This window comes from Sorangium sp. So ce131 (genome assembly GCF_051519095.1).
GTDB lineage: Bacteria > Myxococcota_A > Polyangia > Polyangiales > Polyangiaceae > Sorangium.
The window spans coordinates 3,337,717-3,380,000 of the sequence record NZ_CP150455.1; the positions used below are offsets into that span (position 1 = coordinate 3,337,717).

At 71.9% G+C, this 42,284-nt stretch carries 27 protein-coding genes (2 of these 27 only partly in view); 12 read left to right on the top strand and 15 right to left on the bottom strand.

Annotated features, from left to right (window positions below; genetic code table 11):
• Window positions 1-375: the beginning of an IS21 family transposase gene (gene istA / locus WMF43_RS12440; RefSeq protein WP_437668776.1), read on the bottom strand. 1,113 nt of this gene lie to the left of the window's left edge; only the first 375 of its 1,488 coding nucleotides appear in the window; it begins with the start codon at window positions 373-375; the stop codon falls past the left edge of the window.
• Between the two features lie 132 nt (window positions 376-507).
• Here istA and WMF43_RS12445 point away from each other — a divergent pair, with 132 nt between their 5' ends.
• A complete protein-coding gene (locus tag WMF43_RS12445) occupies window positions 508-864 on the top strand; it encodes an NAD(P)H-dependent oxidoreductase (protein ID WP_437680041.1) in 357 nt (118 codons plus the stop codon).
• Window positions 865-1,067: 203 nt separating this feature from the next.
• Complete coding sequence (locus WMF43_RS12450) at window positions 1,068-1,658, top strand: hypothetical protein (protein WP_437680043.1); 591 nt, start codon at window positions 1,068-1,070, stop codon at window positions 1,656-1,658.
• A 336-nt stretch (window positions 1,659-1,994) separates the two neighbouring features.
• On the opposite strand, the gene WMF43_RS12455 is transcribed toward WMF43_RS12450, so the two are convergent.
• A complete protein-coding gene (locus WMF43_RS12455; RefSeq protein WP_437680045.1) occupies window positions 1,995-3,593 on the bottom strand; it encodes a DUF1552 domain-containing protein in 1,599 nt (532 codons plus the stop codon).
• Between the two features lie 15 nt (window positions 3,594-3,608).
• On the bottom strand, window positions 3,609-5,228 hold the full coding sequence (locus WMF43_RS12460) for a DUF1592 domain-containing protein (protein WP_437680047.1): 1,620 nt from the start codon (window positions 5,226-5,228) through the stop codon (window positions 3,609-3,611).
• A 712-nt stretch (window positions 5,229-5,940) separates the two neighbouring features.
• Between WMF43_RS12460 and WMF43_RS12465 the strand changes: the two genes are divergently transcribed.
• The 8 genes from WMF43_RS12465 (at window position 5,941) to WMF43_RS12500 (ending at window position 19,975) form a co-directional block, all read left to right on the top strand.
• On the top strand, window positions 5,941-6,876 hold the full coding sequence (locus WMF43_RS12465) for an FxLYD domain-containing protein (RefSeq protein WP_437680049.1): 936 nt from the start codon (window positions 5,941-5,943) through the stop codon (window positions 6,874-6,876).
• 56 nt (window positions 6,877-6,932) lie between these two features.
• Window positions 6,933-7,373, top strand: coding sequence for a DUF3574 domain-containing protein (locus WMF43_RS12470; RefSeq protein ID WP_437680051.1), 441 nt, complete (start codon window positions 6,933-6,935; stop codon window positions 7,371-7,373).
• 706 nt (window positions 7,374-8,079) lie between these two features.
• Window positions 8,080-12,825, top strand: a complete 4,746-nt coding sequence (locus WMF43_RS12475; RefSeq protein ID WP_437680053.1) for a copper oxidase — start codon at window positions 8,080-8,082, stop codon at window positions 12,823-12,825.
• Window positions 12,826-12,845: 20 nt separating this feature from the next.
• Window positions 12,846-15,017: a YncE family protein gene (locus tag WMF43_RS12480; RefSeq protein ID WP_437680055.1), complete on the top strand. Its 2,172-nt coding sequence runs from the start codon at window positions 12,846-12,848 to the stop codon at window positions 15,015-15,017.
• The gene (locus WMF43_RS12485) at window positions 15,014-15,634 is read left to right on the top strand and encodes an SCO family protein (RefSeq protein ID WP_437680056.1); all 621 of its coding nucleotides are present in this window, start codon (window positions 15,014-15,016) and stop codon (window positions 15,632-15,634) included. The genes WMF43_RS12480 and WMF43_RS12485 overlap by 4 nt, the downstream gene beginning before the upstream one ends.
• 7 nt (window positions 15,635-15,641) lie before the next feature.
• On the top strand, window positions 15,642-16,358 hold the full coding sequence (locus WMF43_RS12490) for an SCO family protein (RefSeq protein WP_437680058.1): 717 nt from the start codon (window positions 15,642-15,644) through the stop codon (window positions 16,356-16,358).
• Window positions 16,351-18,060, top strand: a complete 1,710-nt coding sequence (locus WMF43_RS12495) for a cytochrome c/ABC transporter substrate-binding protein (RefSeq protein WP_437680060.1) — start codon at window positions 16,351-16,353, stop codon at window positions 18,058-18,060. The genes WMF43_RS12490 and WMF43_RS12495 overlap by 8 nt, the downstream gene beginning before the upstream one ends.
• Before the next feature lie 628 nt (window positions 18,061-18,688).
• The gene (locus WMF43_RS12500) at window positions 18,689-19,975 is read left to right on the top strand and encodes an alpha/beta hydrolase family protein (protein ID WP_437680062.1); all 1,287 of its coding nucleotides are present in this window, start codon (window positions 18,689-18,691) and stop codon (window positions 19,973-19,975) included.
• 93 nt (window positions 19,976-20,068) lie between these two features.
• Here the strand turns inward: WMF43_RS12500 and WMF43_RS12505 are convergent, their stop codons facing one another.
• From WMF43_RS12505 to WMF43_RS12550, 10 genes are all read right to left on the bottom strand, one after another.
• The gene (locus tag WMF43_RS12505) at window positions 20,069-21,295 is read right to left on the bottom strand and encodes a TCR/Tet family MFS transporter (RefSeq protein WP_437680064.1); all 1,227 of its coding nucleotides are present in this window, start codon (window positions 21,293-21,295) and stop codon (window positions 20,069-20,071) included.
• A 183-nt stretch (window positions 21,296-21,478) separates the two neighbouring features.
• Window positions 21,479-22,111 carry a hypothetical protein gene (locus tag WMF43_RS12510; protein ID WP_437680066.1) on the bottom strand — a complete coding sequence of 211 codons (633 nt, stop codon included), beginning with the start codon at window positions 22,109-22,111 and terminating at the stop codon, window positions 21,479-21,481.
• Between the two features lie 517 nt (window positions 22,112-22,628).
• A complete protein-coding gene (locus WMF43_RS12515) occupies window positions 22,629-24,014 on the bottom strand; it encodes an aspartate kinase (protein ID WP_437680068.1) in 1,386 nt (461 codons plus the stop codon).
• Window positions 24,015-24,019: 5 nt separating this feature from the next.
• Window positions 24,020-24,880 (bottom strand): class I fructose-bisphosphate aldolase, encoded by an 861-nt coding sequence (locus WMF43_RS12520; RefSeq protein ID WP_437680070.1) that lies wholly within the window; start codon window positions 24,878-24,880, stop codon window positions 24,020-24,022.
• 26 nt (window positions 24,881-24,906) lie between these two features.
• Complete coding sequence (locus WMF43_RS12525) at window positions 24,907-26,223, bottom strand: 3-dehydroquinate synthase II (protein WP_437680072.1); 1,317 nt, start codon at window positions 26,221-26,223, stop codon at window positions 24,907-24,909.
• A gap of 25 nt (window positions 26,224-26,248) precedes the next feature.
• Entirely contained in the window at window positions 26,249-27,487 is a 1,239-nt protein-coding gene (locus WMF43_RS12530) for a phenylacetate--CoA ligase family protein (RefSeq protein ID WP_437680074.1), read from the bottom strand.
• A 62-nt stretch (window positions 27,488-27,549) separates the two neighbouring features.
• Window positions 27,550-28,308 carry an amidohydrolase family protein gene (locus WMF43_RS12535; protein WP_437680076.1) on the bottom strand — a complete coding sequence of 253 codons (759 nt, stop codon included), beginning with the start codon at window positions 28,306-28,308 and terminating at the stop codon, window positions 27,550-27,552.
• Window positions 28,309-28,345: 37 nt separating this feature from the next.
• Entirely contained in the window at window positions 28,346-29,572 is a 1,227-nt protein-coding gene (locus tag WMF43_RS12540) for a phenylacetate--CoA ligase family protein (RefSeq protein WP_437680078.1), read from the bottom strand.
• A gap of 456 nt (window positions 29,573-30,028) precedes the next feature.
• Window positions 30,029-33,400 (bottom strand): DNA methyltransferase, encoded by a 3,372-nt coding sequence (locus WMF43_RS12545; RefSeq protein ID WP_437680080.1) that lies wholly within the window; start codon window positions 33,398-33,400, stop codon window positions 30,029-30,031.
• A gap of 82 nt (window positions 33,401-33,482) precedes the next feature.
• Window positions 33,483-36,269, bottom strand: coding sequence for an MXAN_6577-like cysteine-rich protein (locus WMF43_RS12550; RefSeq protein WP_437680082.1), 2,787 nt, complete (start codon window positions 36,267-36,269; stop codon window positions 33,483-33,485).
• Window positions 36,270-36,914: 645 nt separating this feature from the next.
• Between WMF43_RS12550 and WMF43_RS12555 the strand changes: the two genes are divergently transcribed.
• The gene (locus WMF43_RS12555) at window positions 36,915-39,485 is read left to right on the top strand and encodes a DUF3656 domain-containing U32 family peptidase (protein ID WP_437680084.1); all 2,571 of its coding nucleotides are present in this window, start codon (window positions 36,915-36,917) and stop codon (window positions 39,483-39,485) included.
• 365 nt (window positions 39,486-39,850) lie between these two features.
• Here the strand turns inward: WMF43_RS12555 and WMF43_RS12560 are convergent, their stop codons facing one another.
• Together WMF43_RS12560 and WMF43_RS12565 are read right to left on the bottom strand one after the other, a co-directional pair.
• Window positions 39,851-40,750 (bottom strand): bestrophin family protein, encoded by a 900-nt coding sequence (locus WMF43_RS12560; protein ID WP_437680086.1) that lies wholly within the window; start codon window positions 40,748-40,750, stop codon window positions 39,851-39,853.
• A gap of 87 nt (window positions 40,751-40,837) precedes the next feature.
• Complete coding sequence (locus WMF43_RS12565) at window positions 40,838-41,104, bottom strand: hypothetical protein (RefSeq protein WP_437680088.1); 267 nt, start codon at window positions 41,102-41,104, stop codon at window positions 40,838-40,840.
• A gap of 916 nt (window positions 41,105-42,020) precedes the next feature.
• Here WMF43_RS12565 and WMF43_RS12570 point away from each other — a divergent pair.
• Window positions 42,021-42,284: the 5' portion of a hypothetical protein gene (locus WMF43_RS12570; protein ID WP_437680090.1), read on the top strand. It continues 240 nt past the right edge of the window; the window shows 264 of its 504 coding nt (coding positions 1-264); it begins with the start codon at window positions 42,021-42,023; its stop codon lies beyond the right edge, outside the window.

Genomic DNA, 42,284 nt, shown 5'->3' on the forward strand with positions numbered 1-42,284 from the left:
CTGCGGGAAGTAGACTTCCTTCTCCGGCCCGTGCTGCGCACGCCACTCCCGTACGCGCCGCTGGAGCGTGCGTAGCTGCCCTGGCTCGAACACGCCCGGCTTTCTGCGCGCAAGCTCCTCGAAAATCGTCTTCGCCTCCAGCTCCCCCTCCTTGTCCGCGACCAACAGCGGCTCGATCTCCGTCGCCCACACCTCGACGAACGGGTCCGGTCGCGTGCGCCATGTCCGCGGTTGCTTCGTCTCCGAGGGCAGCGGCCCGCGCTGCCACGTCCGCGCCGTCCTCTCGCTCATCCCGGCCGCCGCAGCGGCCGCCTCCAACGTCTTGCCTTCCATCCGCTTCTTTCTCAGCACGCGGACCTGCCTGTCGCTGACCATCCGGGCTCCTCGAGCCCCGGCACCCGGCCGGAGCCCTCAGCTCCGCACCGTCGCACAGGCCGTCCGCACGGCCGCCACACCGGCAAATCTAGTTGTCGCCAGGCGGCAGAAGTAATTGTCGCTGATCAGGGGGTGTTCGCCGGCAAACGCGCCATGCTCGTGCTCACGGTCGGCGGGTGGGCCGAGCACTATGCGGAGCGCGGCATCAACGGGCCGATGGACGACCTGCTGTTCCCGATCCAGCACGGCATCCTCTTCTATCCCGGCTTCTCGGTGCTGGATCCGTTCGTCGTCTACCGGGCCGAGCGGATGAACGAGGAGCGCTTCCGGGCCGTCACGCGCGACCTCGATCGGCGCCTCGAGGGGCTGTTCTCCGAGCGGCCGATCGCCTACCGGCCGCAGAACCGCGGCGATTACGAGATCCCGTCGATGAAGCTGAGAGACGGGCTCGGCGCTGGACAGCAGGGCTTCAGGTTGCACCGGGCCTGAGAGACGCGGTGCGGTAAGATGCCCTGCGCTCGGACAGGCTTGTGGTCATGGCGAGCGCTTGCGGCGTCGTCATAAAAGTTCCACTCCGCCAAACGCGCTCATCGATCACATCTCGCCCTCAAAGTCCGAAGATCGAAGCCTTTCTCTTTGATCTGACAGAGGACGAAAGCTATACTTTCTCTCTCACCACCATCGTGAGATCTATGAAAATTCGACTCTCCTACTTCGCAACAACAGCAGCAATCGTCGCCATCCTGTCGCCTCTTTCAGGCTGCTCCGGATCCTCGGGCGACGACGACGACAACAACAGCGGCTCGACGGCCGAAGGCACGGGCACGAGCGGGCCCGGGTCCGGCGGGGGGGACCCTGGAGGCACAGGCACTGGAGGGGCCACGAGCGCGAGCTCCAGCGCTTCGGGGACCGGCGGCGGCGGCTCACAGATCGAAGCAAGCTTTGCCACGGTCCGGCAGGTCTTCGTGGGAGCTCACTGCGCCGATTCGAGCTGCCACAACGGCGAGGCGAAGCCGACGCTGCAGGACTCGACGATGCAGGACGACGACACACTCTACACGATCCTGACCACGTACGTGTCCGAGGCCTGCGGCAACATTCCGATTGTCACCCCCGGCGATCCGGAGCGGAGCGCCCTCGTCAAGATCCTCAATGGACCCTGCGGGGAGATCGGCCGCATGCCGAATGGCTGCGTCTCCGAGCCCGTCACAGAATACTCTTGCCTGGACCCAGCATACATCGACGCGATCGAGCGGTGGGTCGCCGCCGGCGCCCCGCGGTGAGCGGTCGAGGCGTGGGGCCAGGCTCTGCCGGACGAACCTCGCGATCGGCCCGGGCCTAGAACGCCAACTACGTCGATCGAACGAGAGCTGCACCGCCAAGGTGCCGAGGACGCCAAGAACAAGACAATGTCTTGGCGTCCTTGGCGCCTTGGCGTCCTTGGCGTCCTTGGCGTCCTTGGCGTCCTTGGCGTCCTTGACGCCTTCGCCCCGAAATCCCGCTCGTGTAGAGTCCTCCCGTGCAAGGCGCGCCGCGCTGGGCACACCAAGCGAAAGGCCCCTCCCGAAGGAGGGGCCTTTTTATTGCGCTCGCCCCGGTCGACCCGGCGCAAGCAACGGCTAGCCGCCCGCGCGAAGCTCCGCGAACTCTCCCGGGTTCTTGATGGATGCCGGGTTGCTCTCGTTGGCGAAGAGCTTGGTGTCGTCGTACTTGCCGAAGTGGGTCACGTCCGCCGTGCCGCCCTTCGCGGGGAAGCCGTCCGCGCCGGCCTTCACGCCGATGGCGTTCATCAAGTTGCAGAAATACTTGTTGATCGGCGCGTTGGCGATGTCCGCCGGAGTCCCGGTGCCGTCCAGGTCGGCGTTGCTGACGTCGTTGTCGCCAGGTCCGCAGGCGCCCTCGCTGTTGCCGCGGGTCAGGTCGGGCTTGCCGTCGAACACGTTCACGGCCTGGCCCACCTTGAAGTAACCGCCGCAGCTCCCCGCCTGGATGATCGGGAGGTTGTTGAGGTTGTGGCTGTTGCCGTCCGAGTCTTCCTGGAACCAGACGGTCGCGGTGTTGTCGAGGAGCTTCCCGTCGCCCTCGTTGAAGCTGTCGAGCCGGCCGACGAGGTAAGCGAACTTCTTCGCGTACCAGTCGTCGATCTGCTGGATCATCTCGTTCACACCGGTGAGGCAATCCCCGCCCATGAAGGCGGTGCCGATGCGGTGGGAGATGCCGTGGGTGTCCTTCTCATGGTTCACGCCGTCCCACTTGAAGATCGTGGTCCCGGGGAACTTCATGAAGATGACGCGGTTCTGGTCGCAGATGGCCGTGAGCACCGCGAGGTCGAGCATGATGTTCGTCGACTTCGACAGGTCGACGCTGAGGCCGCCGCCTTGCGCGGCCGCCTGCACGGACTGGGCCGTCAGGCCGAGCTCCGCCGCGATCTCATCGCTGCACTGGGCCCTGACGGTGCCCGTCGTCTGGTGGAGGAGGTCCATCCAGTCCGAGAGCTTCTGCTTGTCCGACTGGCTCATGTCGTACCGCTGGAGCGTCTGCAGGTCCTCCCGCACGATGTCGATGACGCTCTTGCCGCGGACGACCTTGTACGTGTCCGGCGACATGGATCCCTGACCGAAGAGGTTCGTGAGGTTGTTGAAGATCGTCGTCGGAGACCCGATGCCCGAGAAGATCTCTCCGGGCTTGCGGTATGAGAAGTTCGACATGGCGTCGGTCCTCACCCCGCCGATCTGCATCAGGAGGGGATCCGCGCCGCTCGGGTTGACCTGCTCCGCGCAGACGTGATCGAGCGAGCGGCCGGTCGACTTGGCGCCGAACTTGTCGCTCTCGGGCGTCACCGGGTAGCAGGTGAAGTACGAACCCATGACCTGCGTGTGGGGGTCGTTGTTCTGGCCGTGGGACCTCGTGAAGCTCCACTCGTTCATCGCCCGGATGCCGCGGGGCATCAGGAGCTTGGACGCATAGGGGGCGAGGTGCTTGAGCGTGGTCGCCTCGTAGTCGGCGGCGGTCAAGGGGCCGTGCGACTTCGCCGGGAACCACCGGTTCGTCAGGCAGCCGTAGTGCGTGAAGAGCACGATCAGCCGCTTCGGCGCCCCGCCGCCGGCCGGCTGCGCCTCCGCCTCACGCTCCGCGACGGAGCTCAGGAAGGGCGCGGCGACAGCGGCTCCACCGAGGCCTCGGAGGAAGATTCTTCGGGTCAGATTCTTCTTCGTCATGTTCGTACTTCCTTCTCACTTTCCAGCGACGCGCAGACGGAAAGAATCTGCTTGGGTGATATCGGTGAGTAGATCGAGAATGGTGTAGCCGCTATTGGACAGCTTCGTGTTGAGCCCATCGACGGTGCAGGCGTCCTTCGAGTTCGGCGCCCGTCCCGTGGCGAAGGCGACCCACTGCTCGGCATAGTGGCGCTTGGCGACCGGACCAGCGCCGAGCTCCGTCATCAGCTCCTGGGGCGTCGTGATCCGCTTCGTGTTGTTGTCGCCGAAGAAGACGTCGCCGGTCGTGTCGAGGGCGCCGCCGAGCGGGTCTTCGGTCTGGAGCTTGCCGACGGAGTCGTACCGCTCGAGCACGAAGCCCGGCGGGTTGACGAAGGCGCTGTGACACTCGACGCACCCTCCCGGGGAGGTCAGCGCCTCGATGACCTGACGCTGCGTCGTGAAGTCGCCCTCGGGGAGCGGCGTCTCCGTCGCGCCGGGCGTCGGCTGCAGGGGGACGCCGAGCAGCTTCGTCGTGATGAACGCGCCGCGGAGGATCGGGCTCGTGGCGGCGTAGCTCGAGTAGGAGCTCAAGAAGCCGACGCGGGTCAAGAACCCCGGCCGCTCGTTCGGGTCGAGCTCCACCCGCTCGAGCTCCGTCCCGTAGTCCGCGGGGTTGAGGCCGTACAGCGGAGCGGTGTCCTTGTTGACGAAGCCGACGTTGCTCAGGAAGAGGTCCTTGAACGAACCCCCCTCGAACGCCACCTCCTCGAAGAAGGCGTCGATCTCCGCCATCATGGGGGCGACCACGCCCTGGGAGTATTCGGGGTACTGGGTCTTGTCGTGATCGAGGGTCGCCCAGTGCGCCCCCTGGCGAATGTCCGCGTAGACGCGATGGAACGTGGCGACGAGCGGCGCCGTCTTGGCGCGGTCCTTCACCATCCGCTGCGCCTGCGCCAGGATCTGCTCCTTGGTGGTGAGCTCGCCGGCGTCGGCCGCCGCGCTCAGGATGTCATCCGGAACGGAGTCCCAGAGCAGGAAGGCTAGCCGCGTCGCCACCTCGTGGCTGGAGAGCTTGTACGCGCTTCCTTCCTTCTCCTGCGCCAGCTCGGGGAGCATGATGAACGAGGGCGAAGCAAGGAAGGCGTAAAGGATGGCCTCGGCGACCTCGGCGGGCGTGCCCTGGGGCTCCAGCGTGGTGAGCCGCATGAAGCGCTGCACCTCTTCATCCGTCAGAGGGCGACGGAAGGCCTTGCGGCCGAAGGAGCGAATCGTCGTCTCGTAGCACCCTGCCGCCGCCGGATCGCAGGCGATGAACTTGGACTTGTTCGGCCCGGCCATCACCTCGGCGGCGACGCGCTCGGCGGCCACGAGGTAGGAGTTCCATGCGATATCCGTCAGGCTGCCCTCGAGGTCCGGAACGAGCAGCGAGGACGGCGTGCCGTTGCCGGCGCTCGCCAGTGTCGTCACGCCGAGCAGATCCCTCACCACGGCGTCGTACTCCCGGTTCAGCAGCCGCGGGAGCTGCGTGGTCGCCGGAATTCCTGGGATGCAGACATCGGGATCCCCCGGGTCCTCTGTTTCTCCCGGATCGACGGGGGTGTCGTCCTCCCCGCTGCCCGCGATGTCGCCGGTGCACCCAGGGAGGAAGGCCAATGAAGTGATAAAAATCGTCGTACCGATGTACGATAGGTGCCGTACCGTTCGCATACCGCAACTATTCCCGCGAGGTGTCGAAGTGATCACCGGTGCGGATCAAGAGCTGCAGACGAGCTCGCAGGTGGCCAGCGAGAGATCACCGGCGGCTCCCCGACCGTTCCTCTGGAGGCGTGATAGTGAAGCGCCGGCGTACGCGCGGCGCGCTGAGGCCCGCTTCGATCTCGAGGGCCGTACCTCCGCCGAGCGAGGCGGCGGCGCGCACGAGGCCCCCAGCGCTCTCGACGCTATGCTGGATAGCGTCAACTTGCTGGATAGCGTCACCCTGCGCGGAGCGTCAGTATCGCGCGGCCTGTTGCCAACGTAAGAAAGGAGAGCCCGACGAGAGCTCGTTCGATCGCCAGAGGCCGGCCGCCAGAGGCCGGTGTTTCTCGCGTGAACGCGCTCCCCTGACGGATCCAGTGCGTCGAAAAATGTACAGCTAGACCGCTCTGGGTTTCGACGCGATCGTGGACGGACGCGCCGCACGACCCGAGGGGGCCACTACGCCCATGGAGTCATGATGGCGCAGAAAGCAACTTGGCTCGCGATGCCGTCAATCGGGAACGCTCATGGTCCAAGCTCCAGAAGTGGCGCTTGCCTGGGGGAGGCCAAGACGGTAGCGTGAGCCGCTAGAAAAGCAGTCATCCTGGCCCTCGCCCTCCACACAACGATGCAGTCGAAGTCCCTCCTCGTCCTCGGGGCCGTCGCTCTTGTCCTCCCTCTCGCGTGCTCGGGGAGCACCCGCGATGAGGGGGAGGGTACCGGCGGGAACGGGCCCGGCAGCGGCGGGGGCACGGCCAGCGGCGGCTCATCGGGGAGCGGTGGAGTCGTCCTGCCGTCCGGCGGGACCACGAACAGCGGAGGCGCGGGCGGCGGCGAGGCGGGAGCTGCCTCGAGCGGCTCGGAGACGAGCGGGAGCGGAGTGGGCGGGGGCTCCGGCGAGGACCTGCTCTTCGTGCCGGAGGGCTTGTCCAGCGCCGAGCTGGACGGGGAGGGCGGGGGGCTCACGCTGGTCGCCTTCACGCTGGTGCAGGGCGCGAACGGCCCCGAGCTCTACGCCGCTGTCAGAAATGACGGGGATACCCCGGCCTGCGACGCCGGCATGATGGTTTACTTCATCGACGAGGCCGAGCAGCTCGTGACAAGCTGGGGAGGTAGCTTGCGCAGCGGGCGGCTCTATCAGCTGAACGACGGCTCCGGCGTGATCATCCCTTGCGTCGCCCCGGGCGAGGTCGCGATGGCTGCCTCGACCGATCTTCCCGACGACCTCGTGATCGAGGAGCTCGGGGCCCTGAAGCACAGGTTTCCGGCCTTCACCGTGGACGTCGTCCCTGTCGACGCCATCACCGTCGGCGCGGTGGAGACCGTCAGCAGGGGCGACCGGAGCGCCTACACGGGCACGCTCGAGAACGGCCTGGATGTCGCGGTGAGCGACCCCGAGGTGGCGGTCTTTCCGGTGAATCGCGTCGGACGGCCGCTGGGCATGGCGACGAGCCGCGCGGCCGCCGACGTTCCGCCCGGCGGGACCTGGACCTTCGAGACGACGACCGTCGACGATCCCGGCGTGGATTACGTCGTGTACCCGACGGCTTCGATCGCTCCTTGAACAAAGCGTCCATCGACTGAAACGATCGATCGAACAAGCCCACCGGAGAAGCCTCGATGACCAGCCGACCGCTCCTGCCTGCCCTCCTCGCCGCGCTCTTCGTCGCCGCGGGGTGCTACAGCGCCGAGGAAGACCCGCTGCCCGCGCCCACCGCCGAGCCCACCTGCGAGAGCGGGGATCCGATGGTGCGGACCGAGCTCTTCTTCGGGATGGACCGGCTCGAAGGACCACCTGTGACCCAGGAGGAATGGCAGGAGTTCGTCGATACGGTCGTGACCCCACGCTTCGAGGACGGGCTGACGCAGTTCGACGTCGACGGGCAATACCGCGCGTCGACGGGAGAGCTGATCCACGAGGACAGCCGGCTCATCATGCTCCTCCACGACGGCGGACAGGCTGCCTCGGACGCGATCGACGCGATCCGCGAGCAGTACAAGCAGCGCTTCGACCAGGAGTCCGTGCTCCGGATCGACGAGGCCGTCTGCGTCGCCTTCTGACGGCGGACTGACGGCAGATCGACGGCGGACTGCCGACGGACCGAGGGCGGCGGCGCGCCCGCGGCGCCGCGGAGGACACGCGCGCTCGCCCGCCGCGCCGCCCGGCGGGGCCGATCGAGCCGCTCCGGCCGAACCGCCGCCGTGGGCGGCCGGATTGAGCCATGAAGGCGGGAAGGCGGGAGGAAAGATCAACGATCTCCCCGCATGCCCGCCTACCCCCCCGCTCGCCTTGTTGTAAGCTACCTCTCGTTCCAGCGCGGCCTGTGAGGGTTCCGTGCACGTCGCCCTGGCGGTCTCGAGGCGTTGTGGAGAGTTCCCTCGAGCGCATCCGGGACGAACGTCTCGAGAGGACCGTGGACAGTCCCATCCAACGAGCGGAGCAGCGCTGGGACAAGCATGCTCCTCCGCGCGGCGAGGCCGTCTGGGCCGCCCGCGCGACGGGCTTGATCCGCGGCGGCGGGAGCGCAGGCGCGCGCTCGTGACGAGGACAGAACCGCCGCCGAGCTGGCCGTGTGTCTGTCCAGAGCAGCGCCGCGCCGCGATTCCGTGGCCGCCCATAATTCCATAACAATTCTTGACCTGGAGGAAATGTGGAGACAAACCACCATGCCAGCTGAACAGCCTCGGGGGACGGCTGCGCTGCGCGGATGAACGACATGAGCGCCCACTTCTAGGCTCCACCCGGGGTAGGGAGACACATGTGCTGATGAGGCATTCCTGGCGGCTCGCGTGGGTCGCGGTGATGATGACTGCCATCGGATGTGCGGACGCCGGCGCGCCTCCCGAGGAGGAGGAGAGCGTGGCGCAAAGCGAGGAGGCGTTGAGCGACGCCCTGCATGCGCAGGCGTCGGGGAGGACGGTGCTCGCCGACGTCGTGGCCATAGATCAGATGTTCGTTTATGACCGCTATGGCGCGTTCAACCCGGCAGGCATGGTGTACGCGCTCCGTCGGGACGTGGTGGCGGCGGATCCATCGAGGCCCGTCGGGCCGGGCAACGCCACGCTCCGGCCGGGCAAACGACCGAGGCCCCTCGTCCTGCGGGTGAACGCCGGAGACAGGCTCTCCATCTCCTTCACCAACTGGCTCGCGCCGGCCGACGGGCCGCTGCCGAACGCCTCGCCGTCGACCCGGCACGCCTCGATCCACGTGGTCGGGCTCCAGATCCGGAACCTCGACGCGCTCGGCGGCGACGTCGGGCAGAACGAGAGCTCGCTGGCCGCGCCGGGGGAGACGCGCAGGTACGAGCTCTTCGCCGGCCGCGAGGGCACGTTCCTCATGCACAGCGCCGGCGCCATGATGGGCGCGGACGGCATCGGCAGGCCGCTGCGGCAGATCGCCCAGGGGCTGTTCGGCGCCGTCCACGTGGAGCCGGTCGGCGCGGTCGCCTACCGCTCGCAGGTCACGGCCGAGGAGCTCAAGGCCGCCTCCCTCGACCCCCCGAACCCCGACGGGACGCCCCGCATCAACTACCGCGCGGTCGACGCGTCCGGCGTGCCGATCCTGCGGATGATCGACGACGAGGGGCACATCGTGCACGGCGACCTCAACGCCATCATCGCGGACTACGACGAGACGGAGGTCGGGACGCCCGCCTCGAAGGACGTGGGGTATTTCCGCGAGTTCACGGTGCTCTTCCACGACGAGCTCGGCGCCGTCCAGGCGTTCCCGGAGCTCCAGCGGGACCCGCACTACCACGGCGTGCGCAGCGGCTTCGGCATCAATTACGGCGCGGCCAGCCTGGGCGCGGCCGTGCTCGCCAACCGGAGGAAGATCGGGCCGAGCAAGGACTGCGTGGAGTGCAAATTCGAGGAGTTCTTCCTGAGCTCGTGGACCAGCGGCGATCCGGCGCTGAACATCGAGCGGGACGAGGACGATAACGCCGTCAGGGCCCTGTACCCGGACGACCCGTCCAACGTCTCCCACGGCTACCTCGGGGATCCGGTCCGCATCCGGAACCTCCACGCCGGCCCGAGCGAGACGCACGTCTTCCACGTCCACGGTCACCAGTGGCTGAGATCGCCGAGCAACGAGAACAGCACGTACGTCGACTCGCAGACCATCGGCCCGAGGGCGGCCTACACCTACGACATCGCCTACGGCGGCGGCGGCAACCGCAACCTGACGGCGGGAGACTCCATCTACCACTGCCATCTCTATCCCCACTTCGTGCAAGGAATGTGGGGGCTCTGGCGCAACCACGACGTCTTCGAGGCCGGCACGCCGGACCGCGCGCTCCCGGACGGCGAGCTCGCCGGCGGGACGCCGACGCCCGCCGTCGTGCCCATCCCCCGCGCCGCCCTGCCGCCGATGCCGACCGACGCGCCGACGACGGTCGCGCTGCCCGACGGGCGGACCGCGGTGCGGCCGGCCATGCGGGGATATCCCTTCTACATCGCCGCGCTCGCCGGACACCGGGCGTCGCAGCCGCCGCGCGACATGGAGCACGACGGCGGGCTGCCGCGCCACGTCATCACGAGCGTCCCGCCGGGCGGGGCGGAGCTCGGGGCGCGCGGCGACTTCGACGTGCAGATCCACGAGGCCAACGTGAAGCTCTTGCCGAAGAAGGGCACCGCGGCGGAGGTCGCGGCCATGGACTTCCACGCGGGCGCGTTCCCGGGCGCCGTGCCCGTCACGACGCGGTACGGGTTCCCCGCGAAGGGGTACCCGTCCTTCACCGCCGAGGGCGAGCGCGCGCTCTTCCTCGTGAACGGCCAGCCGCCGGTCGCGGGCGCCCCCTACGCCGACCCCTGCCCGCCGGACGCGCCGGTGCGCACCTACCGCGCGGCCTACGTCCAGGTCGACGCCCCGGTGAACGGCGCCGGCTGGCACAATCCGCAGGCGCGCGCGATCGTCCTCGAGCGCGACGTGGAGGCCACGCTCGCGGGCACGAGGCCGCTGGAGCCGCTGTTCATCCGCGCGAGGTCCGGCGAGTGCGTCGTCTTCCACGCGACGAACCTCATCCCCGACCGCCTCGCGCAGGACGACTTCCAGATCGATACGCCGACCGACGTCATCGGCCAGCACATCCACCTCGTGAAGTTCGACGTCACCTCCTCGGACGGCGCGGCCAACGGCTTCAACTACGAGGACGGGACGCTCGCCGCGCAGGAGGTGGTGGCGCGCATCGACGCGGCCAACGCCCTCGGCGGCGCGCTGAAGGCCGACGGCGCCGTCGTCGAGTCGGGCGCGCGCGTCCGGCTCGCGGCGCGGCAGCACCCGTACCTGCCCGGCGCGCCGCTCGGCACGCAGACGACCACGCAGCGCTGGTGGGCCGATCCGATCGCGAGCGCGGCCGGCGAGGGCCGCGCCCTCAGCACGGCCTTCACCCACGATCACTTCTCGGCCTCGTCGCACCAGCACCACGGCCTCTACGCGGGCCTCGTCGTCGAGCCCGCGGGCTCGCTCTGGCGCGATCCGGAGACGGGCGAGACGTTCGGCGGCCGCAGCGACGGCGGGCCGACGAGCTACCGCGCCGACATCCTGTTCCCGGACGGCGACGGCCGGGCGCCCTTCCGCGAGTTCAACCTGAGCCTCGCCGACTACGCCATCGCCTACGACGAGTGCGGCAACCCGGTGAACCCGCCGACGCAGACCGCGGCGGCGCTGCCGGCGGCGGTCACCCACCAGGGCTTCGCGCCCGAGCCGCTCTCCTGGCGCGACCCGGGGGCGGGGGTCGTCAACTACCGGAACGAGCCGATCCCGATGCGGATCGCGGAGCGCAGCTGCGCGACGGGCGAGGTCGCCCAGAAGGCCGGCGCCGCCGGCGACATGCACAACGTCTTCAGCTCGATCGTGCACGGCGACCCCGCGACGCCGCTGCTGCGCGCCTACGAGGGCGACCGCGCGCTGATCCGCCTCACCCAGGGCGCGCAGGCGGAGCAGCACGTCTTCTCGGTGCACGGGAAGAAGTGGCTGAAGGAGACGGACGACCCAGACAGCGGCTTCTCGAACGGGCAGCCGATCGGCGCCTCGGAGCAGATGGACCTCGCGCTCGACGCCACGCCCCTGTTCGTGAAGAACGCGGCCGGCGGCGCGGACTACCTCTACCAGAGCGCGGCGTCGGACGACCTCTGGAAAGGGATGTGGGGCCTCCTGCGCGTCCACGGCGCGCCGGTGCCCGGCCTCCTGCCGCTCCCGGGCGCGTCGCCGCCCGACGTGCCGGCGGAGCACGCCCGGGTGTGCCCGCCGGACGCGCGCGTGAGATCGTACGTCGTGCACGCGATCGCCGCGAAGGGCAACCTGCCCGGCGACCGCCTCACCTACGACGCGGCGCACGGGCTCTACGATCCCGACGCGATCCTGTTCGTGCTCGCGGGCGATCTGGCCGCCGTCCGCTCGGGCGCGCGCCCGGCGGAGCCGCTCGTGCTGCGCGCGGCGGCCGGGGAGTGCGTCGAGGTCACGCTCGTCAACGAGCTGCCGGAGAGCCCGCCGAAGACGCCGCACTGGAACTACAACACCCCGATCGTCGACGGGTTCAACGTCAACCAGGTGAGGTCCTCGAACCGCGTGTCGTTGCACCCGCAGCTCGTGGCCTACGACGTCGCGACGAGCGACGGCGCGAACGTGGGCCGGAACGGGGACCAGACGGTCGGGCCCGGGGAGCGGCGGAAATACACCTGGTACGCAGGAAACGTCACCGCGGCGCCCGGGGGCGGCGTGCGGTGGACCCCCGTCGAGCTCGGCGCGATCAACCTGAAGGACATGGCGGACGTGGTGAACCACCCGATGCACGGCGCGATCGGCGCGCTGATCGTCGAGCCGGAGGGCGCCGTCTGGTACCCGAACCGGGACACGCGCGCGGCGGTCCAGGTGAAGTACCGGGATCCGAGCGGCGCCGAGATCTGGTTCCGCGAGATCGTCCTCTTCTACCAGGACGAGGTGGCGCTGCACTCCGACGACGCGGCGTTCCATTGCACCACGGCGTCCCTGGACTGCGGGACCGCCCTGCGGAACCTCGTCGGCGACGTCGACTCGGACACGTCCGGCCACCAGGCGTTCAACTACCGCACCACGCCGCTCTGGGCGCGCCTCGGCGTGCCCCCGGAGACGCGGATCGGCGGCCTCGCGGGCCTCGATCTCAGCGACGCCTTCAGCTCGGCGGAGCGCGGCGATCCGGCGACGCCGGTCTTCAAGATGAGCGTCTACGACCGCGTGCGGGTCCGCGTGCTGCAGCCCTCGGGGCACCGACGCCAGCACTCCTTCAGCCTCTGGGGCACGGAGTGGGCGCACAACCCGTGGGCGGAGGGCGCAGGGTCCCGGACCATGGGCCGGAACCGCAAGTCCTTCGCCGTCGGCGCGCAGGGCGGCATCGGCCCCATGAGCGCGTGGAACATCGTCCCCTACTTCAGGGTGGGCGGCATGTTCGCGGTCCCCGGCGATCGCCTCTACCTCGATCAACTGAACCCCATGCTCGCCGGGGGGCTCTGGGGGATCGTGCGGCTCACGCCGTGAGCGGGAGGAGGGGCCTTTCGATGAGACGGATCTGGACGGGCGCGCGCGGGCTGTGGCTCTCGCTGGCCTGGCTCAGCGCCGCCCCGGCGCTCGGCTGCAGCCGGGGGGAGGCGCTCCGCGGCGCGCAGCGCGAGGGCGCCGGGCCCCCGGCGCAGGAGGCCGGGGGGCCGGCGGAGGCGTCGACGACACCGGCGGAGGCGCCGGGGTCGTCGGCGGAGGCGCCGGCCTCGCCGGCGGCGGCTCCGCTGCCGGCGAGCCGGGTCGAGCGGGACGGGCTCTCCATCTCGTTCGCCCTGCGCCCGCTGGATCGGGGCCGCGACGGGGCAGACCGCGGCGCGGCCGGGGTCGCGGAGCCGGCCGCGGCGGGCACGGAGGCCCTGGCCGAGTTCACCGTCACCGACGCGGCCAGCGGCGCGCCGGTGGGCGGCCTCGCGCCGCTCGGGTGGATGTCGCGGCGCGACGGGGCGGACGGCGGAGCCGCCGGCGCGGCGGAGGCGGCGCCGGACGACGAGCGCTGCCGGGGGAAGATCAAGAGCTTCATGGCGGGCCTTCTGTCGGTGCGCCCGGAGGTGGACATGAACGCCTACCTCCTCTGGACGCTCAACGACGACAACACCGTCTCGGCCATCAACCCGCAGGTCGCCCTCGGCAGGACGAAGCTCCGGAGCGTCGTCACGCTCGCGGGCCCCGGCGCCTCGTTCGCCCTGCACCCGGATCGGGAGAGCCTCTACGTCACGCTCCGGGGCGGGCGGGGCCTCGCGGTCGTGGACACGCGGCGGGGGCTCGTCCGCACGAACGTGCCCGTCGGCGCGGACCCGTCGCGCGTCGTCGTCTCCCCCGATGGGCGCACGGTCTGGGTGGGCAACGACGGCGACGGGACCGTGAGCGTGATCGACGCGCGCTCGACCGACGTGCTGCGGACGCTGGAGGTCGGCCCGGGCCACCACGAGATCGCCTTCACGGACGGCGGCCGCGCCGCCTGGATCACGAGCGAGCGGGGGGAGTCGGTCGCGGTGGTGGACGCCGGCGCGCTCGAGCCGCTCGGCGAGGTCGCGGTGGGCGAGGGCGCCGTCTCCGTCGCGGCGAGCGACGAGGCGGGCGTGGTCTACGTGGCGCGCGGCGCGGCCGGCGAGGTCGCGATCCTCGACGCCGCGCGCCGCGCCGTCGCGGGGCGCGTCGCCCTGAAGCCGGGGCTCGGCGCGCTCCGGTTCGATCCGGGCGGGCGCTTCGCCTTCGCGCTCAACCCGGCCGCGGGCGAGGTCGCGCTGCTCGACGCCGCGACGGGCGCGGTGGCGCACGCGCTCGCCGGGTTCGCGGCGCCGGACGCGGTGACCTTCACCGGCCGCTTCGCCTACGTCCGCAACCGCGGCGCGGCGAAGGTCTCGCTCATCGATCGGGCGGCGCTCGGCGGCCCGGCGGCGCCGCCCGTCGTCCACGTCGCGGCCGGCCAGGAGCCGCCCGCCGCCGCGGGCGCGGCCGCGCTCGCGGCGAAGGCCGGGCTCGCCGCGCCGATCGCCCCCATGCCCGAGGGCAACGGCGCGGTCATCGCGAGCCCGGCCGACCGGGCCCTCTACGTGTACGTGGAGGGCATGATGGCCCCGATCGGCACCTTGACGAGCTACGGCCGCGAGCCGCGGTCGATCCTCGTCGAGGACCGGTCGCTCAAGGAGGTGCGGCCGGGCGTGTACGCGGCGCCGGTGCGCCTCGCCGCGGCGGGGCGTTACGACGTCGAGCTCCTCCTCGACCGCCCGCGCGCGGCGGTGTGCCTGGAGGCGACCGTGGCGCCGGCGCGCTGCGCGCCGGGCGCGGGCTACGCCGGGCAATCCGGCTGCGGCGGCGACCTCGACCCGGGCATCGCGCTCGAGCCGCTCTTCGCGCCGGACCTGCGGCTCGAGGCGGGCGAGCCCGCGACGCTCCGCTTCCGCGCGGCCGCGCGCGAGGGGACCTCAGCAATCGACGCCAAGGAGATGGAGATCATGATCGTTCGGTTCCCGTCGGGCTATCGCTTCCGCGGCGCGCCGCGCGCCGAGGGCGACGGCACCTTCTCGGTCGCGTTCACCCCGCCCGCGCCCGGCCAGTACCGCTTCCTCGCGGCCGCCCCGGGGCGCGGCGCGCCCGCTGGCGCGCTCCCCGTCGTCCCGCTGCGGGTGTCCCCGCGCGGCGCGGCCGCGGCCGCGGGAGGCGCGCGATGAGGCGCGGCGCGGCGCTCGCCGCGGCGGCCCTCGCGATCTCGGTCGCCTCGCTGGCGCGCCACACGCCCGCCGAGGACAAGGCGCCGCCCCGCGTGGAGCGGATGAAGGTCGGGGGCGTCTCCAGGGAGGACGACGCGGCCGCGGAGAAGTACTTCACCAACACCGAGCTCGTGGACCAGCACGGCCGCGCGCACCGCTTCTACGAGGGGCTCTTGCGGGGCCGCAAGGTGCTCATCAACTTCGCCTTCACGTCGTGCAAGGGCGCCTGCCCCACGATGACGGCGAACCTCGCGCGCGTGCAGGAGCTGCTCCGCGCCCGCGGCGAGCGCGCGACGCTGCTGACGATCACGGTCGACCCGGAGAACGACACGCCGGCCGCGCTGAAGCAGTACGCGGCGAGGTTCAAGGCGGGCGAGGGCTGGTACTTCCTGACCGGCGCGCCCGACAACGTCGCCGCGGTGCTGCGGCGGCTCGGCGGGCAGGTGCGGCGGCCCGAGGAGCACATGATGACGCTGCTCGTCGGCGACACGTCGACCGGCGTGTGGCTGAAGACGTTCGCCACCGAGCAGCCGGAGACGCTCGTGCACCTCGTCCAGCACCTCAACGATCCGCAGTGAGGCCGGCATGAACTCTCTTCCGCTGCATGGGATGAGGGCGTTGCTCCTCGCCGGCGCGCTCGCCGCCTCCGCGTGCGCGCGGGGCGAGCGCGCCGGCGACGCGCCCGCAGCGCCGGCGCTCGCCGGTCCGGCCGGCGCGCCCGCAGCGCCGGCGCTCGCCGGTCCGGCCGGCGCGCCGGCGGTGCGCGTCGCGCCGGCGCCGGGCGTCGAGCTGCCGGACGAGGAGCTCGTGGATCAGGACGGCGCGCCCGTTCGCCTGCGCGAGCTCGCGGAGGGCCGCGTGCTGGTCGTCAACTTCGTCTTCACGACGTGCACCACGATCTGCTCGCCGATGACGGCCATCTTCGGCCGGCTCCAGGGCGAGCTCGGCGACGCGCTCGGGCGGGAGGTGCGGCTGGTCTCCATCTCGCTCGATCCCGCGACGGACACGCCGGAGCGGCTGAACCGCTACGCGGAGAAGTTCGGCCGGCGGCCGGGGTGGGTCTTCCTGACCGGGAGCCGCGAGCGCGTGCGCCGGGTGCTGGACGCGCTCGGCGGGCGCGCGCCGGTGAAGGAGCAGCACACGCCGATCACGCTCATCGGCCGCGCGGCGGAGGGGCGCTGGACGCGCGTCGACGGCATCGCGCCGCCGGGGCGCCTGGCCGAGGAGGTCCGGGCGTTTCTTCCGGGAGGGCCGCAGGGGGCGCGGGCGCCGGCGGCGCGGAGCGCGAGCCCCGGTGGTTAGCCGCGGGCTCCGGCTCGGCCTGCTCGCGGCGGCGCCCGCGATCGGGCTGTGCGTGGTCGCGCTGCGGGCGCCCGGGGGCGAGCCAGGCGGAGGACCGGGGCGCCAGCGAGCGCCCGCGCCGGGGGCGCTCGGCGGGCGCGGCGCGACCGGCGGGGACAGCGCCGCGTCGTGCGCCCCGCTCTCGCCGGCGGCGGCGCGCGGCAAGCGCATCTACCAGCGAGGCGTGACGGCGGACGGCCGGGCCGTCGAGGGGGGGATCCTCGACGGGGCCGCGGCGCTCTCGGGCCGCGAGGCCGCGTGCGCGGGCTGCCACGGCCCGAGCGGGCAGGGGACCGACGAGGGCGGCGTCCCGGCGCCGCCGCTCGCGCCCGAGCGGCTCTTCGCGCGCGCGCAGGGCGCCGCCGCGCAGGGCGTCGCCGCGGCGCTCGCGGCGGCGATCCGCGAGGGGCGCGCGCCGCCGGACCGGCGGCTGCACCCGGTGATGCCGCGGTACCGGCTGACGGACGCGGATCTATCGGATCTCATTGGCTATTTGGGCTGCCTCGGCCGCGACCTGGACCCGGGCGTCACGGCGGGCTCGGTGGCGCTCGGCGCCGCGCTGCCGCTCTCGGGGCCTGCCGCGCCGGTAGGCGCCGCCGTGCGCGACGTGCTCTCGGCGGTGTTCGCCGAGGTGAACGCGCAGGGCGGCGTCTACCGGCGGCGCATCGAGCTCCGCGTCGAGGACAGCGGCGGCCCGGCGGGCGAGGTCGGGGCGACGGCGCGCCTGCTCGAGCGGGGCGTGCTGGCGCTCGTGGGGAGCGTGTCGAGCGGCGATCCGGCGCTGCTCGCGCGGCTCGAGGAGGAGCGGGCGCCGCTCGTGGCGCCGGTCGAGGCGGGGGCGACGGCCGGCGACGGCGTGGTGTTCCACGTCCAGCCGGGGCCGGACGTGCTCGCGCGCGTCGCGATCCATCACCTCGCCGGCGAGCGGCGCGGCGGCGGCGGAGCGACGGCGGCGGCGGTCCTGGTCGTGCACGCCGCAGGCAGCGCGGGGGAGGCGTGGGCCGCGGGCGCGCGCGCGGAGGCGGCGCGGCGCGGCCTCCCTGCGCCGGCGGCGCTCCCGTTCGCGCCGGGCGAGCTCGCCCCGAGGGCCGTGAGCGAGGCCGCGCAGCGGTACGGGGCGCGCGCGGTCCTCTTCTGGGGCCCCGGGGCGGATCTCGCGCGGTGCGCGGCGGCGCTCGGCGCGCGCGTGTCCGGTCCGATCTACGCGCCGCTCGGGCCCGCCGGGGAGCTGCCGAGGTCGCTCTGGCAGAGCCCCGAGCGCGTGCTGTTCCTCCACGCCGGCCCGCTCGGCGAGCAGGCGCGGGCGTCCAGCGAGGCGCTGAGGGACTTCCTGCAGCGGGCCGGGGTGGCGCCTCCCGCGGGCCGACCTCCCGGGGCCGCGCCGGGCCAGGCGGCGGCGCCGGGGCTGCTCGGGGTGCAGGCGAGGGCCTACGCCGCCGCGAGGATCGCGATCGAGGCGCTGAAGCGCGCCGGGGCGCACGTGACGCGCGAGGGGCTGATCGCGGCGCTCGAGGGGCTGCGGGACTTCGACGCGGGCCCCGCCCCGCGCGTGAGCTTCGCCAGGAACCGGCGGACCGGCGTCCTCGGGGCGAACCTCGTCCGGCTCGATCCGGCGTCCGGCGGCGCCGTGCGGGTGTCGCCGTGGATCGAGGTCGTGCCGTGAGTGCGCGCTTCGTCCTGCGCGGGTGACCCTCTCCCCCGCGCTGGCCCTCTCGTGGCCGCATCGACGCGAGGTGCGATGAGCTCGCTGGGGGCTTTCGCGCGGGCAGGAAGATCGGTTGTTGTGCGATCGGTCGTTCTGCCGTCCTCGGACACAAAGGCGAGCGCCGCGCAACCAGGAAGATCTTGCAAACCTTCGGTGTATTGCTAAACCGGCATGTGAACACTGCGTGAAACATCCGTAGTTCGCGCCCGGACGAGAGCCGCAGGGTTGCGCTCGAACGGCGCGACGGGTTCCGGGGGGCCGCACCCGAGCGGCTCCGCCGTGCGCTGCGCTCCCGGGGGGGCCCGATGCAGCGCGCGCGATCGCTCTCGGGCCATGAACAATCGATGATCGCCGGCCGGCGGATGGGCGCGCGTTCAGGGCGCCCTGCGGAGCCGGACGAGCGACGCTGCGCGGAGCTCGATCGGAGCTGCTCTTCGCGCTGACGCCATCACGCATCGGTGCGCGACGCCCGTCCCGGCGCGACGGGCGCCGCTCCTCCGGGGCATCGGTCATCCATCATGCCGCGGGCACAGCCGACACGCACAGAGGCAATCTGATGAGACGAGTCTTCTCACGAGGGCACGATATGGCACACGAAAGCATCTCTCGATCGTTGAAGGGGATCGGGCTGCTGGCCGCCGCGTCCGGAGCGGCAGCGCTCCTCGGCGGCTGCGTGCCGGAGATCCACGGCGGGGGCGGCGGCTCCGGGGGCGGCGGGGGCGCGGGCGGCTCCGGGGGCGGCGGGGGCGCGGGCGGCTCCGGGGGCGGCGGCGACTGTGCTCCGTACGAAGGGCTCTCCGAGACGCCCGCGACGATCGAGGCGTTCGCGGAGCCTGGCCCCTACGGGTTCGCCACGCGGGACTTCGTCTTCGTGGACTATTCACGCCCGACGCCGGCCAACGACGGCTTTCCCGGCACGACGTACAGGATCTTGCCGACGCGGGTCTGGTACCCCGCGCGCCATGGGCTCGCGGCGTCTCCTCCGCCGGAGGAGCGCGTCCCCGTGGCGTGCGGAGGGCCGTTCCCGCTGCTCGGGTACGCGCACGGGCTCACCAGCCTGGGGAACAACGCCCGGTACTTCGCCGAGCACCTGGCGACGCACGGCTACGTCACGGCGGCGCCGCTGTTCCCGCTGACGAACCTGAATGCCCCCGGAGGGCCCACGATCGGGGACGTGCCCAACCAGCCGGCGGATCTCGAGTTCGTCCTGCGCGAGGTGGCGGAGCTCGGCGGCGCCGACGCCGATCTCGCGGCCGCGGTGGACAGCGATCAGCTGGGTATCATGGGCCTGTCGGCAGGCGGGCTCACGGTGGTGCTCGCCGCCTACCACCCTGTCCTGAAGATCGAGCGCCTGAAGGCCGCGGTGGCGATGGCGCCGGTCTCGTGTTTCCTGGGGGCGGCGATCTACGTGCGCCCGGTGCCCACGCTGATCCTCGCCGGCACCGCGGACGAGCTGGTGCCCATCGAGGGGCCGCGGCGGGTCTTCGCGAACGCGCCGCCGCCGGTGACGCTGGTGGAGCTGATCGGCGGGACACACAGCGGGTTCATGAACCAGGAGATCCCCTTCGTGAACAACACGGATACGATCGAGTGCGAGCGGCTCCTGAGCGCCAATCCTCAGGGCGGCAACGAGGCGCTCGTGGAGGGCATCACGGAGGGTGTCGGGCCAGGCGCCGTCGATTTCGCGCAGTGCTCGGAGCTCTGCGGCGAGCGGTTCACCCAGACGATGGGGGCCACGCGGCAGCTCGAGCTGTCCCGCGCGGCGACCCTCGCGCACTTCGAGTCGAGGCTGAGGGGGCGCGAGGACGCGGAGCCGCTCGTGCTCCACGAGCTCGACGAGCAACCGGACGTGGACGTCGAGACCAAGAGGTAAAGCCCTCGGGCTGCCGAGGGCGAGGTCGGCGAGCCCTGATCGATCAGCCATCCCACCCCGCGCGCCGCCTCGACGCGCGGGAGGAGCGCGCCCTCAGCGCGCCCCGGCGGCAGAGCGGCGCGCGAACAGCCAGAGCGCGAGCGCGAGCCCAGCGGCGCTGACGCAGGCCGCGGCGAAGAACGGCGCGCCCGGGACGCGGGGGACGGCCGTGGCGGGCGCGAAGCGCGCGAGCAGGCTCGCGCCGAGCAGCGGACCGGCGACGGCGGTCAGGCTCGCCAGGCTGGCCAGCGATCCCTGCAGCGCGCCCTGCCCGGAGGGGTCGACCTCGCGGGAGACGAGCGCCTGCGCGGCCGGCGCCGCGATGCCCCCGAGCGCGTTCGGCAGGATGAGCGCGACCATGGCCAGGCCGCTCTGCGCCAGGCCGAAGCCCGCGAAGCTCACCACCCCGACCGCGAGCCCGAGCGCGACGCACCGGCGCTCGCCGAGGCGCGGCATCACGAGGCGGATGAGCCCTCCCTGCACGACGGCCATGCCGAAGCCCGCCACCGCGAGCGACACCCCGATATCGACCGGCCGCCAGCCGAAGCGCTGCTCCGTGGACAGCGCCCACACGCCCTGCAGGATGTGCTGCGCCAGGGTGCAGCAGACCAGCGTCGCCGCGAGGCCGAGCACGACGCGAGACCGCCCGAGGCCCGCGAGCGACGCGAGCGGGTTCGCGCGGCGCAGGGAGAAGGGGCGGCGGCGCTCGCGCGGGAGCGACTCCGGGAGCACGAGAGATCCATAGGCGAAGTTGATCAGGTTGAGCCCCGCTGCGACCACGAATGGCAGGCGCAGGTGCACGCCGCCGAGCAGCCCGCCGAGCGCCGGCCCGACGACGAAGCCGAGCCCGAACGCGGCGCCGACGAGCCCGAAGCCTTGCGCGCGCCGCCCCGGCGGCGTGATGTCGGCGATGTACGCGCTCGCCGCCGAGAAGCTCGCGCCGGTGATCCCCGCGACGATCCGCCCGAAATAGAGCCACCCGAGCCCCGGCGCGACCGCGAGGAGCGCGTAGTTGAGCGCGGCGCCGAGCAGCGAGCCCAGGATGACCACGCGCCTCCCGAACCGGTCGCTCAGCCCGCCGAGGACGGGCGCGAAGAGGAACTGCATCGCCGAATACACGGCGACGAAGGCGCCGTAGTGCCGCGACGCGGCGCCGAGATCGCCCTCGAAGAAGCCGCTCACGAGCTTCGGCAGCACCGGGAGCATCACGCCGACGCCCAGCGTGTCGAGCAGGAGGGTGACCAGGATGAAGAAGACGCTGGCTTTGCGATCTCGGTTCATGGGCGTGCTCGTGGCGCGGGGCCGGGGAGCACGTCCTCGGCCGTGTCTGGACCCGAAGAGCTCATCGCCGAGGAGCTCGCCGTCGCTCTCCCGGCGTCCCCGGCGCCCGGACGGTCCTCGCCGCGCGCCGAGCCGCCGCGCGGCGGCGGTGACCGATCCAGACAGGAGATCTGCGCGGCCGCGCTAGCCGCCCGTCGGATAGGCGTACGTGCCGCTCAGGAAGCCGTCCGGGCACGTTTCGGTGCGCAGATCGATGAAGTGCTCCTCCGGGTGCCAGACTACCTCGCCGGCCATCGCCTTCAGGCTGTAGTCCAGCACCACGTATCCGAAGCCAGTCCGCCCTTTGCCGGCGGCATCGGTCACCAAGGTCCCTGGCGGCGGCGCCCCGGCCGCACCCTCGCTCAGATCGGCCGGCGCGCCCTTGAGGAACGGCGCCGCATCGCCGATGTCCCCGCTGGGCGTCCCCTTGCGGATGTCCCCCGCCGTGAACACGAACGTCGTGTTCGGCAGCAGCTCGAGATCGCACAGGTTGACCAGGTCGGCGCGCCCGCTGTCATGCACGATGAACCGGAAGGTGCATTTGCCCCCGGGCTCCGTGGCCCCTGGCCAGGCAGCTTTACATGCCGGGTTGATCATCGACAGTTTTGCTTCGAGCTGTATCCGGCGCACGGCGCCCTCCGCCGTGCCGACGAGCTCCGCGCCTTCTTCCTGCGGCTCCTGCCGCTCCAGCGCACACCCGCTCATCGTCGCGACGATGCCTATGCCCGCCAGCGCGGCGAGCGCGCCGACACGAACGCTGTACCTGAGATCTCTCATGATGTCCTCCTGACCGGTCAGCGCCGGAGCCGGCGAGGGGCGATCTGCCCCGGCGCGACCTCTCCCCCACTCCCAGCCAGGCTCCAAGCAGCCCGCCGTCCGGACGCGGGCACGAAGCCGCGGGCGAACGCCGGCGACGGCCGAAAGCCGACCAACGAGCTCGCCCCCCGCGACGAGAGGGCCGCAGCTTCCCGCGAGTCCGACCTTCAGCCCCCGTGTCGTCCCCGCGCCGTGAGCCCGTGTGGCTCGACTCTAGCGCTGCGGCTCGAGCCGAGCCAGACGACTCTTTTACTCTCATGGACCGTGAGAGTCAAGGCGGCGACCAGGAGGACGCGAGCGCTGCGGCGAGAGCGGAGCCCGCCTTTCCTGGCGCCGCCCCGCGACCATCCGGACGCCTCGTGTGCGTCTCGGCGTACGACTCAGTGTGTATCGGTGTACGTATTGATGTACATAGAGGTGTACATCTCTGGAGATCGGCATTGCGGCGCCGATCCGCGGGCAGGCGCGGGCTCGACGATCACTCGGGCGTATCGGCGCCGACGTGCGAGCCGTTCGCGCCGTTCATCCCGCGCGAGCCTCCCCGCCGGGTGGTGCTCGCGGCGGAGGACGGCGGGCCCGGCTCTGCGTCAGCCCCCTTCGGCCGCTCCTTCGCCGGCGCGAGCTTGAACGCCTCGTGCAGGACGTTGATCGCCTTGTCCGCCATGCGCTCGTCGATGAGGCAGCTGATCCTGAGCTCGTTCACGGCCAGGCCCGACACGGCGATGCCGTGCTGGGTCAGGCTGCGGCACAGGTGCGCGGCGATCCCCGGGTGCGACCGGATGCCGATGCCCACCAGCGACACCTTGGCGAGGCCCGTCGACGTGCGCATCTCACCCTTGCCCGCGCTCGCCACGAACTGCTCCAGGAGCTGCCGCGCGCGGCGCAGCTCCCCCGCGGGCAGGGTGAACGCGATGTCCACGCGGGCTCCCTCCGCGTCCGCGGCAGGGTGGCAGAGCATGTCCACGCAGACGTTCAGCTCGGCCAGGATGCCCGTCACCTCCGCGATCAGATCGGGGCGGCACGCGACGCCGGCGAGCTCGACCCGCGCCTGATCGGAGGCGCAGGTGACGCCCATCAGCGCCTTGCCCTCCAGCGCGTCCTCCCGATCGACGACCCACGTCCCTTCTTCATTGGTGAACGAGCTGCGCAAGTGCAGCGGTACCTGGTATTTCATGGCGATCTCCACGCTTCGCACCTGCAGGACCTTGGCCCCGAGGGACGCGAGCTCGAGCATTTCTTCATAAGGAATGGACTGCAGCTTCCGGCCAGCCGGACAGACGCGCGGGTCGGCCGTGTAGATGCCGTCCACGTCGGTGTAGATCTCGCAGACGTGCGCGCCGAGCGCCGCCGCGAGCGCCACCGCCGTGGTGTCGGATCCACCGCGGCCCAGGGTCGTGATGTTCCGGGAGGCGTCGACCCCCTGGAACCCCGCGACCACGGCGATCCGCCCGCTCGCCAGCGCGCTGCGGATCGGGCCGTCGTTGACCCCCTGGATGCGGGCCTTGGTGAAGGCGCTGTCCGTGAGCACGGGCAGCTGGTGACCCAGAAAGGAGCAGGCCTGCCCGCCCTCGGCCTGGATCGCGAGGGCGGTCAGCGCGACCGTCACCTGCTCTCCGGTCGAGACGATCACGTCGACCTCCCGGGTGTCCGGGAGCGGGAGGACCTCGTGCGCCAGCGACAGCAGGCGATCCGTCTCCCCGCTCATGGCGCTCACCACCACCACCACGTCGTTGCCCGCGCGCTGGCTCTCGAGCGAGAGCCGCGCGACGTTGCGGATGCGATCGATGCTCGCCACGGAGGTGCCCCCGAACTTCTTGACGAGCAGCGGGCGGCGCCCGCCGCTCCCGGGGAGCCTCTCGGACATCGGCTTCACTCCGCCGCCTCCCCCACGGGGTGCGGCGTCTTGCCGTTCGTGCCCGCGACTCCGTGCGACCGGGAGCGCTCGGACTGCGGCGTCTCGGGGACGGCCAGCACCACCTTCTGGAGCTGCGTGAGCACGGCGGCCGCCGACTCGCGCTGGAAGATGTTGCGCCCGACGCACAGCCCGGTGGCGCCGCGGGAGACCACCTCCTGCGCGAGGCGGATCACGTCCTCCTCGGAGCGCACCGCGCCGCCCGCGAAGAACACGGCCGTGTGATCCACGACGCCCGCGAGCAGCTGGTGCACGTGAGAGAACTGGGCGGGCGCCTCGAGCTTGAGGGCGTCTGTCCCGAGCTCCACGCACGCCCGCATCAGGTGCCGCATCCGCTTGAGGCGCAGCTCGTCTCCGTCGCAACGGACCTTGTCGTACAGCATCGTGAGCACGGGCATCCCGTAGCGCTGCGCCTCGTCCACGACCTCCCCGAGCTGGCTCAGGTTGTGCGCGTCGTTCGTCCCGTCGAAGTTCAGCTGCAGCGAGACCGCGTCCGCGCCGAGGCGCACCGCCGCCTCGACGCACGTCAGCCGCTCCTTCTGATCCGGCTTCGCGGCGAGCGACGTCATGCCGTTGAGGTGGACCATGAGGCCCACCCCGCGGAGCAGCCCGCAGGCCGCGAGCCGCTCCACCATCCCCTTGTGCGCGATGACCCCCGTGATCGCCGGGTGCCCGATCCAGCGCGCCACCTGAGTCACGCTGTCCAGCCCCTCGACCGGCCCGATCGTGAGCCCGTGATCGATCGGGACGATGATGCCCCGGCCGCTCCGGCGCTCAAGGAAGCGAGACCATCGAATCTTCTTGGGAAAACCGTCCATTGCAGGCCTCTCCGGTGCTTGAACCCTCAGGTTTCGATGATGTGCTCGTCGACCTTGATGCCCACGTGGCGCCCGGGCTTCGCCGGGTGCGCGAGCACCTTGTCGCCCTGCCGGAGCTCGGTGATGTTGAGCGGCTTGGCGTCCTCCGAGAAGATGCGCACGTGCCAGTCGTCCTGCATGATGACGTTGATGAGCTCGCCGCTCTGGAACTGCGCCTCGATGAGGCGCAGCGGGCGGACCTCCGTCTTCATCCGCCCGACGCTGCCCCGGCGCGCGGTGCCGGTGCGGTCGACGATCATCACGGGCGAGCCCGCCCGGAGCTCGCTCATGTAATCCGTGCGGTTGCCGAAGTTGTAAACATAGCTGTGGACCGCGCCCGCGTTCACCCGGAACGGCCTGAGCTCCATGTACGGCAGGAAGAAGACCTCCGGGCAGCACAGGATGCCGCCCTGCGACGTCGAGCCGACGAGGATGCCCTCGGTCGGCGAGAAGAGCGTCGTCGTGTCGATGCAGCTCCGCTCGCCCATGCCGATCGGCGAGCTCTTCACGATCGTGGCCGCCTCGAGCTTCACCGCCGCGCGCTCCAGCCGGCCGAGCCGGGAGACGAACTCGCTCAGCGCGCCGTGGGAGCGCGGCGAGAACATGACTCCATCCGCCCCGACCTCCATCACGCCCAGGGTGACGATGGCGTCGTCGACGTCCATCGGCGAGTTGATCTCCTTGATGAGCACCGTTTTCGTGGCCTGCAGCGTGGCGATCACGAGCTCCAGCGGGATGTTCGTGGGATCGCGGAAGCGGACCATCAGGTAAGCGTGGCGCTGCCCCTCCGCGATCGACTCGTGCAGGCTCGCCCCATCATCCACGTACGCGCGGAAGCAGGTCCTGTACCCGAGCTCCGCGGCCCTCCCGAGGAGCTGCACGTCGGGGCTCGCGACGACGACGTCCTTGCCCCCGTGCAAGAGCGCCCCGAGCCGCTCCAGATCCTCGGCCCGATCGACGCTGACCACCTTGATCATGCGCGCCGGGACGACGGGCCCGAGCGTGGCCAGGTTGTCCGGATAGAGCACGATGCCGGTGTAGGCCAGGTTGATCACCCGCTCGAGGATGCCCTCGCAGTCGCTCGGCTTCGTGATCTTCGCCGTGTCGAACCAGACGACGAGGGCGTCCGTCTCGGTGACCCGGTTGCGGTCCCCCTCGACGCGCTCGAGCCGGATGCGCTCGCGCTTCTCCATGGTGACGGCGACGCCCTTGTCGCCGCTGTGGGCCCCGATGCCGCCGCTCACAATGCTGCTGCCGCCGCTGCTCACGACGCCGTTTCCATTCGACGAGATGTTCATGCTCATGGTCGATTCTCTCCTGTGCTTGTCGTTACGGGCGCGCGGACGCGCGCGCCAAGGATCGATCCAGGTACATCGGCTTGCCCAGCATTCCGAACGAGACCGGCTCGCTCCGGTCGTAAAGAGTGCCCTTGGGGACGATGTCCACGTCGATGCGGGCGCCGTGCGCCCCCGAGAGCTCCTCGAGGAGGCCCGGCGCGATCCGGTCGTCTTCCCTCTCCCGCTCCACGATGAAGCGGAGCCCGTCGCCCTCCGGCGAGGCCCTCCAGAACCGCCGGCACGGCAGCCTGGAGACGATCGCCTCGAGATCCCACAGGTCGAACGGCTTGCCCCGAACCCAGAGGGTGTCGTCCGCCCTGCCGCGGATCTCGATCGCCGTGCGCTCGCCGCACGCGCACCGCTCTTCGATGCGCCTCACCCTGTCCCCCGTTACGTAGCGGATCATCGGGGTGGCCCGCCGGGTGAGCGACGTGACGACGAGCTGCCCTATCTCCCCCGGCGCCACCTCCCGCGTCAGGTGGTCGTCGAGGAACTCCATAAGAAAGCAGTCCTGCCACGGATGCAGCCGGCGCGCCGCGCAGTCCATGGCCTGAGGCCCCGTCTCGGTCATCCCGAAGTTGTCGTACACGGGGACTCCCCAGATCCCCTCCACGAGGCTCCGCCGGGCGGGGCTGAGCGGCTCTCCGGCGCAGCAGATCGCGCGCAGGCGAGGGAAGTCGCGGCGCGGGTCGAGGCCCGCCATCTCCGCCGCCTCGGCGATCATCACCGCCGAGAGCGAGATCGTGGCGAGCACGGTGACGTCGAGCCTCCGCAAGAGGTCCACCACGCGCGCGAGCGGCGTGATCGTGGTCCGGCTGTCGGCGGCGATCGCGCACGCGCCCTTCTGCTGGACCGCCATCTGGACGAAGGGCCCGATGGTGGAGAGCGCGTACGGGAACCGGATGAGCACCCGGTCCTCGTCCGTGAACCGCACGCCCCACCGCGAGAACCGCTCCCGGATCTCCGCGAGATCCCGCGCGCTGTACCACACTGACACCGGGGCGCCCGTCGTCGCGGACGACTCGTGGTACTGGAGCAGCTCGCGCTGCGGCGCGCACGCCATGCCGTGCGGCGATTGCTCGAGCAGGTCGCGCTTCGTCGTGAACGGGATCGCCTTCCACTCCTCCCACGAGCGGAGCGGCGCGCAGGGCAGGCGCCGCCGATGGAACTCGGCCTTGCGCGCGTGATCCAGCACCTGGTTGATGGCTGTCAACTGACCCGGGAACACCATGGCGCACTCCTTCGTTCAGGCGCTCGTTCAGGCGGTCATCACGCGTTCGTTCGGGCGCTCCTTCATGCGTCTTCGGCGCGGATCAGCGCGCGGATGTTCCCGCAGAGGATCTTGTCGCGCTCGCCCTCGGAGATCGGCAGGAGCAGCACCTTCTGGAGCTCGGCGGCCGGGTGGGAGAGCGGGTACTCGGAGCCGAAGATCACCTTGCTCGCGCCGGCCTGCTTCACCGAGAGGAGGATCTGCAGGTAGCTGCTCAGCGAGGTCTCCAGGAAGAGGTTGTCGAGCTCGGCGGCGGCGGCCGACGCCTCGTTGTCGACGTGCCCGGCCCCCATGTGCTCCAGAATGAAGGGCGTCTTCGGGAACCGCCTCGCCAGCGCCACGTAATCGCACGTGTTCGCGCCCGGCCGGAACGCGACGTGGGAGTAGATCGGCGCCTCGTGCTCGCCGCAGAGGCTCGCCAGTGGGGCCATCACGTCGTCGCCGAACGAGAACTTGTGGACGAGCGGCGTCACCATCAGCCCGCGGAAGCCGCTCTTCAGGTACCGCGCCGCGACCTCCGTCGCGTCCGGAGCGCACGGGTCGACGCAGACGAGCCCGTACAGCGCCGGGTTCGACCTCAGCGACCGGTCCACGTAGTCGTTCTTCGGGACGACGTCCGGCTTGCTCTTGCCGGTGATGTACGCGTTGAACTGCCGCACGTCCAGCATGCCGCCGGGGCAGATGACGCCCCCCTGGATGCCGCCCTGCCTCAGCTGCTCCAGGTAGTTCTCGGTGGATCCGTAGCTCGTCGGAGACACGTGCGCGTGTGCATCGATGATCATGGGTGGCCCTCGCTTCGCTTGGTTTCCTCGCGGCCTGTCACGCCCGGACCACCCGCACCGCCTTGCCGGCGGCGCGCGGGAAGGGGCTCACGAACTCGACGTCGAAGGGCAGCGCGGTCGCCGCCTGCATCTTCGTGGCGAGCGCCTGCGCCAGCGCCGCGCTCGGCTCCACGCCGCGCGCCGGCTCACAGACGACCTTGACCCGCGCCCGGTCCGACGACGGCATGACGAACTGGAACCAGTTCCCGACCTCCGGCATCCGCATCAGGATCTCCTCCAGGTGGATGGGCGAGATCGCCTTGCCCTGGACGTGGATCTGGTCGAACGCGCGGCCCTTCATCGTGAACCGGGGCATCGAGACGCCGCAGGCGCACGGGTCCGAGTCCATGCAGCCGAGGTCCCCCGTCCGGAAGCGGAGGAGCGGGCTGTCGTAGCGGAGCAGCGCGGTCACGACGATCTCGCCCGTCTCGCCCGGCGCGAGGCGCCGGCCCGTCTCGGGGTCGACGATCTCCATGAGGACGTGCGCCTCCGGCACATGGTAGCCGTTGTGCCGGTCGCACTCGATCCCGAGCGCCCCGCACTCGAGGGATCCGTAGAAGAAGTTCGCCGTGGTCCCCCAGATCTTCTCGACGCGCTGCCGGAACGTCGGAGAGCACCCCTCGCCCGTGAGCCATATCTTCTTGAGGCGCAGGCTGGTCAGGTCGAACGCGCTCCGCTCCGCCTCCTCGGCCAGCACGATGGCCCAGGAAGGGCTCGTGATGACGACGTTCGGCCGGAGATCCTTCATCATCTTCACGGTCTTCTGCGGGGTGGAGTAGGCGCCCCCCTTGCCGGCCGGGATGACCGTGGCCTGATAGCCATCCATGAAGGTCTTGTGGAACGCGAGCCCGGCCGTGCTCATCTCGTACGGGAGCGCGTTCAGGCAGACGTCGCCGGGGCCGACCGGGAAAAGCCGCGTGTACCGGGGCGCGAGATCGTGGAGCAGGTAGTCGTTCCACGTATAGGCCATGTAGATCTCCTCGCCGCCGGTCGTCCCCGTGGAGACCTGGACGAGGGCGATGTCCTTCTTGTCGCAGGTCAGGAGGCGAAACGGGTGCCCGCGCAGCTCGTCCTTCGTGAGGAACGGCAGCTTGCCGAGATCCGACGGGCGCCGGATCCGATCGGGGGTGATCCCGGCCTCGTCCATCTTGGCCCGATAGAACGGTGACTTCTCATACGCGCGCTCTACGATCGCCCTGAGCGACTCGGTACAAAACTCGGACATGGCCTGGGGTGACATGCTGTCCGCCGGCTCAGCGCCCGAGAGATGGCGGGAGATGGCGGACGGGATCGTCGAGGACATCAATCTTCTTTCAAGGAGTGAGCTCATGCTCGTCGCACCTCTTTCCAGGAGCCGACGTGTGGCTGTCTCGGTGGGAACGCGATCTTCCGACACCGTCCGATGAGCGGCGTGGCGCGTCATCCCCCCGAACGTCCGAGTCCTGCCACGCGGACTCGGCGCGCGCCAGAAATTAATGTATTGTGGCACTCTGTTTACAAAGTGTGGCTTTTGGATATTCGGCTTTTTCCCGGTGTAATCGCGAGCCGCCTTATCAACGGTGCTCCGCCCGGGGCGTCGCTGCGGAACATGCCTGTTCGTGGAGAACACATCGCGCCGACGACTCGCGGTGAGCGGCCGGCGAGCGCCTGTTCGTCTCCGCGCGACTCGAAACGGATCTGCTCAGGCCGGCGGCGGCTCGCCCTGCGCGCGCCGCCGCGCCTCCTCGGCGGCGCGCGCCTCGTTCAGCGCGAAGAGCCGGTCGATCAGCTGATCGTCGAAGGCGCTCCGGGCCTCGCGCTCTTCGGGCGCCTCCTTCGCGGCGTACGGCGGCACCGCGATGTCGTCGAACCCGTAGGCGGCGAGAACGGCCCGATCCATCTCCTCGTGCAGGCGGCGCAGCTCGACGACGTGCGGCAGCGCGCAGGAAGTGTCCTTGACGAGGTTGTACGTCTCGGTGAGCCCTCGCCGCGAGGCGATCATGTGCCGGGCGCGCGCCGTGTAGAGGCGCTCGCCGATCGCCGCGAGGGCGCTGCCCGCGGCGAGGTGCTCGGGGGGAGGGAAGGGGAACGTCTCCACGCAATCGGACGGCGCATAACGGAGGCCCTCGCCCATCGTGGAGGAGAGGAGGCGCGCCCACGACTCGTGCGCTCGCGACTGGAGCACCGCGAAGCGCGCGTAGTCGTCGATCGCGAAGACGCACAGCTGGTCCGAGAACGTCCGGTCTGCGGGCTGGAACGCGAAGCAGAGGTGCTTCGTCACCCGCGCCGCGACGAGGCACCGCCGGAGCGGCGCGAGCTTGCGCCGGAGCTCCGGGCGCGGGTTGGCGAACTGCCACCACCGCGCCCGATGGCCCGCGTCGATCCCGGTGCGCTTCAGGCGATCCCGTCCGGGCTTGACCCGGCTCCGGACGATCTCCAGGAGCGCGGGCCACCGGGCGGCCTCCTCGAGCCCGCGCTCGCCGAAATCGATCACGTGACGATGCGGGCTGTGCGAAGGGGACGAGTTGACCTCTTCGCCGCCGAGGAAGGGCCGGAGCACCTCCTCGGCCCCGGGGTCGGCCGCGCAGAGCGCGCGCCCCTCGGCGTCGTCGAGGACGAAGCCGTCGCCGCGGAGGAAACACCCGATGAAGCAGAGCTCGCTGCTCTCGCGCAGCGCGCGCGGATCGGGCCGCTCCGGCATCGCGCGCAGGTACGAGTTGATGTGATGGACTGGGCGGCCGTCGAGGCGCGGCGGCGGCACGCCGTCCTCGGGGGACATCCCCACGGCGAGGTGCACGATGGCGACGTGCACGGCGGCGTCCCCGGGCCACGGGGCGCTGCGCACGGCGTGGTAGATGACGGCCCGCCCGCCCTCGACGAGCGGCTTCAGGCCCGAACGACGGGTGTCGCCTTGCGCGATGGTGTTCGTGGCGATGAGCCCCACCGCGCCGCGCGGCCCGAGCAGCGTGTCCGCGCGGCGGAAGAAGTGGGCCGCGAGATCGGTGTTCTTGGTGGCCCCGTGCAGCTGCTCCAGCCACGCGGCGTAGGTGTCGCCGTGATCGGTGGAGATCCGTTTGCCCCCGAGGAACGGCGGGTTCCCCACGAACGCATCGAGCCGGCCCGCCCGGTGATCGCGGGCGCCGCCGGCGCCGCCGCCGTCCGGACGGTCCGGAAGGTCCGAGGGGTCCGGGAGGTCGGGGCGGTCCGGGCGCGCCTCCTGGAAGACCTCGGGGAACTCGAGCGCCCAGTGGAACGCCGGCAGCGGCGGCCGCGCCCCCGGCGCGCCCTCCCGCAGCTCCCGCTGCATCGCGAGGAGCTCTGCCGGGGGCGGCCCGCCGCCGCGCAGCCACGCCGCCGCGAGCTTCGCCCGCCGGTCGCGCTCCTTGAGCCGGTCGCGGTCCCTCGTGTGCGCGAAGAACGCCCCCACCACCAGGTCGCCGAGCAGCCGCGCCCGGCCGAGCGCCTCCTCCGCCTCCGCGAGCCGCTGCGCCCGCGCGCGCGCCGCGGCGCCGTCCCCGCCCTCGGCGGGCGCCGCCGTCCGTCCGCAGGCCGCGCGCGTCACGCGCGCCGCGAGCGCCCGCGAGACGGCCCGGTCGATCTCCTCGTCGCACGGCGGCATCGGCGCCGCGGGCCGCCAGTGGAAGCCGCGCAGCTGGGCGAGGTCGAGCCCCACGAGCGAGTCGCCGTGCCGCAGGGCGTGATCGACGAACGTGAACGGCGCCTCCCGGGCGCGCGCCACGAGCCAGAGCGACAGCCGCGCGAGGCTGACCGCGGCCGCGTTCTTGTCGGCGCCGTACAGGCAGCGCCGGGCCACGAGCCGCCGCGCCCGGGTCACGGCGTCGTCGCCTGCCTCGCCGCTCGGGGCGAGCCGCGCCGCCGCCGCCGCGTCGCCGCGCGCCGCCTCGCGCTTCCAGGCGGCCACCACCTGGCCGGCGAGGAACCGGCAGGCCTCCAGCAGGAAGGCCCCGGAGCCCATCGCCGGATCGCAGACCGTGAGCCCGAGGAGCGCCTCCGACGGCGGATCCTCCCCGAGCTGCCGGATCATCGGCTCGAGCGTCCGCGCGACGATCGGCGCCGACAGGCTCCTCGGCGTGTAATGCGAGCTCGTCCGCCGCCGCTCGGCGCCCGGCTGCAGGAACAGCTGCCCCGCCGCGAGCGCCGGGGTGTCCCGCGCCCGCACCGGGCCGAGCGCCTCGATGACGTCGGCCTCGGTGGTCGCGGCGGCGAGCGCCTGGCCGAGCTTGCCGGCCTCGCGCCGCGAGAGCCCCGCCCGCTCGGCGAGCCACGCGGCCCGCCGCGCCTTCGGCTGCGCGAGCGCCTCGGCCGCGCTCAGCCACACCTTCTCCGGCCTGAGGCACACCGTCGGCCCCGCGGCGCGCTCGACCCGGTAGCCCATGAGCGCCTCGTAGAGGCTGCCGAGCTGCTCGACCTCGAGCGCGCGGTACGACAGCCGCCGCCCGTCGAGCACGAGGAGCTTCTCGAGCACGAGCAGCACCGTGAGATCGTCGACGGACGGCGCCCGCGGGCGGCGCGCCCGCTGGCCCCGCTCCGTCGCGCCGCTGCGCTCCACGGCCGTCGCGCCGCTGCGCTCCTCCAGGAACGGGTAGCGCTCCGGGTCGAAGAGCTGCCCCCCGCGCGCCGGCAAGGTGGGCTCGCCGCCGCGGATCCCGTCGAACACGGCGCGGAACGCCGCGACGAGTCGCGCCCACGCCCCGACGCGCCGCCCTGGCTCGCCCGGGCGCGCGGCGCGCTCCGCCGTGAGCTCGTCGAACAGCGCGCGCACGCCGTAGCGCGCCGCGTAGCGCGGGTCGTGCGCGGGCAGGAGCCCGCGGTCCTCCGCGTAGAGCAGGAACACGAGCCGCAAGATCGCCGTGAGCAGCCCGCCGTGGAGGTGTTCCGGGCCGCGGGCGAGGGCGTCCTCGAGCGCGCCGGCCCCGTCGCGCACCGCGGCCCCCTCGAAGCCCCGGAGCAGGAGGCCGAGCGCGTCGAGGCCCTGCCCGGCGAGCGCGCGCGCGACCTCCGCCTGGCGCTCCCTGCCGTCGCTGCCGGCGGGCTGGTCCGTGTCGAGCCCCATCGTGTGGAGGTGCGTGGAGGTGCGTGGAGGTGCGTGGAGGTGCGGAGCAGGAAGAGCCCGCGGCCGCCGGGCTCCTCCTTGCTCAGTTGTCGATGGTGAGCGTGTAGTCGCCGGAGTTGTCGCCGTAGCCGTCGACCACGACGACGACGGTCTGCCCTGCCTCGAGCAGCACCGTGACCAGCGACTGCAGGCCGATGAAGTCGTCGTTGCAATCGAGCTCGACGCCCGTGCAGTCGCCGTCGAAGACCGCGATGACCGTGTCGTAGCGCGAGCCGCCCAGGTCGAAGGTGTAGTACCCCTCCTCCGGCGCGGTGAACGAGTAGACGGCCTCGGGCGCCTCCGAGCCCCCGCAGATCGACTCCGCGGCGGCGACGCGCCCCCGGGTCGTGCCCGTGACGACCTGGGGGACGGTGGACTCGAGCGCCATCGGCGCCGCGCACGAGCCGCTGCCGTCGAACGCGCTCACGTTGAGCGCGTAGGCGCCTCCCGGGCCGTTGCTGTCGACGCTGACCACGATGGTCTCGCCGGCGCTGAGCTCCACGAACGCCGACGAGTCCGTCCCGTTGGCGCTGCAGGCGACCTCAGGCCCCCCGCACCCGCCCTGGTGCACGGACAGGACGGTGTCGATGGTCGAGCCCACGGTGTCGAAGAGATAGTATCCATCCGAGGGCGCGGTGAAGCTGTAGGTCGCCTCGCCGCCGGGGAGGGAGGCGCATCCGGACTCCAGGACGTCGGCATATCCCTCGTTGTTGCCCGTGACCGACTGCGGGACCTCGCTGCCGAGGTCGAAGAGCGGGCACGGCGGCGCCTCCAGCTGGGTGATGTTGAGCGTGTACTCGCCGCTGGCGGAGCTGTCGCTCTCCACGGCGACGACCACGGTCTGGCCTTCGGAGAGGAGCAGGCTCACCTGCGAGTCGGTGCTGTCCTCGTCGGTGGCCACGTCGTCGTTGCACTTGAGCCAGGTGCCGGCGCACGTGCCGTCCAGCACCTCGAGCACGGTGTCGATCGCCGAGCCCGCCGTGTCGAAGACGTAGAGGCCGTCGGCAGGCGCGGTGAAGCGGTAGGTCGCCTCCGGGCCGTTGAAGGGCGAGCAGATCGGCTCGAGCAGGTCGGGCGCGCCCTCGGTGGTGCCCGTGACCGTCTGCGGGGCGGTCGAGCCGAGGTCGATCGCCGGGCATACCTGCTCGTAGATCGCGAGCTCGAAGTCGCCCCGTTCACCGTACGAGTCGACCACGAGCACCACGCTCTCGCCGGCCAGGAGGGAGAGCGTGCTCCGGGCGGCGGCGGCTCCCTCCGAGGTGTCGGCGCACGCGAGCACCTCGCCGGTGCACGAGTCTCGCCGCACCTCGAGGACGGCGGGGAAGCTCGATCCGCTCGCGTCGAAGGTGTACAGGCCGTCGGCCGGCGCGGTGAAGCGGTAGGTCGCCTCGCCGCCGCTCACGGAGCTGAGGCAGGCCGAGATCACGTCGAGGAGCTCCTCGTTGTTCCCGGTCACCGTCTGCGGCACCGTCGAGCCGAGATCCTGGGACGGGCACGCGGGCGCCATGAAGATGTCGAGCGTGAACTCGTCCAGCGCCGCCTCCGCGCCCGCCACGGCGACGAGCACGGTCTGCTCGGCCTCGAGCTCCGCGACCGTCCTCACCTCGCGGTAGCCCCACCGGCAGCCGAGCGACTCGTCCATGCACTTGTTCCCGTTGAGGACGTCGAGGACCATCCCGTCCGGGCTGCTCGCCTTGAACACGTAGAGGCCCGACTCGGGCGCCGTGAAGGTGTACGTGGTGTCGCCGCTGGACTCGAAGTCGCACGCGGAGAACACCGAGTCGTCCATCCCCAGCGTCGTGCCCTCCACCGTCTGCGGGACGACGGGCTCGAGGGCGGTGGGCGCGCACATGACCGGCCCGTACTCGCTCACGTGGAGCGTGAAGTCGCCCTCGGCGCCGCCGTTGCCGCTCACCACGACGAGGATGGTCTCGCCCTCGGCGAGGTCGACGGAGATCTGCGACTGGTTCCCCCCGGCGTCGTCGTTGCAGGCGAGCTCGACGCAGCCGACGGCGCTCAGGGCCGCGAGCGCCGTGTCGTAGCTGGCGACGAAGGTGTCGAACAGGTAGGTCCCCGCGTGCGGCGCGGTGAACAGGAACGTCTGGTCGCCCCCGGTCCCCCTCACGCAGCTGAGCGAGCGGGTGTCCTCGGCGCCGACGGTCGTGCCGTTCACCCGCTGCGGGACGGCGGAGCCGATGTCCTCGGACGGCTCCAGGTTGCACGCGCACACGCCGCGCTCGCACGCCGCTCCCGGATCGCAGGTGCGGCCGCAGCGCCCGCAGTGCTCGGGGTTGGCGGACACGTCGACGCAGTCGCTCCCGCAGCGGGTGAAGCCCTCGATGCAGGTGGTCGTCTGGCAGAGCGCGCCGGCGCACGCGCGGCCCGGGTCGCACTGCACGCCGCACCGGCCGCAGTTGTCCGGGTCGGTGCTCACGTCGACGCAGGCGTCGCCGCAGCGCCTGACGTACGGGCCGTCGTCGCAGTCGAGCGGGGCTCCGCCTTCGCCGCCGCCGCCGTCCGCCTCGCCGCCGTCGTCGCCGCCGCCGTCGCCTCCGCTGCCGCCGCCGCCCGCGGCGTCGGTCGTTTCCTCCTCGCACCGGCCGTCGACGCACACCTCCCCGGCGGGGCACCGCTCGTCGCACGCGCCGCAGCTGTCGTCGTCGGAGCTCAGGTCGACGCAGACGCCGTCGCAGCTCGTGTAGGGAGGGTCGCAGAGCTGCCCCGGATCGTCGCCGGTGCTGGCGCACGCGAACGGCGCGAGGACCGCGGCGGGCAGCCAGAGCACGGCCGACGAGAGCGCGTGGGTGAAGCGAAATCCGTCTCTCTTCATCGGCATCCTTTTGCGTCATCCATCGGCGAGGCGCATCGGCGGGAGGGCAACGGAGGTGCCTGTCCGACATCCGGCTCCCGGGCTTCGTGCTGATGGATAGATGAGATCGTCACTCCGCACAGCTGGCCCTGCCACAGAGGTCTCGCCGCGTACGTGGCGCGGTGCCAGATCGCGTTTTCATGAGGTGGGCGGTTGCGTGATCGTGCCCCACCTCGGGAAGCCAGGTCAAGGCGCTCGGGCGCGCGGGAGCTCGCCTGCGCGAGACATTTTCGTGCTGGCGCCGGCGGCGCGGCCGCATGAAACGTGGCTGTCTTGTCCCTGAAGTGCGGCAAGCGGCGCGCGGTGTACGGAATGCAGAGCGCGGCGCCGGAGCGCGAAGGTGAACGAAGACCACGAGCGCAAGGGTGGCGCGTGAACACAAGGGTGGAGCGTGAACGCAGGCGCGGAGCGCGGACGCAAGCGCGGAGCGGGGAACGCAGACGCGAGCGCAGAGCTCGGGCGCCGCGGAGCTCGGACGCAAGTGTGGACCGGGAATGCAAGCGCGAAGCGCGAATGTGAGCGGCGCGCGGGCCGGCCGGCTCAGCAACGGGCCGTTCGTGCGGCGGGAAGGGGGACAACCGCGCTGCCCCTTGCTAGAACCGCCCGATGACGCGGCCTGTGCGCCCTGAGGTCCTCGCCCCCGCTGGCGACCGCGCCGCCCTGGAGGCGGCCGTGCGCGGCGGGGCGGACGCCGTCTACTTCGGCCTCCGCGGCGGCGCGGCGGGCGGCGGCGCGCCGCCGGCCTCGCCCTTGAATGCCCGCGCCCGGGCCGGGAACTTCGACGTCGCGGAGCTCGAGGAGACGATGCGCTTCCTCCACGCCCACGGCGTGAAGGGCTACGTCACGCTGAACACGCTGGTGTTCGACGACGAGCTCCCGGCGGTCCGGGCCGCGGTGGAGGCCTGCGCCGCGGCGGGCGCCGACGCGATCATCGTCCAGGACCTCGGGGTGATGCGCCTCGCGCGCGCGCTCGCGCCCGGGCTGCCGATCCACGCCTCCACGCAGATGACCTGCACCGACGCGGCGAGCGTGGAGCTCGCGCGGTCGCTCGGCGCCGCGCGCGTCATCCTCGCCCGGGAGCTGTCGCTGGACGACATCGCCGCGATCCGCCGGGCGACCGACGTCGAGCTCGAGGTCTTCGTGCACGGGGCGCTCTGCATCGCCTACTCGGGGCAGTGCCTGACCAGCGAGGCCATCGGCGGCCGCAGCGCCAACCGCGGCGCCTGCGCCCAGGCTTGCCGCCTGCCCTACCGCCTCGTCGTCGACGGCGCGCTCCGCGATCTCGGCGACGCCGCCTACCTCCTCTCGCCCGAGGATCTCGACGCGACCGACGTCATCCCGGATCTCGTCGCCCTCGGCGTCGCCTCGGTGAAGATCGAGGGGCGCCTCAAGGGGCCCGAGTACGTCGGCGCTACGGCGCGGCTCTACCGCGCCGCGATCGACGCGGCGGTCGGCGGCGCGGCGGTCGGCGGCGCGGCGGCCGGCGGCGCGGCCGGCCCCGGGGCCGCCGACCGGGAGGCGGCGCTCCAGGCGTTCTCGCGCGGCTCGGGCCCCGGCTTCCTGCGCGGCGTCGACCACCAGCGCCTCGTCGACGGCCGCACCTGCGATCACCGCGGTGTCGAGGTCGGCGAGGCGCGCGGCGCCGCGCGCCGCCGCGGCCGCGAGGTCGTGGTGGTGCGCGCCGCCCGGCCGCTCGCGCGCGGCGAGGGGATCCTCGTGGAGGGCGGCTTCGCGGGCGAGGGGGAGATCGGCGGCCGCATCTGGGGCCTGTGGAGCGGCGGCCGCGAGGTCGAGCGCGCGCCGGCGGGCGGCGACGTCGAGGTCTGGCTCGGCCCCGAGAAGCGCTTGCCGGAGGACGTCTTGCGCGGCGCGCGGCCGCTCGCGGGCCGCCGGGTCTTCCGCACGAGTGATCCTGCCGCCGCGCGCGCGGTCCGGGAGGCGCTCGAGCGCGCCCCGCGCCGCGTGCCGATCGACGTCCGCCTCGAGGGCCGCCTCGGCGAGCGCCCGCGGCTCTCGGCGACCGCCGAGGGCGGCGCGTCGGCGTCGGTCGAGGTCGACGCGCCGCTCGCGAGCGCCGACAGGTCGCCGCTCGACGAGGCGACGCTGCGCAAGCAGCTCGATCGGCTGGGCGACACGCCGTTCGTCCTGCGCGGCGTCGCGCTGTCGCTGGAGGATCCCGCGCGCCCCGCGCTCCTTCCGCCGTCGGCGCTGAACCGCGCCCGCCGCGCGCTCGTCGCGGCGTTGCTCGAGGCGTCGCACCGGCCTCACGCGCGCGCGCCGCTGTCCGACGCCGAGCTGCTCGCCGGCGCCGCGTCTCCTTCGGGCGAGCCGCCTCCGCCCGGCCTCTTCGTCCTGTGCCGCAACGTGGCCCAGGCCCGCGCGGCCCTCGAGGCCGGCGCGCGCGGTGTCTACCTCGATTTCCTGGAGATGGTCGGCCTCGGCGCCGCCGCGCGCGAGCTCAAGGCGGCCGGGGCGTTCGTCGCGGTCGCGCCCCCGCGGATCCGCAAGCCGGGCGAGGAGAAGATCGACCGCTACCTCCGCTCGCTCGATCCGTCGGCGATCCTGGTCCGCAGCTTCGGCGCGTTGCTCGACGTGTCGCCGGACATCCCACGGATCGGCGATTTCTCGCTGAACGTCACGAACAAGCTGGCCGCGAGCGAGGTGCTCTCGCGGGGCCTCGCCGCGTTCACGCCCTCGTTCGATCTGGACTCCGCCCAGCTCGTGGCGCTGCTCGACTCGCCGTTCGCGCCGTTCGCCGAGGTGGTGGTCCACCACCCGATGCCGCTCTTCCACATGGAGCACTGCGTCATCGCGGCGACGCTCTCGGAGGGCAAGGATCATCACACGTGTGGTCGGCCGTGTGAGCAGCATGTGTTGTCGTTGCGGGATCGGGCCGGGATGGATCATCCGCTAGAGGCCGACGTGGGTTGTCGCAACACGGTGTTCCATGCGGCGCCGCAGAGCGCGGCGCATCTTGTGCCGAGGCTGGCGAAGGCCGGGGTGAGGCGGTTCCGGATCGAGCTCGTGCGGGAGGATGCCCGGGAGGCGCGCCGTGTGGTGGAGGCGTACCGGCGGCTGCTGGCGGGGGAGGTCGCGCCCGCGGAGGTCTCGCGCGGGCTCCGGGCCGAGGGGAGCTACGGCGTCGTGCGCGGCTCGCTGCGCGTGCTGCAAGCATAAGGGGAGGGACAGCGCGGGGAGAGGGGAATAGCCGCGCTCTTTTTCGTCTCCCGTATTTCGTCTTTCGTCTCCCGTCTTTCGCCCCCCCGTCTTCCGTCTCTCGTGATCGTGATCGTGATCGTGATCGTGATCGTTCCCGTGCACGCTCGTGCCGTCATCTGATCTCCCGCGACGATGGTCACGGATCGTATTGGAACGATCACGATCACGATCACGATCACGAAAGACGAAAGACGAAAGACGGGGGACGAAAGACGGGGGACGAAAGACGGGGGACGAAAGAGGGGGAAGAGGGAAGACCGAAGAGCGACAACCCTGAGCACGGCAGACGAGAAGCAAAGGCTCGCCTGCCGCTCCTCCCTCGCTCAATCGACGTACGTGCCCGTCGACGCCATCACCAGCTCCTGCGGCGAAGATCCGAGCAGGTTCCGCTCGATGGTGTCACAGATCCGCGTGAGCGGAAGATCGTTCGGCTCGTGCCCGAAGGGATCATCGAGCTCCCCTCCGAGCCCCTCGATCATCAGCACGGGGTACGCGACCATCATCGTCACCACCGGCGTCATGACCCCGAGCGCGTCGATGAGCGCGAGGGGCAGCGTCGCGAGGTAGAGCGCCACGCCCCGCCGCAGGAGCAGCACGTAGCCGAGGGGAGTCGGCGTCTTCAGGATGCGCTCGCACCCCCCGAGGCAGTTCACCAGGACGTTCAGCTCCGCCTCGGCGCTCGCCACCAGGTTGCGCTCGAGGCGCCCGGCCTTGGCGTACGCGGCGATCCGTGAGGAGATCTGCTGCGCGGCGAAGAGCGGCGGGTGAGGGTGCGCCGCCAGGGCGGCGAACTCCTCCGCGGGCAGGAGCCGCTCGATCTCGGGGAGATCCTTCTCCCCGCGCAGCGAGCGGCGCGTCGCGTGGGCGAACACCACCACCCGGGCGGCGAACTCGCGCGCGTCGTCAGGGCCCTCGGCCGCGTGCGCGCCCACGATCCGCGTGATGTTGCGGCTCGCGTTCACGATCGAGCCCCAGAGGGTTCGCCCCTCCCAGAAGCGGTTGTACGAGGTGTTCGTGCGGAACGCGAGGATGAGCGCGATCACCGCGCCGGCGATCTCGTAGAGCCCGAGCGACATCGAGACGCGGTGGTTCCACTTGTCCGCGAGCCAGAGCGCGGCGGCGATGACCCCGAAGGCCACCACGCGCCGCATCACGCCCGGCGAGAGGGAGCCTCGCGGCGAGACCAGCAGGTGAAGCCATTCGCGTCGAGGGTACGGGATCACGGGGCGCGAGGTACCTGAACGGCGGCGTCCAGGAAAGGGGACCAGCGGGGCTACGGCCCCGGGCCTTCCGGCCCGGAGCCGCTCGCATCAAGCCTTCTCGAGGAACTTGCGCACCTGGGACTCGATCGCGCTGCCAGGCACCAGGAACGGCTTGTCCGTGATGTCCACGGAGAAGCTTTGTGCAGCGATCGCATAGGTTCCCTTCACGGTCCCGGCCGGCGTGGGCACCGAGAAGTTGCCGTTGCCCTCGGAGCCGCTGAACTGGCCGCCGGCCTTCTCGATCGCCTCCTTGGCCTTCGCGACGATGTCCTGTGAGGAACCGCTGAACGGCACTGAAAAGCTGTGCTTTGCCATGTCGTCTCCTGTGGTGCTGGGTTGAGGCGCTCGGTCGCAGCCCTGGCGTGGCCGTGGCGCGACCCGAGTCTTCGCGGAGCCTAGTGCGGCTCTGCGGCGATCACCAGCGCGAATCCCGCGCGTCCTGGCAGCGGTGCGCAGCGGGCGCGCCCCTCCCCGGACCGCGCGTTGGCAAGGGCCCGCGCCGACCCTGCGTTCACGACGGTGGATCGGCTGTCGCCACGAAGGCGGAACAGGCCCGCGCGCGAGCCGGCGGCGAGCCGCGCGCGAGCCGGCGGCGAGCCGCGCGCGAGCCGGCGGCGAGCCGCGCGCGAGCCGGCGGCGAGCCGCGCGCGAGCCGGCGGCGAGCCGCGCGCGAGCCGGCGGCGAGCCGCGCGCGAGCCGGCGGCGAGCCGCGCGCGAGCCGGCGGCGAGCCGCGCCCGAGCCGGCGGCGTGCCGTGCGCGAGCCGGCGCGTGCTGCGCGAATCGGCGCGTACTGCGCGAGCCGGCGCGTGCTGCGCGCGAGCCGGCGCGTGCCTCGCGCGCCGAGTACGAGCCCACGCGCTCCTTTGCGCAAGCGCGCCAGCGCTCCGCGACGACACCGTGGATCTCACGAGCGGGATCGGCTGTGCTCCAGAAATCGCCGACGCGCGGCAGCAGAGACGACGTCGCTGAAGCCAGGACGGAATGCTTGGCGGACGAGCGTGCGACCGCGCACGGGGCGCTCGCCCGGCGACAAGGGCACGATCGACGTCTCTCTGTCATCGGCGGACATGCGCCTGGGCCGTCATCACCGCGGAGATCGGACGCGACGGCGCACGAGCCACAGGCGCGCTGCGGCGCCGGGCGGCGCGACCGCGCTGGCCGGCGTGCTCGGTGAGCTCTAGAGTGGCCGCCGCGAACGCCCGCCCACCCGACGGAGCTCCTTCGTCCACCATGATCGACACGCCCGAGCTTCCCGATCTCTCCCGCGAAGATAGCCATCCCCGGGCCGCCGCCGCCCTCGCCGACCCGTTCTTCTGGTCGCTCGTCGACGAGACCGCCCCTTTCGGCAACGAGACCGCGCAGGAGACCCTCGTCGCCTTCCGCGACTTCCGTGACGAGCACCCCACGCGGAGCCCCCTTGCGCTCCTCGACGAGCTCCTCGCCCGCTGGGAGGTCGCCGATGCCCACTGGGACGCCGTGGACGCGGCGGAGGTC

Coding starts and splice junctions, on each gene's coding strand:
- WMF43_RS12535 (WP_437680076.1), bottom strand. CDS start 28,308: ATGATCATCGATGCACACGCGCACGTGTCTCCGACGAGCTACGGATCC.
- WMF43_RS12485 (WP_437680056.1), top strand. CDS start 15,014: ATGAGGCGCGGCGCGGCGCTCGCCGCGGCGGCCCTCGCGATCTCGGTC.
- WMF43_RS12520 (WP_437680070.1), bottom strand. CDS start 24,880: ATGGACGGTTTTCCCAAGAAGATTCGATGGTCTCGCTTCCTTGAGCGC.
- WMF43_RS12530 (WP_437680074.1), bottom strand. CDS start 27,487: ATGGTGTTCCCGGGTCAGTTGACAGCCATCAACCAGGTGCTGGATCAC.
- WMF43_RS12490 (WP_437680058.1), top strand. CDS start 15,642: ATGAACTCTCTTCCGCTGCATGGGATGAGGGCGTTGCTCCTCGCCGGC.
- WMF43_RS12510 (WP_437680066.1), bottom strand. CDS start 22,111: ATGAGAGATCTCAGGTACAGCGTTCGTGTCGGCGCGCTCGCCGCGCTG.
- WMF43_RS12505 (WP_437680064.1), bottom strand. CDS start 21,295: ATGAACCGAGATCGCAAAGCCAGCGTCTTCTTCATCCTGGTCACCCTC.
- WMF43_RS12465 (WP_437680049.1), top strand. CDS start 5,941: ATGCAGTCGAAGTCCCTCCTCGTCCTCGGGGCCGTCGCTCTTGTCCTC.
- WMF43_RS12480 (WP_437680055.1), top strand. CDS start 12,846: ATGAGACGGATCTGGACGGGCGCGCGCGGGCTGTGGCTCTCGCTGGCC.
- WMF43_RS12450 (WP_437680043.1), top strand. CDS start 1,068: ATGAAAATTCGACTCTCCTACTTCGCAACAACAGCAGCAATCGTCGCC.
- WMF43_RS12550 (WP_437680082.1), bottom strand. CDS start 36,269: ATGAAGAGAGACGGATTTCGCTTCACCCACGCGCTCTCGTCGGCCGTG.
- WMF43_RS12545 (WP_437680080.1), bottom strand. CDS start 33,400: ATGGGGCTCGACACGGACCAGCCCGCCGGCAGCGACGGCAGGGAGCGC.
- WMF43_RS12470 (WP_437680051.1), top strand. CDS start 6,933: ATGACCAGCCGACCGCTCCTGCCTGCCCTCCTCGCCGCGCTCTTCGTC.
- WMF43_RS12500 (WP_437680062.1), top strand. CDS start 18,689: ATGGCACACGAAAGCATCTCTCGATCGTTGAAGGGGATCGGGCTGCTG.
- WMF43_RS12475 (WP_437680053.1), top strand. CDS start 8,080: ATGAGGCATTCCTGGCGGCTCGCGTGGGTCGCGGTGATGATGACTGCC.
- WMF43_RS12540 (WP_437680078.1), bottom strand. CDS start 29,572: ATGTCCGAGTTTTGTACCGAGTCGCTCAGGGCGATCGTAGAGCGCGCG.
- WMF43_RS12555 (WP_437680084.1), top strand. CDS start 36,915: ATGACGCGGCCTGTGCGCCCTGAGGTCCTCGCCCCCGCTGGCGACCGC.
- WMF43_RS12455 (WP_437680045.1), bottom strand. CDS start 3,593: ATGACGAAGAAGAATCTGACCCGAAGAATCTTCCTCCGAGGCCTCGGT.
- WMF43_RS12525 (WP_437680072.1), bottom strand. CDS start 26,223: ATGAGCATGAACATCTCGTCGAATGGAAACGGCGTCGTGAGCAGCGGC.
- WMF43_RS12515 (WP_437680068.1), bottom strand. CDS start 24,014: ATGTCCGAGAGGCTCCCCGGGAGCGGCGGGCGCCGCCCGCTGCTCGTC.
- WMF43_RS12565 (WP_437680088.1), bottom strand. CDS start 41,104: ATGGCAAAGCACAGCTTTTCAGTGCCGTTCAGCGGTTCCTCACAGGAC.